At 68.4% G+C, this 55,801-nt stretch carries 59 protein-coding genes and 1 pseudogene (2 of these 60 cut by a window edge); 28 read left to right on the plus strand and 32 right to left on the minus strand.

All coding sequences use genetic code 11. The features are described from left to right. Nucleotides 1-808, plus strand: partial view of a hypothetical protein gene (locus GS4_RS01290; protein ID WP_007616693.1) — the 3' portion only. The gene continues 110 nt to the left of window position 1, outside the view; 808 of the gene's 918 nt are visible here — the last part of the coding sequence; its start codon lies off the left edge, out of view; it ends in the stop codon at nt 806-808. Next, nucleotides 805-1,146: a cupin domain-containing protein gene (locus GS4_RS01295; RefSeq protein WP_007616695.1), complete on the plus strand. Its 342-nt coding sequence runs from the start codon at nt 805-807 to the stop codon at nt 1,144-1,146. Before GS4_RS01290 ends, GS4_RS01295 begins: the two co-directional genes overlap by 4 nt. Here the strand turns inward: GS4_RS01295 and GS4_RS01300 are convergent. From GS4_RS01300 to GS4_RS01330, 7 genes are all read right to left on the minus strand, one after another. Further along, entirely contained in the window at nt 1,110-2,495 is a 1,386-nt protein-coding gene (locus GS4_RS01300) for a wax ester/triacylglycerol synthase domain-containing protein (RefSeq protein WP_007616697.1), read from the minus strand. The genes GS4_RS01295 and GS4_RS01300 overlap by 37 nt on opposite strands. A 183-nt stretch (nt 2,496-2,678) precedes the next feature. Further along, entirely contained in the window at nt 2,679-3,236 is a 558-nt protein-coding gene (locus GS4_RS01305) for a hypothetical protein (RefSeq protein ID WP_007616699.1), read from the minus strand. Further along, nucleotides 3,233-3,886, minus strand: a complete 654-nt coding sequence (locus GS4_RS01310; protein ID WP_007616701.1) for an Asp23/Gls24 family envelope stress response protein — start codon at nt 3,884-3,886, stop codon at nt 3,233-3,235. The genes GS4_RS01305 and GS4_RS01310 overlap by 4 nt, the downstream gene beginning before the upstream one ends. After that, nucleotides 3,883-4,386 carry an Asp23/Gls24 family envelope stress response protein gene (locus tag GS4_RS01315; protein ID WP_007616703.1) on the minus strand — a complete coding sequence of 168 codons (504 nt, stop codon included), beginning with the start codon at nt 4,384-4,386 and terminating at the stop codon, nt 3,883-3,885. Before GS4_RS01315 ends, GS4_RS01310 begins: the two co-directional genes overlap by 4 nt. After that, a complete protein-coding gene (locus tag GS4_RS01320; RefSeq protein WP_007616704.1) occupies nt 4,379-4,561 on the minus strand; it encodes a hypothetical protein in 183 nt (60 codons plus the stop codon). The genes GS4_RS01315 and GS4_RS01320 overlap by 8 nt, the downstream gene beginning before the upstream one ends. Further along, nucleotides 4,558-4,929 (minus strand): hypothetical protein, encoded by a 372-nt coding sequence (locus tag GS4_RS01325; RefSeq protein WP_007616705.1) that lies wholly within the window; start codon nt 4,927-4,929, stop codon nt 4,558-4,560. Before GS4_RS01325 ends, GS4_RS01320 begins: the two co-directional genes overlap by 4 nt. Then, a complete protein-coding gene (locus tag GS4_RS01330) occupies nt 4,929-5,432 on the minus strand; it encodes an Asp23/Gls24 family envelope stress response protein (protein WP_007616706.1) in 504 nt (167 codons plus the stop codon). Before GS4_RS01330 ends, GS4_RS01325 begins: the two co-directional genes overlap by 1 nt. Nucleotides 5,433-5,616: 184 nt before the next feature. Between GS4_RS01330 and GS4_RS01335 the strand changes: the two genes are divergently transcribed. After that, nucleotides 5,617-6,354 (plus strand): RNA polymerase sigma factor, encoded by a 738-nt coding sequence (locus GS4_RS01335; RefSeq protein ID WP_007616707.1) that lies wholly within the window; start codon nt 5,617-5,619, stop codon nt 6,352-6,354. Beyond that, complete coding sequence (locus GS4_RS01340; protein WP_007616708.1) at nt 6,351-6,833, plus strand: hypothetical protein; 483 nt, start codon at nt 6,351-6,353, stop codon at nt 6,831-6,833. The genes GS4_RS01335 and GS4_RS01340 overlap by 4 nt, the downstream gene beginning before the upstream one ends. Before the next feature lie 112 nt (nt 6,834-6,945). On the opposite strand, the gene GS4_RS01345 is transcribed toward GS4_RS01340, so the two are convergent. Further along, nucleotides 6,946-8,202 (minus strand): acyl-CoA dehydrogenase family protein, encoded by a 1,257-nt coding sequence (locus GS4_RS01345; protein ID WP_007616720.1) that lies wholly within the window; start codon nt 8,200-8,202, stop codon nt 6,946-6,948. Between the two features lie 126 nt (nt 8,203-8,328). After that, nucleotides 8,329-8,847: an ATP-binding transcription factor AbmR gene (abmR, locus tag GS4_RS01350; RefSeq protein WP_007616722.1), complete on the minus strand. Its 519-nt coding sequence runs from the start codon at nt 8,845-8,847 to the stop codon at nt 8,329-8,331. A 194-nt stretch (nt 8,848-9,041) separates the two neighbouring features. Here abmR and GS4_RS01355 point away from each other — a divergent pair, with 194 nt between their 5' ends. Further along, nucleotides 9,042-11,453: an acetyl-CoA acetyltransferase gene (locus GS4_RS01355; protein ID WP_007616723.1), complete on the plus strand. Its 2,412-nt coding sequence runs from the start codon at nt 9,042-9,044 to the stop codon at nt 11,451-11,453. Here GS4_RS01355 and GS4_RS01360 read toward each other — a convergent pair whose 3' ends face one another. Beyond that, nucleotides 11,454-12,377, minus strand: a complete 924-nt coding sequence (locus tag GS4_RS01360) for a dihydrodipicolinate synthase family protein (protein ID WP_040509088.1) — start codon at nt 12,375-12,377, stop codon at nt 11,454-11,456. It abuts the gene before it with no gap. A gap of 70 nt (nt 12,378-12,447) precedes the next feature. Between GS4_RS01360 and GS4_RS01365 the strand changes: the two genes are divergently transcribed. From GS4_RS01365 to GS4_RS01385, 5 genes and pseudogenes are all read left to right on the plus strand, one after another. Further along, nucleotides 12,448-13,506 (plus strand): LysR family transcriptional regulator, encoded by a 1,059-nt coding sequence (locus tag GS4_RS01365; protein WP_007616725.1) that lies wholly within the window; start codon nt 12,448-12,450, stop codon nt 13,504-13,506. Nucleotides 13,507-13,589: 83 nt separating this feature from the next. Beyond that, nucleotides 13,590-14,804 (plus strand): AI-2E family transporter, encoded by a 1,215-nt coding sequence (locus tag GS4_RS01370; RefSeq protein ID WP_007616726.1) that lies wholly within the window; start codon nt 13,590-13,592, stop codon nt 14,802-14,804. 47 nt (nt 14,805-14,851) lie between these two features. Continuing rightward, nucleotides 14,852-15,130: pseudogene (locus GS4_RS01375) on the plus strand (YiaA/YiaB family inner membrane protein); the annotation flags it as partial. A gap of 191 nt (nt 15,131-15,321) precedes the next feature. After that, entirely contained in the window at nt 15,322-16,554 is a 1,233-nt protein-coding gene (locus tag GS4_RS01380) for an acyl-CoA dehydrogenase family protein (protein WP_007616728.1), read from the plus strand. Nucleotides 16,555-16,597: 43 nt separating this feature from the next. Further along, nucleotides 16,598-17,746, plus strand: a complete 1,149-nt coding sequence (locus GS4_RS01385) for an acyl-CoA dehydrogenase family protein (RefSeq protein WP_007616730.1) — start codon at nt 16,598-16,600, stop codon at nt 17,744-17,746. Between the two features lie 75 nt (nt 17,747-17,821). Here GS4_RS01385 and GS4_RS01390 read toward each other — a convergent pair whose 3' ends face one another. Beyond that, nucleotides 17,822-18,559 (minus strand): hypothetical protein, encoded by a 738-nt coding sequence (locus GS4_RS01390; RefSeq protein ID WP_007616734.1) that lies wholly within the window; start codon nt 18,557-18,559, stop codon nt 17,822-17,824. A gap of 140 nt (nt 18,560-18,699) precedes the next feature. Here GS4_RS01390 and GS4_RS01395 point away from each other — a divergent pair, with 140 nt between their 5' ends. From GS4_RS01395 to GS4_RS01405, 3 genes are all read left to right on the plus strand, one after another. Continuing rightward, nucleotides 18,700-21,987, plus strand: coding sequence for an ATP-binding protein (locus GS4_RS01395; RefSeq protein WP_007616736.1), 3,288 nt, complete (start codon nt 18,700-18,702; stop codon nt 21,985-21,987). Nucleotides 21,988-22,170: 183 nt separating this feature from the next. Then, nucleotides 22,171-23,256, plus strand: a complete 1,086-nt coding sequence (locus GS4_RS01400; protein ID WP_007616738.1) for an NADH:flavin oxidoreductase/NADH oxidase — start codon at nt 22,171-22,173, stop codon at nt 23,254-23,256. A 94-nt stretch (nt 23,257-23,350) separates the two neighbouring features. Continuing rightward, nucleotides 23,351-24,835 (plus strand): cryptochrome/photolyase family protein, encoded by a 1,485-nt coding sequence (locus GS4_RS01405; protein WP_007616739.1) that lies wholly within the window; start codon nt 23,351-23,353, stop codon nt 24,833-24,835. 89 nt (nt 24,836-24,924) lie between these two features. On the opposite strand, the gene GS4_RS01410 is transcribed toward GS4_RS01405, so the two are convergent. Then, nucleotides 24,925-25,521: a TetR/AcrR family transcriptional regulator gene (locus tag GS4_RS01410; RefSeq protein WP_007616741.1), complete on the minus strand. Its 597-nt coding sequence runs from the start codon at nt 25,519-25,521 to the stop codon at nt 24,925-24,927. Nucleotides 25,522-25,697: 176 nt separating this feature from the next. On the opposite strand from GS4_RS01410, the gene GS4_RS01415 reads away from it, so the two are divergent. Next, a complete protein-coding gene (locus tag GS4_RS01415; RefSeq protein ID WP_439644580.1) occupies nt 25,698-27,032 on the plus strand; it encodes a cytochrome P450 in 1,335 nt (444 codons plus the stop codon). On the opposite strand, the gene GS4_RS01420 is transcribed toward GS4_RS01415, so the two are convergent. Together GS4_RS01420 and GS4_RS01425 are read right to left on the minus strand one after the other, a co-directional pair. Next, nucleotides 27,025-27,561 carry a vitamin K epoxide reductase family protein gene (locus GS4_RS01420; protein WP_040509097.1) on the minus strand — a complete coding sequence of 179 codons (537 nt, stop codon included), beginning with the start codon at nt 27,559-27,561 and terminating at the stop codon, nt 27,025-27,027. The genes GS4_RS01415 and GS4_RS01420 overlap by 8 nt on opposite strands. Before the next feature lie 80 nt (nt 27,562-27,641). Then, complete coding sequence (locus GS4_RS01425; RefSeq protein WP_007616750.1) at nt 27,642-28,373, minus strand: DsbA family protein; 732 nt, start codon at nt 28,371-28,373, stop codon at nt 27,642-27,644. A 262-nt stretch (nt 28,374-28,635) separates the two neighbouring features. Between GS4_RS01425 and GS4_RS01430 the strand changes: the two genes are divergently transcribed. From GS4_RS01430 to GS4_RS01445, 4 genes are all read left to right on the plus strand, one after another. Further along, nucleotides 28,636-29,367, plus strand: coding sequence for a hypothetical protein (locus GS4_RS01430; protein WP_007616751.1), 732 nt, complete (start codon nt 28,636-28,638; stop codon nt 29,365-29,367). Between the two features lie 214 nt (nt 29,368-29,581). Then, nucleotides 29,582-30,790: a hypothetical protein gene (locus GS4_RS01435; RefSeq protein ID WP_007616752.1), complete on the plus strand. Its 1,209-nt coding sequence runs from the start codon at nt 29,582-29,584 to the stop codon at nt 30,788-30,790. Between the two features lie 16 nt (nt 30,791-30,806). Continuing rightward, entirely contained in the window at nt 30,807-31,487 is a 681-nt protein-coding gene (locus GS4_RS01440; protein ID WP_007616753.1) for an HhH-GDP family DNA glycosylase, read from the plus strand. Between the two features lie 269 nt (nt 31,488-31,756). Further along, nucleotides 31,757-32,086, plus strand: a complete 330-nt coding sequence (locus GS4_RS01445; RefSeq protein WP_007616754.1) for a transglycosylase family protein — start codon at nt 31,757-31,759, stop codon at nt 32,084-32,086. A gap of 231 nt (nt 32,087-32,317) precedes the next feature. On the opposite strand, the gene GS4_RS01450 is transcribed toward GS4_RS01445, so the two are convergent. After that, nucleotides 32,318-32,704 carry an Rv0313 family protein gene (locus GS4_RS01450; RefSeq protein WP_007616755.1) on the minus strand — a complete coding sequence of 129 codons (387 nt, stop codon included), beginning with the start codon at nt 32,702-32,704 and terminating at the stop codon, nt 32,318-32,320. Nucleotides 32,705-32,845: 141 nt separating this feature from the next. After that, nucleotides 32,846-34,390 carry a DEAD/DEAH box helicase gene (locus GS4_RS01455; protein ID WP_007616756.1) on the minus strand — a complete coding sequence of 515 codons (1,545 nt, stop codon included), beginning with the start codon at nt 34,388-34,390 and terminating at the stop codon, nt 32,846-32,848. Nucleotides 34,391-34,877: 487 nt separating this feature from the next. Between GS4_RS01455 and GS4_RS01460 the strand changes: the two genes are divergently transcribed. Continuing rightward, nucleotides 34,878-35,924, plus strand: a complete 1,047-nt coding sequence (locus GS4_RS01460) for an iron-containing redox enzyme family protein (protein ID WP_007616757.1) — start codon at nt 34,878-34,880, stop codon at nt 35,922-35,924. Between the two features lie 17 nt (nt 35,925-35,941). Here the strand turns inward: GS4_RS01460 and GS4_RS01465 are convergent, their stop codons facing one another. Continuing rightward, complete coding sequence (locus tag GS4_RS01465) at nt 35,942-36,139, minus strand: CDGSH iron-sulfur domain-containing protein (protein ID WP_007616759.1); 198 nt, start codon at nt 36,137-36,139, stop codon at nt 35,942-35,944. Next, complete coding sequence (locus GS4_RS01470) at nt 36,136-36,858, minus strand: HemK2/MTQ2 family protein methyltransferase (RefSeq protein WP_007616761.1); 723 nt, start codon at nt 36,856-36,858, stop codon at nt 36,136-36,138. Before GS4_RS01470 ends, GS4_RS01465 begins: the two co-directional genes overlap by 4 nt. A gap of 223 nt (nt 36,859-37,081) precedes the next feature. On the opposite strand from GS4_RS01470, the gene GS4_RS01475 reads away from it, so the two are divergent. Together GS4_RS01475 and GS4_RS01480 are read left to right on the plus strand one after the other, a co-directional pair. Next, nucleotides 37,082-37,753 (plus strand): TetR family transcriptional regulator, encoded by a 672-nt coding sequence (locus GS4_RS01475; protein WP_007616763.1) that lies wholly within the window; start codon nt 37,082-37,084, stop codon nt 37,751-37,753. A gap of 4 nt (nt 37,754-37,757) precedes the next feature. Continuing rightward, nucleotides 37,758-38,540: an SDR family NAD(P)-dependent oxidoreductase gene (locus GS4_RS01480; protein ID WP_007616765.1), complete on the plus strand. Its 783-nt coding sequence runs from the start codon at nt 37,758-37,760 to the stop codon at nt 38,538-38,540. Between the two features lie 63 nt (nt 38,541-38,603). Here the strand turns inward: GS4_RS01480 and GS4_RS01485 are convergent, their stop codons facing one another. Both GS4_RS01485 and GS4_RS01490 read right to left on the minus strand, forming a co-directional pair. Then, nucleotides 38,604-39,653 (minus strand): PHP domain-containing protein, encoded by a 1,050-nt coding sequence (locus tag GS4_RS01485; RefSeq protein WP_040508971.1) that lies wholly within the window; start codon nt 39,651-39,653, stop codon nt 38,604-38,606. Next, complete coding sequence (locus GS4_RS01490) at nt 39,650-39,838, minus strand: hypothetical protein (protein ID WP_040508974.1); 189 nt, start codon at nt 39,836-39,838, stop codon at nt 39,650-39,652. The genes GS4_RS01485 and GS4_RS01490 overlap by 4 nt, the downstream gene beginning before the upstream one ends. A 35-nt stretch (nt 39,839-39,873) precedes the next feature. Here GS4_RS01490 and GS4_RS01495 point away from each other — a divergent pair, with 35 nt between their 5' ends. Then, a complete protein-coding gene (locus tag GS4_RS01495) occupies nt 39,874-40,590 on the plus strand; it encodes a guanylate cyclase (protein ID WP_174343985.1) in 717 nt (238 codons plus the stop codon). Between the two features lie 33 nt (nt 40,591-40,623). On the opposite strand, the gene GS4_RS01500 is transcribed toward GS4_RS01495, so the two are convergent. Next, nucleotides 40,624-41,211, minus strand: coding sequence for a TetR/AcrR family transcriptional regulator (locus tag GS4_RS01500; protein WP_007616772.1), 588 nt, complete (start codon nt 41,209-41,211; stop codon nt 40,624-40,626). A gap of 143 nt (nt 41,212-41,354) precedes the next feature. Between GS4_RS01500 and GS4_RS01505 the strand changes: the two genes are divergently transcribed. Next, nucleotides 41,355-42,812 carry an MFS transporter gene (locus GS4_RS01505; protein WP_007616774.1) on the plus strand — a complete coding sequence of 486 codons (1,458 nt, stop codon included), beginning with the start codon at nt 41,355-41,357 and terminating at the stop codon, nt 42,810-42,812. Between the two features lie 93 nt (nt 42,813-42,905). Here the strand turns inward: GS4_RS01505 and GS4_RS01510 are convergent, their stop codons facing one another. Together GS4_RS01510 and GS4_RS01515 are read right to left on the minus strand one after the other, a co-directional pair. After that, nucleotides 42,906-43,388 carry an HIT family protein gene (locus tag GS4_RS01510; protein WP_007616775.1) on the minus strand — a complete coding sequence of 161 codons (483 nt, stop codon included), beginning with the start codon at nt 43,386-43,388 and terminating at the stop codon, nt 42,906-42,908. A 175-nt stretch (nt 43,389-43,563) separates the two neighbouring features. Then, nucleotides 43,564-44,457: an SDR family oxidoreductase gene (locus GS4_RS01515; RefSeq protein WP_007616776.1), complete on the minus strand. Its 894-nt coding sequence runs from the start codon at nt 44,455-44,457 to the stop codon at nt 43,564-43,566. Nucleotides 44,458-44,576: 119 nt separating this feature from the next. Between GS4_RS01515 and GS4_RS01520 the strand changes: the two genes are divergently transcribed. Next, nucleotides 44,577-45,170, plus strand: a complete 594-nt coding sequence (locus GS4_RS01520; RefSeq protein WP_007616777.1) for a TetR/AcrR family transcriptional regulator — start codon at nt 44,577-44,579, stop codon at nt 45,168-45,170. Between the two features lie 57 nt (nt 45,171-45,227). On the opposite strand, the gene GS4_RS01525 is transcribed toward GS4_RS01520, so the two are convergent. The 6 genes from GS4_RS01525 to GS4_RS01550 all read right to left on the minus strand — a co-directional run bounded on the left by GS4_RS01525 (nt 45,228) and on the right by GS4_RS01550 (nt 49,294). After that, a complete protein-coding gene (locus GS4_RS01525) occupies nt 45,228-45,569 on the minus strand; it encodes a DUF1801 domain-containing protein (protein WP_007616779.1) in 342 nt (113 codons plus the stop codon). A gap of 56 nt (nt 45,570-45,625) precedes the next feature. Next, complete coding sequence (locus tag GS4_RS01530; protein ID WP_007616781.1) at nt 45,626-46,189, minus strand: dihydrofolate reductase family protein; 564 nt, start codon at nt 46,187-46,189, stop codon at nt 45,626-45,628. 167 nt (nt 46,190-46,356) lie between these two features. After that, nucleotides 46,357-47,361, minus strand: a complete 1,005-nt coding sequence (locus GS4_RS01535; RefSeq protein WP_007616783.1) for a glycoside hydrolase family protein — start codon at nt 47,359-47,361, stop codon at nt 46,357-46,359. A gap of 134 nt (nt 47,362-47,495) precedes the next feature. Further along, nucleotides 47,496-47,879: a DUF2255 family protein gene (locus tag GS4_RS01540; protein ID WP_007616788.1), complete on the minus strand. Its 384-nt coding sequence runs from the start codon at nt 47,877-47,879 to the stop codon at nt 47,496-47,498. A 23-nt stretch (nt 47,880-47,902) separates the two neighbouring features. Next, the gene (locus GS4_RS01545) at nt 47,903-48,394 is read right to left on the minus strand and encodes a peptide-methionine (S)-S-oxide reductase (RefSeq protein WP_040508981.1); all 492 of its coding nucleotides are present in this window, start codon (nt 48,392-48,394) and stop codon (nt 47,903-47,905) included. A gap of 174 nt (nt 48,395-48,568) precedes the next feature. After that, a complete protein-coding gene (locus GS4_RS01550) occupies nt 48,569-49,294 on the minus strand; it encodes a siderophore-interacting protein (protein ID WP_007616791.1) in 726 nt (241 codons plus the stop codon). A 53-nt stretch (nt 49,295-49,347) separates the two neighbouring features. On the opposite strand from GS4_RS01550, the gene GS4_RS01555 reads away from it, so the two are divergent. Further along, nucleotides 49,348-50,181 carry a helix-turn-helix domain-containing protein gene (locus GS4_RS01555; RefSeq protein ID WP_245555529.1) on the plus strand — a complete coding sequence of 278 codons (834 nt, stop codon included), beginning with the start codon at nt 49,348-49,350 and terminating at the stop codon, nt 50,179-50,181. Here GS4_RS01555 and ychF read toward each other — a convergent pair. The 3 genes from ychF to GS4_RS01570 all read right to left on the minus strand — a co-directional run bounded on the left by ychF (nt 50,133) and on the right by GS4_RS01570 (nt 53,008). After that, entirely contained in the window at nt 50,133-51,212 is a 1,080-nt protein-coding gene (gene ychF, locus GS4_RS01560; protein WP_007616800.1) for a redox-regulated ATPase YchF, read from the minus strand. The genes GS4_RS01555 and ychF overlap by 49 nt on opposite strands. Before the next feature lie 11 nt (nt 51,213-51,223). Beyond that, a complete protein-coding gene (locus GS4_RS01565; RefSeq protein ID WP_007616802.1) occupies nt 51,224-52,591 on the minus strand; it encodes an AI-2E family transporter in 1,368 nt (455 codons plus the stop codon). 81 nt (nt 52,592-52,672) lie between these two features. Beyond that, nucleotides 52,673-53,008: a hypothetical protein gene (locus GS4_RS01570; RefSeq protein ID WP_007616805.1), complete on the minus strand. Its 336-nt coding sequence runs from the start codon at nt 53,006-53,008 to the stop codon at nt 52,673-52,675. 116 nt (nt 53,009-53,124) lie between these two features. Between GS4_RS01570 and GS4_RS01575 the strand changes: the two genes are divergently transcribed. The 3 genes in view from GS4_RS01575 to GS4_RS01585 are tightly spaced (at most 59 nt apart) and all read left to right on the plus strand, a layout consistent with a single transcriptional unit that may run on beyond the window. Continuing rightward, nucleotides 53,125-54,735, plus strand: coding sequence for an AlkA N-terminal domain-containing protein (locus GS4_RS01575; RefSeq protein ID WP_007616807.1), 1,611 nt, complete (start codon nt 53,125-53,127; stop codon nt 54,733-54,735). A gap of 59 nt (nt 54,736-54,794) precedes the next feature. Beyond that, a complete protein-coding gene (locus tag GS4_RS01580) occupies nt 54,795-55,427 on the plus strand; it encodes a methylated-DNA--[protein]-cysteine S-methyltransferase (RefSeq protein ID WP_007616809.1) in 633 nt (210 codons plus the stop codon). A gap of 44 nt (nt 55,428-55,471) precedes the next feature. Then, nucleotides 55,472-55,801: the 5' portion of a DNA recombination protein RmuC gene (locus tag GS4_RS01585; protein WP_083862603.1), read on the plus strand. Its footprint extends 921 nt past the window's final position; the window shows 330 of its 1,251 coding nt (coding positions 1-330); it begins with the start codon at nt 55,472-55,474; its stop codon lies off the right edge, out of view.

Consider the following 55,801-nt stretch of genomic DNA (forward strand, 5'->3'; position numbering starts at 1 on the left):
GTCCGCGGTGACCATCGCCCGGCTGACGGCCACCAGCGTGCAACAGGAGGTCGGCTCGGTGCTCGGCGTCCCGGGCAGCGAGTTGGGCGCGCGGACCCCGATGGCACTGCTCAACCACCTCGGTGAACTGCTCGGACCCGAGCGGCCGATCGGACGCGCACTCGCGGTCGGCGGACCGCTCGAACGTCTGCTGAATCCCGACGGAGTGGTGGATCGGCTCACCGCACCGGATGGCTTGCTCGAGAAGCTCACGGCGTCGGGCGGTCTACTCGACCAGATGACCCAGGAAGACGGGATCCTGGTGCGGTTGACCGCCAAGGACGGACCGCTCGACCGTCTCACGCGTCCGGGCGGAGTGGTCGATCAGTTCACCGAGAACGAGGGCATCCTGGAGAGGCTGACCTCCGAGGGAGGCATCGTCGACAAGCTCACCTCGCCGGACGGGGTGCTGGAGAAGGTGACCTCGCCCGGTGGCATCCTCGACCGTCTCGCCGACGACGGCGGCCTCCTCGACCAGTTGGTCGGTGAGGACGGTGCAGTCGAACGCGCCATCGCGCCCGGCGGACCGCTGGACCGGATCACCGAGCTGACCGAGGTCATCAGCAAGCTCGCACCGAACCTGCTGACCATGCAGGACACGGTGCACGAGTTGGCCGAGACCGTGGATCTGCTGAACCAGAGCGTCGCGCCGCTGGGTGGACTCGCCGACAAGTTGCCCAAGCGGCTCACCCGCACGCCGCGCGGGTCCGGCGGCTCCACCTCCGACGACCACCGCGAGACGTCGCGCAACGGGCACTCGTTCGAGTGAGTCGACTCGTCGAGATCTGGACCGACGACGCCGGCGAGAGTCGGTTCACCGAACGTGAACTCGAGATCGACCGCCACGCGGTGCGCACCATCCACAGCGCGGTCACCCCCGCCGGTGGCTCACTCGGCTGGCACGATGCGCCGTGCGATCAGTACGTGGTGACCCTCACCGGGACACTGCGTTTCACCACCCGCCGCGGCGAGCAGTTCGTGCTGTCTCCCGGTGATGTGTTGCTCGCCCGCGACACCACCGGCGGCGGGCACGAGTGGGAGCTGATCGACGACCAGCCGTGGACACGTCTCTACGTCGAGATCGGCGAGGCCGGATCCGGGTCCTGAGCCGAACCGCCATCCGTCCCGAGGTCTGTACATCGACGGAGTGCGCGGTCGAGGATCTGCACGTACTCATCCGGATTCGGTAGCACCGCACGCGAGGTGACCACCGAGATGGTGACGGTGTCGCCAATTCCGTGCACGCCGTGGGTCAGCCCCTGCGCAGGCGACAGGGCCGGGAATCCGGCGGTCGATGTCACCTGCCCGCCGCCCAGCGTCAGGTCGGCCGGACCGCGGTTCACCGACGACACCACCGTCACCCCGGTGACGCGATCGGGGCGGCGAACCAGGTCGAACCCGCGCAGGTCGCGATGCACCAGTGCGGCCGGTGTCCACGCTCCTGCGCGCCGCTGTGCCCGACGCAACGGCGAGTCGTCGCGGGCGCGTGCTGCCGCGATCCCGGACGCGATGAGATCCGCACGGCGCCGGAGATCTGTTGTGTCGATGTGCAGGTCGACCCCCGCGGTGCGGAAGTGATTGCGCGCCCGCGCCGATCCGGGACGGCCGATGGTCAACTCCACCGCCGATCGGGTCTGTTCGCCGAGGCCCTCCGTCAACGCGATCGAGATCGCGGTCAGGGCGGCGACGGTCACGGTCGGGAACGCCGACAGCTCTCGCCGGTCCACGACCAGGGTCCGGAGCACCCGATCTCGTCCCGGCGGGGTGTTCAACGGACTCGGCGGCACTCCGGCGAACTGCGCCGGCGAGTCACTTCGGGACACCCGATACGCACGGAGACCAGATGCCACCATGCCGGCGAGCCGCACCGGCAGCGTCAGGACACCGACGCCTGCCGCGACTGCTCGCGTAGCCGTCGCCGAGGCCCACAGGAGACGCTGTCGCGCCGACGGTCTCGACTCCATCTCGCCGGCGCCCTCGGCAGCTTCGGCGAAGAGCTCGCGCGCGATGCGTGCCGTCCGCCGACCGTCACCCAGCGCGTGCACCACCTGCAGGACGACGACCACGACCTGCTCCGTCCGATCGCGACGGGAGTCGTTCACGGGTCCGATCACGTGCAGTCGCCACGCCTCGCGACGCGGATCGAGCTGGTCGGCCTCGAGCCCGGCGACGAGATCGAGACAGTCCTGCCACCGCATCGGTTCGGCGGGGTCGACGACCCGGACCTGATCGGCGGCAGGGTGTGCACGCACCCAGTACGGACGGTCGAGATCTGCGGGTGTCTCGACGATCCGGAGACAGAGGTCGGGAACCGAGGACGCACACCGACGCAAATGCGCGGCGGTCGCCGACACGGGGACATCGGTCGCGACGAACGTGTACAGCAGGAACTGATCGGTCCGCATCCGCTCGGAGATCCAGAACGACCGCGCATCGGCGTCGGCCAGACGGTTCATCCGAACCACGCTAGTGCGCCGGGTGGTCCAGCAGGCCGGCGGCCGCAGAGATGTTCCAGCAGGCCGGAGGCCGCAGAGATTGCCCAGCAGGTCGCCGAGTACGCCCCCGACGTGCGGACGGGCCCGGGCAATCCTCCCCCGGCTCACCGGGGCCCGTCCGACGCCGACCGATCCGAAGACCGGTCAGCCTCGTCTCTTCTCCAGGTGCACCAGCGCCTGGACATGTACATCGGAACCGTCGACGGCGGTGCGGATGTCCTCGACCGCGTCGCCGACCATCGCGGCGATCTCCGGGTAGGAGTGGGTGGGTGGCGCGGTCACCGTGAGTCGGATGATCTTGCGTCCCCGGTCGTCGGTGGCGGTGGCTGCCACCCGGTCGAAGATCGTGTTCTTCCGCAGGTCGTCGGCGACCGCGGCGGCGATCAGCTTCGGCGCGATGGTCATCGCGCCGTCACCGTCGCTGCCGTCCAGCACGAGGTCGGCGACCCGGCCTGGACGGATCCGGGAGACGATCAGTCGCCATCCCCAGAGGGTGGCGATCAGCACGACACCCACCAGGACCGCAGCCCACCAATCGGTTTCGACGATCCGCCGGGGCGCGTCCGCGTCGAATCGGTCGATCCACCCGACGACCGGTTCGACGCCGGCACGCCACAGGATCGCACCGATCCCGACGACGAGCAGCAGGAGTCCGATCAGTCCGACCGAGATTCGGTGCAGTGCAGCAGGCAGACGGTTCATCGACGATCACCCCGATCCCGGGCGACAACCCGGATCTTCACGCGTGGACGACGATCGAGGTCGGCGAGCACTCCGTCGACGATCGATCTCAGGACGTCTGTGTCGACCGCGTCCGGACGTGCGGCGGTCACCGTCAGTGCCACGCGGCGTCGCCCGACGACGGTGGTCGCGTGTTCGACTCCCGGTTCGGCGAGCACAGCGGTACTGCACCGGCGCGCGACATCGCCACGTCGGGTCCACAGGACCTCGTAACCGGCCAGGCTCACATGTGTCCGCCGGCGTGGCCGGAGCGCGCTGAGCACCAAGAGCCCACCGACGAGGACCGATCCGATTGCGGCGGCCCACATCCAGTCCCACCACTGCAGTCCGGCGATCTGGACCGCCGTGGTGTGCAGCCATTCCTCTCCATCGACCCATCCGACTCGGACGAGGAGGTCGCGGACAGCCACCACGGCCAGCCCCAGGAGTGCCAGGCCCACGAACACCCCGGCCACTGCGGCCGACGGGTTCGCCGACGGCGCGTAGACCTTCTCGTCGTTGGTGTCGGCGGTCTTGCTGATGACCCCGGTCTTGTCGGCGGTCGTCTCTGCGGGTCCGGTGACCGTCTGGGCCTCGTCTCCCTGCGATTCGTGTGCCTGAGCCGTGGTCATCGGTCACCTCCGTCGGTGGTCGGCGAGGCCGGGATCTCCACATAGCCCGACGGTGAGCGGTTCCCCCGCCGGGTGGTTTCCGAGATGAGCTGCGCCACCACCACATCGACACGTCCCGGACGGATCCCGGTGAGACGGGTCAGTTCGTCGGCAACCCGCCGGCGCACCTCGCGACATACATCGGTGACCGCGCACGGCCAGTCGAGTGCAACGGTGAGGCCGACCGTCGGCGCAGTCTGCGACATGTCGACCCGCGCCTGGGGATAGTCGGTGCCGACGACGGCCCGACCGGGGACCGCGCCACCGAGTACTGACCCCAGTCCGGCCTGGTGGGCCACCACGCCGTCGACGTCCAGTGCCACGCGCGCGGCGATCTTCTCGCCCACCCGGTTCGCGATGACCACCGCTCCCCGATCGCTGGCGGCGGCCGGCGCTGCCGTGCCGACGCTGCGGGGGTCGATGTCGTCGACACCGCGTTCGACGGTGGCCGACTCAGCCACGGTTCCGGCTCCGCAACAGAGCCCCGAGATCGACTGCGCCATCGCGCTGGAGCCCCAGGGCGAGGCCGATCCCGCCGAGGAGGATCGCCAGCACGAATCCACCGAAGCCTCCGGTGGTCACCGCGATGGCGAGCAGCAGGCCCGCCAGCAGTCCGATGGTTGCGTTGTTGGTCATGATCGTTCACCTCGTGAGGTAGGGCTGGTTGCAGGGTTCTGATCGTCGGGGGCCGGCGGCAGCGGCTGCCCGGGGGCGGCGATGTCCTCGACGGTCACCGAGATCGGGAGGCCCGCGACCGCCGCCGCGGCATCCCGTGCGCGGTCGGCGATGGCCAGCAGGTCCGTCGTCGAGTCGACGACGATGTGGATCTCGCCGTCGGAATCGGTGAGCGCGACCCCACTGACCCGACCACCGGGTAGGTAGGTCGCGATCTCACCGAAGACTCCCCCGTGGAGCCCGGCGACGCCGGGCACCGCGAGGACGGCATCGGCGATCCGCTGTGCGGCCGAGTCGGCCGAACCCCCGGACGTCGCGGCGTCGTTCATCACTGCACTCGCGGTGAGTCCGTGCCGGTGGTGTCGTCCTCGCCGAAGGAGATGTCGTGGACGGTGACGTTGACCTCGGTCACCTCGAGACCGGTCATCTGCTCGATGGCGGCGATGACATTCCGTCGGATCGCCGCGGCGAGCTGGTGGATGGCGACGCCGTACTCGGCGACTATGCCGATGTCGACGGCGGCCTGCCGTTCGCCGACCTCCACCGAGATGCCCTGGGTGGTGCTGGTCGAGGTGCCGGGAACGTAGTCGCGGACCCTTCCGACGAGGCGCTCGGCGCTGCCGCCCACATCGTGTACGCCGTCGACCTCACGGGTCGCGATTCCGGCGATCTTGGCTACGACGGTGTCGGCGATGGAGGTGCGGCCCCGATCGCCGACCAGAGCGTTCTCGTTCTTCGCGAGTGCCAGGCCCTTGTTGGAACCGCTGGTCGCGGCCGCACCGGTGGTGGTGGTCTCGTCGCCCGCGGTGGTGGAAGCGGCAGTATCGGACATCTGAACTCCTTCGTTCGTCATATGCACTGCGTCGACGCCGAGGCTGTCGGCGTACCTGGTCGGCGGTCGGTGTCGTCACCGGCATCGCGATCGATGATGGTGATCGTCCATCTCCCTCGGGGCCGTCGAGCTACTTCGCGAACAGCGATGGTGTCTTGACGACCCTGTATATGGTTGGTTCGTAGTGAAGCCCGAAAGTGCACGCGAGAAGCCGAGTGAACTCGGTCACAGCCTCGATTCGGTCGCCCGCCGACGGTCGCGGCGCACCGCGGTCGGGTCCGAACCCCATCTCGCCCTGGATGAGCTGTCCGACGACGAGCTCGCCGGGGCCGCGGCCGTCGGCGACCAAGAGGCATTCGGCATCCTCGTGGCACGCATGTCGCCGATCCTGCTGCGCTACCTGCGGCGGATGGTCGACGATCCAGCGATCGCCGAGGATCTTGCGCAGGAGACCCTGCTGGACGCGTGGAAGAGCCTGCCCGATTTCGCGTTCCGGAGCACCTTCCGCACCTGGATGTTCGCCATCGCGCACCGTAGGCTGGCCGATCACCTGCGGCGCAGGAGGGACATCCCGACCGCCGACGAACGCTTTGTCGACCTGGCGGCACCCGAACCCATGCCCGCCGAGCAGGTGATCACCACGTCCCTGGTCGATGCGCTCAGGTCGGAGTTGACCGCCCTGCCCTCCACGTCGCGGTCGGTCTGGTGGCTGCGGGAGGTCGAAGGCCTGGCGCTCGTCGAGATCTCCCGGGTCCTGCAGATCTCGGTCGGCTCGGTGCGCGGACACCTCCAGCGCAGTCGCAAATACCTGTCCACACGTCTCGAACCCTGGCGGCCCGGAGCGGCACCACGTGATTACACATCTCAGGGTGAGGCGTCGGACGATCATCAGGACACACACCGGAGAGGAGCCCGAGCATGAGCGACATCTGGGTCGGCGGCGCGCACCTCGACGATGACGAACCCGACGCCACGGACGCCTGGTTGGTGTCGGCGAGCCGGGGACTCGCCGAACCCGACGACGATGTGCGCAAGTTGATCTCGCGGATCTCAGGAGGGCTCGACCGAGCTCGGCGACCGGCCCGCGACCTCGATTCGGACATCGACGGCATCACGATCAGCGACCGCGTTCTCAAACAGGTACTCGCCACGCGAATCCGCAGCGATCTCGGCAGACTGGTGGTCTTCGTCGCGGTCGACGGTGCCGGCACCGAGATGACCGCGATCCGGATCGGACTCGTCGCCCGCTATCACGACGACCTGGCGACCATGTCCGGCCGCATCCGCGATGTCACCGACGACGTCCTCGAGGAGACGCTGGGCACGCACGTGACCGCCGCCGCACGGCGGGCTATCCACATCCGCTGGCAGGACGTCTACTCGCGGGAGTGGTTGAACTGAGCCGGCATTCGCGGACGCATACCGGTCGCTGACGCGACGCGGCGGGCCCGCCCGGAGTGACCCGGGCGTGCCCGCCGCGTCGTCGTCAGTTCACGAGAGCCGGTCCACGGTCTCAGCTGCGCGCGCCGGCGCTCCACGCATAGGGAAGGTCGGCGCCGTTGAGGATGTGGTCTCCGATCGCGCGGAGCTTGAAGATCAACGGATTGTGCACAGAGATGGTGCGCGCATTGCGCCAGTGGCGATCCAGGCGCAGTCGCTCCGAGGTGATCGACGCACCACCGACCTCGAACAGTTGCGTGGTCGCATCGAGAACCGTGGTGATGACGGCGTTCTGCGCGCGTGCGACGTCGAACTCCACCTTGTCGACGGCGGCGTCGTCCTGGGCTCCGGCGGTCAGGTCGTCGAGCTGCGAGGCGATGTCGAGCACGAGGGTGCGAGCGGTGTAGGCGGCCGACGACAGTCGACCGATCACCTGCTGCACCAGCGGATCCTCGCGTGGGAGATCGGCCGAGCCGTGCGTGTAGGTGCGGGTGCGGTCCCGGACCCAGACGACGGCGTCGTCGGTGGCACGCTGCGCGATCCCGGCGAGCACGGCCAACTGCACCAGCTGGAGGTACGCGGTCGAGAACGTACGTCCCGGCTCACCGTAGCCGGGCCCGAGGAAGCGGTCCGCCGGGATGCGGACCTTGCTGAACTCGGTGGTGCCGCTCGCCGTCAGGCGCTGCCCGAAACCGTCCCAGTCGTCGTGCTGGGTGACCCCGTCGGCGTCCCCGTCCACCAGCACCGCCACGCGCTCGCAGTCCTTGTCACCGGCCACCAGGATGTGATCGGCATAGAGGCTGCCCGTCGAGTAGTACTTCGTGCCGTCGACGCGGTAGCCGTCACCGTCGGCCACGATGGTCGTCCGGTAACGATCGACCGCTCCGACTCCCGGCTCGGTGATGGCGTTGCCGACCAGGCTTCCCTCCGAGACCGCACGCAACCAGCGTTCGCGTGACGCGACGTCGGTAGACAACAGCAGGTCCTCGACGAAGAACCAGTGCACCCGCAGGGCCTGCGGGAGGTTCGATTCCGCGGCGGCGAGGTCGACGAGGAGACGGAAGAGCTGACGGATGGAGGCCCCGTAGCCGCCGAACTCGACCGGGACGCGCAACGACCCGAACTTCGCCTCCTGCAGCCAGCCGATCTCGTCGTGGGTGAGGGTGCGATCGACCTCGCGCTGCACCGCTCCCGCGGCGATCCGGGCGAAGATCGGCGCGAAGATCGCGTCCAGCTGCGCGTCGGTGTACGGCTCCGCGCCGTCTGATGCGGTGGGGGTGCCCGCGGATGCGGTGCTCGTGGGTCCGGCGGTCGCGGCGGTCGGTGTCACCGAGGGGTCCTCTCAACAGACGGTAGGTCGTCGCACAGTCTGTCCAGCCACCCCGGCACCGACCACCGTTCTACGCGCGCTGACCGAAACCGCCGATCCGCCGACGGCCGTCGTGACGGTTCCCGATCAGTCGACGCCGGGGCCCGCGTCGCGGACCTCGTTGACCCGTGACATCGCGTCGCGCAGATCGGTCAGCCACGAATCCGTGTGTTGCCCGACGAGTTTCACGCACCACGACAGTGCGTCGGCCCGGCTCCGCGCGACACCGGCGGACACCAGGATGTCGAGTACCTGGCGTTGCGGTTGACGAAGTCGGGTCATCACCGGCACCGCCAGATGGGTGAAGAGTTGTGAGCTCTCACCACATCGGACTCCCCAGGCGACCTTGCGATCGAATCGGTGCTCCGCTTCACGGGCGACCTCCATGCGGGCCGCGCGGGTCTCCTCGCGGAACCGCGCGATACGGCCGGACTCGGCCTCGCGGCGGCTCGGGTCGTCGACGTCCCCATCGGCCGACGGAGGCTCGATGGTGCCGATCACGGTGATCTCTTCGCGGTCCACCCGGATCTCGGGTGCACCGATGAACAGGTCGTCCGGCAGTCGCCCGCTGAACCACCCGGTCACGCTCTGCTCGGTGTCGGACATGGCCGCCTTCTCGATTGATTACTTGTAATAATTGATAGCACGTAATCGCGGTGTGCGCGACGGTTCCGCAGTCCCGGGCCCCGACGTCCGGCGAGCGCGGGCGAAGTGTCTTAATGGTCATGACGTTGCCGACTGTGCCGGTCGCCGATGATCACATCGGATCGCGATCGACCACTCCCCGCGGAGGCCCTGCCATGCCTGATCAGAGCGTGTCCGAGACCACCAGTCCATCGCTCGCGGACCTCGATCCGAACACCCCCGTGGTGGTCGGCGTGGGCCAGGCGTCCGAGCGGATCGGCGAGCCCGATTACGAGGGCCTTGGCGAAGCAGATCTGGCCGCGCGCGCCGTGCGTGCCGCACTCGCCGACACCGGTGTCGATCCCGACTCGGTGGCCCGACTCGTCGACACCGTCGTCGCGGTCCGATCCTTCGAGGTCTCCAGTCCCCTGTCGTCGTCGCCACTGGGACGACCCGACAACACCCCGCGAGCGGTCGCCGAGCGCGTGGGATTGCGACCAAATCGTGCGGTCACCGAGGTCGTCGGCGGCCAGAGCCCGCAGAAGCTGGTCACCGAGTTCGCCGAAGAGATCCACCGCGGCTCGTCCGACGGCGCCGTCATCGTCGGCGCCGAGGTCATCTCGACCATTCGGCATCTGATGAAAACGGTTGCGGCCGATGATCGTCCCGACTTCACCGAGACGGTCGATGGATCGCACGAAGACCGCGGCTTCGGACTGTCGGGGCTGACCAGCCTGCAGGAAGCACGTCACGGGCTCCTCGACCCGATGACCCAGTACGCCGTGCTCGAGAACGCACGCCGTCGCAAACTCGGCCGGTCCCGACACGAGCACGCTCGGTCGATGGCTGAACTGTTCGCACCGCTGTCCGCGGTGGCGGCCGACAACCCACATTCGGCGTCGCCGGTCGCGCGCACGGTCGACGAACTGACCACGGTCGACGACACCAACCGGAGGTTGGCCGACCCGTACACGCGGCTTCTCGTCGCACGCGACCAGGTCAACCAGGCGGCCGCGACCCTGGTGCTGTCGGTGCGATCCGCACGCGCACTGGGCATCTCCCCCGACCGCTGGGTGTTTCTGCACGGGCACGCCGATCTCCGCGAGAACACGCTGATGGAACGCCCCGACCTCGCCGAGGGGCCCGCCTCCGTCGCGGCGATGCGCAATGCACTGGAGATGGCCGGTGCGTCCCTCGACGAGGTCGCCGCCCTCGACATCTACAGTTGCTTCCCGATCGCCGTCGCACACGTCGCCGACGCCCTCGGACTCGCCGCCGACGACCCGCGTGGCCTGACCGTCACCGGAGGACTGCCGTTCTTCGGCGGCGCCGGCAACAACTACTCGATGCACGCCATCGCCGAGATCGTCGACCGGGCGCGGCGCTCACCGGGCAGCCTCGGCCTCGTGGCGGCCAACGGCGGGCTGTTGAGCAAGTACTCCGTGGGCATCTACTCGACGACGCCGACGGCGTGGCAATCGCCCGACAACGCATCCGCGCAGGCCGCCCTCGATGCCGTTCCCGTGGTGGAGCACCGCCGCGACGCCGACGGGTGGGCGACCGTGGAGAGCTACACGGTGATCCCGGATCGGGCCGGCGACAAAGGGATCGTGATCGCACGCCTCGATGACGGCGCGCGCTTCATCGCCACCGTGGCCGAAGGCGACGACGATCTGCTCGAGCTCCTCACCGTGGGTGACGAGCCGATCGGGACACGCGTGTACGCGCGGTCGTTTGCCCGCGGCAACCGGGTCGCGGTCTCCGAGGAGCGGATGGCCGAGTTGTTCCCGGTCGAGGCCCCACGATTCCAGGATCGGTACGAGCACCTGCAGGTCCGCCGGGACGGCCGTGTCCTGGAGGTCGTCATCGACCGGCAAGATGCGCGAAACGCTCTCAACCCGAAGGCGAATGAAGAACTCGACGCCGTCTTCGACGCCTACTTCGCCGATCCCGAGCTGTGGGTGGCGATCCTCACCGGGGCCGGCGACAAGGCGTTCTCGGCCGGCAACGACCTCACCCATCTGGCCGGGGACGCGATGATGTCGGTACCCAAGAACGGGTTCGGCGGCCTCACCTCGCGCCGTCACCTGCCGAAGCCCGTCATCGCCGCGGTCAACGGGCTCGCGCTGGGCGGTGGTCTGGAGATCGCACTCGCGTGCCACGTCATCGTCGCCGACGAGCGGGCCTCCTTCGGGCTGCCCGAGGTCCGGGTCGGACTCGCCGCCGCTGCCGGAGGTCTCGTCCGCCTGCCCGCCGCGATCTCACCCGCGCTGGCGCGGGATCTGATCCTGACCGGTCGCCGGATCGACGCCGACGAGGCGCTGCGGGTGGGGCTGGTCAGTCGCATCGCCCCACCGGGCACCTCGCTCGACCTGGCACGTGCTGTCGCACAGGAGATCCTCGCCTGCTCGCCGACCTCGGTCCGGGCATCGATCGCGGTGATGGCCGAAGCAGCCGAGATCGCCGACCCGGTGGACGCGATCGACCACACGACCTCGGTCCTCGACACCCTCTTGATCAGTCAGGACACCAACGAGGGCGTCACGGCGTTCGTCACCAAACGCGAACCGCGCTGGACCGGACGCTGATCACCGAGCAGTCGGAGTACGGTCGCCGCCGGCCGAGATCGACGACAGCGTGTCCAGCGCGGCGTCGACGGCAGCGGCGCCTGCCGGGAGCAGCGGCAGCCTGACGTCGGCGCACCGAATCCGTCGCTGTGCCGTCAGCACCGCCTTGATGACCGCGGGATTGGGTTCGGCGAAGAGCGCCGCGGCCAGCGGGGTCAGCGCGGCGGCTTGTCGGCGGGCGGGGGCGATCGGTCCGTCACGCCACGCTTCGATCAGGCCTGCGTACGCCCGCGTGGCGACCTGCCCGCCCGCCAGGATCGCCCCGTCGGCACCCAGCGCCAACATCGGACCCACGTGCAGGTCGTCGCCCGCGAGCACCGCCGTGTCGACGGGTTTCCGGCTCATGAAGGCGGTGGTGACGTCATCGACGGCACCGACCGCGTGTTTGAAGCCCGCCACATTCGGCAGTTCCGCGAGCTGTCGAAGGGTGTCGACGCTCAGCGGTCGCGCGGTCCGGTACGGCACGTGATAGACGAGGACCGGAACCGGACTGGCCGCGGCCACCTCCCGGAAGTGTTCCACGACACCGTCTTCCGACGCCCGGACGTAGTACGGGACGACGACCAGAACCGCACTCGCCCGTGGATCGACGGTCCGCACCTCATCCCGGGTCACGGCTGTGGCGTTCGTGCCCACACCGACCATGAGCGGTGCACCTCGCTCATCGCAGGCGGTGGCGCAGACGTCGACGACCAGCCGCCGCTCCTCGGTCGTCAACGAGGCGACCTCTCCGGTGGTGCCGAGGGCGACGATGCCGGACGCACCGTCGTCGAGGACCTGACCGGCCAGGTCGGCCAGAGCTGTGACATCGACCGACCCGTCCACCGCGAACGGGGTGATCAGCGGAACGTGCAGACCGGTGAGTGGCTGTCGGGTGATCGTCATGGCGTCAGCCTGGGCGTCGGCGACCATCAAGTCCAGTTCACAATCATGACGCCACACGTAAGCTGAACTGATGCTCGATGTCCGGCGCCTCCGCCTGCTGCGTGAACTGTCGCACCGCGGCACCATCGCCGCGGTGGCCGAGGCACTCGCCTACACACCGTCCGCGGTATCCCAGCAACTGACGGCACTCGAACGGGAAGCCGGTGTGGCCCTTCTGGAACGGACCGGCCGGCGCGTCCGACTCACCCCTGCGGCCGTCGGCTTGGTCCGGCATGCCGAGACGGTTCTGGCTGCACTCGCCGAGGCCGAGGCCGGATTGGCCAGAGCGCGTGCCGATGTCGTCGGTCCGTTGCGGATCGGCGTCTTCCCGAGTGCTGTCGTGGCGTTGTTGACACCGGCACTGGTGTCACTCAGCACCGACCACCCGGCAGTCGATCTCATGGTCACCGAACTCGATCCGAGTGGAGTACCCGACGCGCTGCGCGACGGCCGCCTCGACGTGGCGCTCGTCCAGGAATACGACCACGTTCCCGCGGTCGCCGACGCAGGCCTGTACACCGAGCACCTCCTCGACGAGGTCGTACACCTTGCCGACGGTGATTTGAGGTCGCCGGGCGACAGCGATCTGAGGTCGCCGGGCGACAGCGATCTGAGGTCGCCGGGCGACAGCGATCTGAGGGCGCCGGGCGACGAGACCACACCCGGCGACCTGCTCGGCAAGTACCGCGACTCCGACTGGATCGCCGGGACACCGGGCACGCTGTGCCACTCGCTCACCGTGCGCGTGTGCGAGGCAGCGGGTTTCACGCCACGAATCCGCCACCACGCCGACGACTTCGGTACCGTACTCGCGCTCGTCGGCGCCGGGCAGGGCACCGCGCTCGTCCCCGATCTCGGCATACCACGACCCGATGGTGCACGAGGTGCGCCCCCGGTCATGCTGACCCCCTTGCCGATCCGACGTCGGACTCACCTGGCGTGTCGGCGCGGAACCGAGAGCGACCCCGTGATCGCCGCGGCCCGGTCCGCACTCGGTGTCGCCGCCGCCCGGGTCGGCACCGATCCGGCCACCACCGGTCCGGCCAGCGCTGCCGCTCCCGGGCATCGCCGACGACCCGACCTGCGCTAAGCGCCGCGAGATCGGCCACGGTGGAGGACACTGATTCTCGCCGGGCGGTGTAGACGACGCCGCTCAGACGGGAGGCCGGGGAGATGACCACAGCCGACGACATCGAGGGCGGATGGTCACTGCCCCGCGGCACGATAATCCTGGTCACCGTGGCGGGGCTGGTGGTCGCGGTCGCAGGCATCAAGGCATTCTCGGGCATCGTCGGCCCGACCTTCCTCGCGTTGATGCTGACCGTCGCGGTTCACCCGATCCCGGTATGGCTGCGACGCAAGGGTGTTCCGACCTGGCTCGCCTTTGTGCTCACCCTGCTCGCGGTGTACGGAATCCTGATCGCGCTGTTCGCGTCACTGGCGTTCTCGGTCGCCCGGTTGGCGACCATCCTGCCGACGTACTCCGACAAGTTCGACACGATGGTCGACGACTTCCAGTCGTTCCTCACCTCCCACGGCGTCAGCCACGACAAGGTGCAGGACGCGCTGTCGCACATCGACACCAGCAAGATAGTCGGCGCGCTGACCGACGTGTTGCAGAGCACGGTCGGGATCGCCTCGGCTCTCGTGCTCGTCCTGACGCTGTTGCTGTTCATGGTCGCCGACGCCATCGGGTACAGCGACCGCATGGATGCGCTGCGCCGGGATCGCCCCGACATCGCCAGGGCCTTCACCTCTTTCGCGTCGGGTACCCGCAGTTACCTCTGGGTGTCGACGGTGTTCGGCTTCATCGTCGCGGTGATCGATACGGGCGCACTGTGGTTGATCGGCATCCCCCTCCCGATCCTGTGGGGACTGCTGTCGTTCATCACCAACTACATCCCCAACATCGGCTTCGTCATCGGACTCGTCCCACCGGCCCTCCTCGGGCTCCTGGACGGCGGGGTGTCGACGATGCTCCTGGTGATCGTCGTCTACAGCGTCATCAACGTCGCGATCCAGTCGATCATCCAGCCCAAGTTCGTCGGCGACGCCGTCGGCTTGTCGACGACCCTGACCTTCCTGTCACTGGTGTTCTGGGCGTGGGCGATCGGGCCGCTCGGCGCGTTGCTCGCGGTGCCGCTCACGCTGATGGCCAAGGCGCTGCTCATCGACATCGACCCGAGTACGCGGTGGGCGGATGTACTGTTGTCGGCGTCCGCGCCGAAACACCAGGGCGACAGCGCGGGCACCAGTGGTGGCGAAGAGAGCAGCGGCGGCAACAGGAGCGGCGAGGCGGCGCCCCGCGACGATTCCGGGCCCGGAACCGATCCCGACACCGGCCCGCCGGACCCGACCACCGGTGCAGGAACTACTCAGCCCACCTGAGTAGTCGCACTCATCCCCGGGACTCGCGCGGCGGCGATGCTCATCGCATGACGAATCCCGAGATCCCCCAGACCCCGACCACCGCGGCGTTCTACGCCCAAGCCGCCATCGCCTTCGGCGTCAGCCTGGCCACGTCGGTCATCGGCATCCTCTACCTCCCGCTCGATCCGTGGCAGCGCGGATTCCTCGGGATCACCCTGCTGTTCCTCACCTCGAGCACCTTCACGCTCGCCAAGGTGGTCCGCGATCGCCAGGAACAGTCCAGCGTTCGGGCCCGCCTCGACGAGGCCCGCGTCGACAAGTTGATCGCCGAACACGATCCGTACGGGAAGCTGCGCGGACGTCCCGTTCCGGCAACCCCTCCGGCCCAGGGCGGCACCCCGGTTCCCGGCGCGCAGGCCCAAGGCGCACCCTGAACCGTCGAATCGCGGAACGGCGGTGAGTCGGTCGACACGACCGGGTAGATTCGCAGACGATCATCTGATCACGCACGTTGACAGATAGGTGAGCCACTGCGATGGACATGACCTGGGCACCCGCCGACATCGCGTTCCGCGACGAGGTACGCGCCTTCCTCGACGAGAAACTGACGCCCGAACTCCGATCCGCCGGCCGCTCGGCCACCAGCGTCTACGCCGACCACGAAGCGTCGATGGCCTGGCAGGCGATCCTGCACGAACGCGGCTGGGCCGCGCCCGCGTGGCCGGTCGAGCACGGCGGCTGCGACTGGACCCAGACCCAGCACTACATCTTCAGTCGGGAGTCGGTGCTGGCCGGTGCGCCGGCGTTGTCGCCCATGGGTATCCGGATGGTGTCGCACGCCATCATCGCCTACGGCACACAGGAGCAGAAGGACTTCTTCCTCCCCGGCATCCTCTCCGGCGACGTCTTCTTCTGCCAGGGGTACTCCGAGCCGGAGTCGGGTTCCGACCTCGCGTCCCTCTCGATGTCCGCGGTCGCCGACGGTGACGACCTGGTCTGCACCGGCAGCAAGATCTGGACAACCCATGCCGCCGAGGCGAACTGGATCTTCTGTCTCGTCCGCACCTCGCGCAGCGGGAGGAAGCAGCAGGGCATCACCTTCCTGCTCATCGACATGAACTCCCCGGGTATCTCGGTGTCACCGTTGGTGATGTCGTCCGGCGAGCAGATCCAGGCGCAGGTCTTCTTCGACGACGTGCGGGTCCCGAAGGCCAACGTGCTGGGGGCGATCGACGACGGATGGACCGTCGCGAAATACCTCCTCGTGTTCGAACGCGGCGGCGGCGCCTTCGCACCCGCACTGCAGGTGATGACCGAGAACCTGGCCGCCGAGGCAGCCGACGTCACCGGGCCCGGCGGTGGGGCGCTGATCGATGATCCGCTCTTCGCCGCCCGCCTGGCGGAGGCTCGCATCCGCGCAAAGGTCCTCGAGGTCCTCGAGTACCGCGCCCTCGCGGCGATCGCCGTCGGCGACAATCCCGGCCCCCTCTCGTCGATGCTGAAGATCCTGGGCACCGAACTGAGCCAACGCATCACCGAGTTGACGTTGGAGGCGGCCGGACCGCGCGGCCGCGTGTACCAGCCTCATGCGACAGCGCCAGGTGGGCCGATCGCGCAGTACACCCCGCCGACCGACGGCTACCTCAGCGGCGAGCGATGGCAGGCGGTCGCGCCGTTGCACTACCTCAACGACCGCGCGGGATCGATCTATGCCGGCAGCAATGAGATCCAGCGCAACATCCTCGCGAAGGGAGCGCTGGGACTGTGATGAGCGACCTCTCCCCCGCCCGCGCCGATCGGAGGCTCTCCTGATGGATTTCGGTCTCACCCCCGAACAACAACTGCTGCGCGACGGCCTCGCGAAGTTCCTGGGCGCCCGCTACGACCTGACGATCAGTCGGGCGGCCGCAAAAGAGGGCGCCGGATGGCAGCCCGAGATCTGGCAGGCCTTCGCGGTGGATCTCGGCGTCCTCGGCGCGTGCCTCCCCGACGAGATCGGTGGCGCCGGTGGAGGTCCGGAAGAACTGATGGTGGTGTCGGAGGCCGTCGGACACGCGCTGGTCGTCGAGCCGTTCGTCGACGCCATCGTGCTCGGTGCGCGACTGCTGCACCGAACCGGCACCCCGTCCGCGCTCGCACTCGCGGAACGGATCGGCGAAGGCGAAGCACTGACCGCCCTGGCCGCCCTGGAGGAGGCAGGCGGCGACCGACTGAGCCATGTCGCGACGCGAGCCGACCGCGACGGCGACGAGTGGGTTGTCACCGGCGCCAAACCTGTTGTGCTGTCCGCCCCACTCGCCGACCACTTGATCGTCAGCGCTCGGACGTCGGGGGCCGAGGGCGACCGTGACGGCATCACGCTCTTCCTGGTCGACGTCGGCGAGACACCCGCAGGCTTGACCAGTCACGAGTTCCGAACCGTCGATGACCGGCGGGCCGCCGATCTCGTCTTCGACGGCGTCCGACTGCCCGCAGATGCGGCGATCGGGCCCATCGGCGGGGGGTTGCCGCTGCTCGAACGAGCCTGGGACGAAGCGACCGCCGCGGTGGTCTCCGAAGCCGTCGGGCTGATGCGCAAGGTGTTCGCCGACACGGTCGAGTACACCAAGCAGCGCAGTCAATTCGGGCAGCCGATCGGTAGCTTCCAGGCCCTGCAGCACCGGATGGTCGACATGTACCTGGAGCTCGAGCAGTCGGTGGCCGCGCAGTATCTCGCGATCCTGGCGCTCGACTCCGAACCCGCCGAACGTGCTGCGGCGGTCTCCGCGGCCAAGGCCACCATCAGTCGGGCGGCCCGGTTCATAGGCCAGAACGCCGTGCAACTCCACGGCGGCATGGGGATGACCGAGGAGTTGGCGATCGGACACTACTTCCGGCGACTGACCGTCATCGAGTACGAGTTCGGTTCGCAGGACGCCCATCTCGCGCGCTACGCCGAGTTGAGCCGGACACGCGACTGAGATCGTCCCCGAGAGCGCCTGCCGAGGGGAATGTTGCCTCGACGGGTGCTCACGGGGACGATCTCCCGGGTGACCTCACCTGGTGGCTGCGCGCCAGTCCCGGAGCATCAAGACGCCGATCGCCGCGACCGCGATCCCCCGCGGTGCCTCGTAGATGAACCCGCTCATCCCGGCGATCGCCGGGATCGGCAGGAAGAAGCCGATCATGCCGACCAGGGTGAGCACGCCGATCCACAGCGGTACAGCGCGGTTGCGGATGAGACTCGCCCCCAGCATCGCCATCCCGGCGAGCATCACCAGTCCGCCCACGGTGTTGAGCGCGGCGAATCCGGTGGTGCCGAGCATGGAGTCGTCGTCGGCGATCAGGTGGGCCGTGGCCGGATCGTGGGCAAACGGGTACGCAACGAACAACTCGACGATGAGATGGCCGGTCGCGGTGACGAGATTGCCCACGGCGTAGGCGATCACACCCACGAATCCGACGACTCCGATGCGGGGTGCGAGCCAGGCGTACATGCCGGGCAACCCGAGCAGCAGCAGCGTGGTGCCGACGGCGAGCAGAGCTTGCGCCCACGGGGCGCCCGCACCGTGGAGCGCGGCCACGGAATGACTCTCACCCGCGATGATCGGGTGAAGACTCCCACCCGCGATGCAGGCGATTCCGCCAAGTGTGAGAGCTGTGCCGGAGAGACGGCGGATGGTCGCCCAGGTGGGCGCGCCGGTGCGTCGGGCGGATCCGGTGGCGGATCGACCACCGGTTGCGTCGGATTCGGGTGCGGTGGTGCCGGTCTGAGATGCGATGTGCTGTGTCATGACGACAACGGTCGGCGCTACCGCTGGTGTTAGGCTGGTGCGATGCTGGTGCCGCTCACCGGAGACACATCACCGCAGGTGGGCGCCCTGTTCTGGTCCGTATCGTCCACCTCGGGACGGCCGTTCGGTGTCGGACGCCCATGACCGGCGAGCCGATCGTTCCCATCCGGGTCCTCGGACCCCTGACCGTCACCGGCGACGACGGCACCTCGATCGCGGTGCCCGCGCGTAAACATGCCGAACTGCTCGCCATCCTCACCGTGGAACGCACGGTGCGGTCGGCCGAACACATCGCCGATCTTCTCTGGCGCGGCCATCCGCCGGCGAGTGCGGCGGTCACCCTCCAGGGCTATGTGTCTCGCCTCCGCAAGACACTCGCCACGATCCGCGGTGTCCGGATCGACACGGAGGCCGGTGGATACGTCCTGCGATGCGGCGACGCGGGGACCGATCTCGACGTCCTCGATCGCCTGGGCCAGCAGGGGCTGACCGCGATCCGGGCCGGCGACACCGCCGGCGGCGCACGACTTCTCGACGAGGCATTGGCGCTCTGGCGGTCCGATCCGCTGCCCGAGATCGCCGACATCACCGCACTGGCACCCGACCTCGCGCGGCTGGCCGACCTGCGCGCAGACCTCACCGAATCGGCGGCCGAGGCATGGCTGTCGGCGGGCGACCCCCGACGTTCGGCCGTCCTACTGTCGGCACTGTGTCAGGTGCATCCGTATCGCGAGGCCGCAGCCCGCGGGTGGGCGCTGGCGGCACGCGCATCGGGCCGGCCCGCGGAAGCCCTCGAGATCCTGCGCGACCTCCGTCGGCGCCTGGCCGACGATCTGGGGTTGGACCCGGAACCGCGCACCGTCGAACTCGAGGCCACTCTGCTCGATCCGGGGCCACCGGTGTCTCCCACTCCGATACGGATCCCGGAGTCCCGCCTGGTCGGTCGAAGGAGAGAACTCGCGTTGCTCGCCGCAGCCCGGCATCGGGGCGCGTCGACGATGTCCGGTGTCGTGGTCACCGGCCCCTCCGGGATCGGCAAGACCGCACTGATCGACGAGGCGGTCGCGAATGGTGTGCCGCCGGCGCGAGCCGTCGGGCGCTCCTCCGGGGGCACCCGACCCTTCGACCTCATCGTCGAATTGTTCGGCGCGGGCGTACTCGGCGCCGACGCACTCACCGGCCCCGACGAGGCGGACGCCCCGCCCACACCGGTGTTGGTCGAACGGGTGATCGCCGAGGTCTCCGCGCGACGCGCCATACACGGGCGTGTCGAGCTGATCATCGATGATGCGCAGTGGGTCGACGCCGATTCCGTACGCGTCCTGGTCGCCGCCCTCACCGCCCTGCGGTCGCAGCCCGTCACGATCGTGGTGATCAGTCGCGACATCACATCACCCACCACCCGGGACCTCCGCGACGGTCTGCGTCGCTCGACTGACCTCACCGAACTCGTGGTGGGGCCCCTGGATGTCGAGGCATCGACGGCGGTGGTGCGGGGTCGGTTGGCGGGATCGGACCGCGAAGCATTCCACGTCGGGAGACCGGACGACGTCGACGCGGTCGCGATCGCCGAGGCCTCCGGCGGTAACCCGATGCTCGCCATCCACCTCGGGGATGCGGCGATCCTCGGTGACGGCAGCGTGATCGACGGGCAGCAGGGAGTCGGTGCCGACGGTCCCATCCGTGCACTCGTCGCAGATCGACTCGCCGACCTGGGGCCGAACGCACGCGAGACCGCGCTGATGATCGCCGTCTGCGGCGGCCGGGTCGACAGCGACGTCGTCGCCGAGCTCGGAGCGGCAACAGAGATCGAGACACTCCGCGTAGCCGGGTTGGTCACCGGGCCGTCGAGAACGACACAGAACGGAAGCGGTGTGGACGCAACCGGTTTCGTCCACGATTCGACGGTCGATGCGATCCTCGCCCTCCACGGCACCGCCGACCGTCGCCGGGCCCACGTCCGTGTCGCCGATGCACTGGCACAGGCGCGACCGAACGAACTGGCCGCGATCGCCATCCACCTCTCCGAAGCCGCCGACACGGCCGAGCTCGCGACCAGGGCGTCGGCCGCCTGCTGGTCCGCGGCCCGGAGTGCGCTCGGCGTCAACGCGTTCCAGAGCGCCGCCGATCTGGCCCGTCGCGGCATCGCACACGCCTCCGACGACGCCGACAACCTTCTCGCCCTGTACCGGATCGCGGGTGTCGCCGCCGCACGATTGGGTGACTTCGAGACGGCCGAGACGTCGTTCGGACGAGCAGCACAGCTGAGCCGAGACCTCGAGGACTGGAATGGGCTCGCGGAAACGGCTTTGTCGTCGACTCCGCACGGAGTCGCCGGATATTGGTCGGGTCTCGGGGTGATCCAGTCCGGCAGCACGACCACCGCGGTGGATGCACTCACCCACATCGCAAGCCTCGACGAGTCCACCGCGGCACGTCTGCAGGCCGGCGAGGCCGCACGGCGGACCGTTCTCGGGCTGCCGGGTGCCAACGAGATGCTCTATGCGGCACAGAGTCGTTCGGGGCCCGGAGCCGCCTCGTGGTGGGATGTCCGCGCGGCGGAGTTCCTCTGTCGGTGGACGCCGGGGCAGGTGCCTGATCGGCGCAAGATCGCCGGTGAACTCCACGAGTTGGCCGGCGGCGACGTCGCCCGGCAGGCGACCGCTCTCCACCTGGCGCGGGTGTGCGCACTCGAAGCCGGTGACATCCGGATGGCGCGGCGCACCTCGATCGAGTTCGCACGACTGATCACCGCGCATCGCGACACCGACCTCGAGACCATGCAGCTGTGGTGGCAGGTGATGTGGGCGCTCCTGCGCGGCGAGTACGACCTCAGCCGCTCCCTCACCGATCGTTTCGCGGCGTCGATGGGCGACCTCACCCCACGCGCCCGACTCCTCGGTGACGCATCGGTGGCGACCGGGCGGTCCATCGAACTCTGGCACCGCGGACGGCTCGCCGGGATGGTCGATCAGTTCGACACCCTCGCCGCCGATCTCGATGAGGACTTCGGCCTGGTGATCGCGATGGCGACGGCAGAGGCGGGCGATCACGACCGAGCACTGAGATCGGTCGTCGAGATGTTGGCCGACGTCGACACCTGGGAGGGCTCCCGCATCGTCGCGCGCGTGCCGCTGCTGGTGGAGACCCTGTATCTCGTCCACGACGCGGGCGGCACAAATGCCGCCGCGGCGCGCGAACAGTGCGCGCGCCTCGAGCGGTTCCAGCAGGACTGGACCACCGGGATGATCGTCCAGTGGCCCGGCCTGGTCTGTCTCGGACCAGCGTCGCTCTACCGGGGCACGGCAGGAATCATCCTGGGGCGCGACGGCGCCGACGACGACCTCGCCCGCGCCGTCCAATTGGCTCGGGACACCGGTGCCCGGCCGTACGAGGACCGCGCCGCGCGACGCCTGGCTCGTCGGTAGGCCCGCACCCGAAAACGTCGACCGTGCGCTCTGAGGCGTTCAGCGTGCATGAGGCCCGCACCAGCGGGCCCGATCAGCGCACGATCAACGACATGCAGCGCACGATCGACGCGCCCGAGCGCACAGTCGAGGTGTGACGAATCCCCCGGAATCACCGATGCCGCGGCGCGGTTGCACCCGATCGTGAACACTCCGACCTTGTTCCAGCCGACCACCCTCCGCGGACTGCAGATCCCCAACCGGATCTGGCTCGCGCCGATGTGCCAGTACAGCAGTGCGGCTGGCGACGGCGTCCCCACCGACTGGCACCTCGTCCATCTCGGTGCCCGTGCGACCGGCGGTTTCGGGCTGCTGCTCACCGAGGCCGTCGCGGTCGTACCCGAAGGGCGCATCAGTCCGGAGGACGCCGGGATCTGGAACGACCAGCAGGCCGCCGCCTGGCGTCGCGTCACCGACTTCGTGCACTCGCAGGGCGCCGTCATCGGAACCCAGCTCGCGCACGCCGGACGAAAGGCGTCCGCGTATTCGCCGTTCGCCGACGGAGAGGGAACCGTCGCCGCCGAGGACGGCGGGTGGACCACGGTGGGTCCGTCGCCGCGCGCCGCGGCCGGTCTCGCCGAGCCACGGGAACTCGGTGTCGACGAGATCGCCGACATCGTGGCCGCGTTCGCGTCGGCTGCGCGTCGGTCGATCGAGGCAGGGTTCGACCTGGTCGAGATCCACGCCGCACACGGCTATCTGCTGCACGAGTTCCTCTCGCCTCTCTCGAACGAGCGCACCGACACCTACGGCGGGCCCTTCGAGAACCGCATCCGGCTGCTCGTCGAGGTGGTCGACGCGGTCCGCGCCGCCCTCCCCGACTCCGCACCGCTGCTGGTCCGCATCTCGGCCACCGACTGGGCCGACGGTGGGTGGACTCCCGACGACAGCGCGCGCCTGGCGACAACACTCGGCGCGCACGGAGTCGACCTCGTCGACGTGTCCAGCGGCGGCAACGTGCCGGCCGACATCCCGCTCGAGCCCGGCTACCAGGTGGACTTCGCACGCTCGATCCACCGGGGGTCCGGCGTACCCACCGCGGCCGTCGGACTCATCACCGATCCCGACCAGGCCGAGAAGATCGCCGCCGACGACGACATCGCCGCGGTGTTCTTCGGTCGCGTCGCCCTGCGCGAACCGGCCTGGCCGCAACGGGCCGCGCACGAGCTCGGTCTCACCGTCGACGAGTCGCCGTACCCGCCCCAGTACACGCGGGGCGCCTGGCGCTGAGCCGCCGCGGCACCGACACCGCGCGCCCGTCAGATCGCGCACCCCGCAACCGTCGAGACACCCCTCACCCGCGCGGTCTCGGTAGCGTGGGGTCATGGCCGCGACGCGACATACCGTCCGGCTGGTGATGCCTCACCAGCTCTTCGAGTCCCACCTGGACGCCGACCGGGACACCCGATTCGTCCTCGTGGAACACGATCTCCTGTTCCGGCAGTACCGCTTTCACACGCAGAAGCTGATCCTCCACCGCGCGAGCATGCGTCGCTTCGCCGATCGACTGCGGGATCGCGGATTCGAGGTCGAGGTCATCGAAACCGACGCATCGACCACCAGCCACGAGGCGATGGTCGACACACTGCAGCGCCTGCGACCCGACAGTGTCCAGGTGTACGACGTCGTCGACGACTGGCTCGCAGGTGATCTCCTCGCGGTACTCGAGGAGGCCGGCCACCCGATGTCGGTCGAGGACTTCGCTGAGTCCCCCAATTTCTTGACCACCCGCGCGCAGGTCGACGAGCAGATGGGCAGTCGACGGCCTCGGATGCAGCACTTCTACGCCTGGCAGCGGCAACGTCTCGGCGTCCTCCTCGACGACCACGACAAGCCGGTGGGCGGTCGATGGAGCTTCGACACCGAGAACCGCAAGAAGCTGCCGAAGGGGCATCCGGTCCCCCAGCCGACGCCGCCCGAGCGGCATCCGGCCGTCGACGACGCGATCGCCTGGGTGCGTGCAGAATTCCCCGACAACCCCGGCGACCCCGACGGATTCGCCTGGCCCACCAGCCACGCCGAGGCGGCAACCGCCTACGAGCAGTTCCTGACCGACCGCTTCGCCGAGTTCGGGCCGTACGAGGACGCGGTGAGTGTCGAGCACCCCTTCGTCTTCCACTCGTTGCTCACCCCCGGCCTCAACATCGGGCTGCTCAGTCCGCGAACGATTCTGCGTCGAGCGATCGAGGTCGGCGAGCGCAACGACGTGCCGATGGCCAGTGTCGAGGGGTTCGTCCGCCAGGTGATCGGTTGGCGCGAATACATGCGTGCGTCGTACGTGACCCGCGGCCGACGTCTGCGGAGTCGCAACCACCTCGATCACCACCGGCGGCTCGACGCCGGCTGGTGGTCGGCCGAGACCGGGCTCGCGCCGGTCGATCTCGTGATCCGTCGGGTCCTGGACAACGGGTACGCCCATCACATCGAGCGACTGATGGTCCTCGGCAACGCGATGTGCCTGCTGCGCATCGATCCCGAGGAGATCTACGAGTGGTTCATGGAGATGTTCGTCGACGCCTACGACTGGGTGATGGTGCCCAATGTGTACGCGATGAGTCAGTTCGCGGCCGGCGAGGCGATCACCACGAAACCCTATGTGTCGGGCAGCAATTACCTGAAGAAGATGACCGACATCCCGACCGGCGACTGGACCGACGACTGGGACGGTCTGTACTGGACCTTCGTGCGCGACCATCGGGAGACATTCGAGGCGAACGCCCGCTCGAACTTCATGGTCCGCACCTACGATCGGATGGACACCGGCACGAAGTCGGCGCACACCCGGCGAGCCGGGCGCTGGCTCGACTGATCCTCGCCGGGCACCGGTGTCGGGCGGTGGTCAGCGAGCGGCGATGACGAGTGGTCGAGTGGTCGAGTGGTCGAGTGGTCGAGTGCACCTCACTCGACGATGTTCGCTCCCACCAACGCGATACACGCGGCGGTCGCGGCGGGAGCGATCGAACGCACCGAACGCCCCTGCTCCACCGCGGTCGCGGTGAGCTCGTTGATCCCGCCCCAGATGAGGATCGCAGTCGACCGCGACATCGGCGAGATCCCGGCCTTGCGCATCGCCGCGGTGTCGCTCAGCGCGACGAGCAGGGTGATGAGGGCCTCCATGCCGCGCAACTGGACCGGCCGCGCCGACTGCCCCAGCGCCGGGAGCTCACGGATCCAGGCCAGGGTGACCGCGGGCTGCGCATCGATGGAACCGACATACGCATCGACGGCCTGACCGATCTGCGACCTCCAGTCCGCGTCCTCATCGACTCCTGCGGCGATCGCGGCGAGCATCGCGTCGTGCACCCGTTCGAGGACCGCGACGAAGCAGGCCTGCTTGTCCTCGAAGTGTTGGTAGAACGCACGCCGCGAGGTGCGGGCCACTCGCACGATGTCGGCGACGGTGGTCTCGCGGAAGCCGCGCTCACCGAGGCAGACCACCAGTGCATCGATCAACCGCGCACGGGTCGAGGTCTCGGTGGAGGTGGATACGGACATCCCAACAGGATAGGCCCTTGCCCCCGGCGGTACGCCCGCGTACCGTCAGCAATGGTACGGCCGCGTACCACCATCTCGGAGAGGACGTCCCAGTGAGTGCCATCTCGAGCCAGACCACCAGTGCAGAGGCTGAGGAAGCCGACCCGACGGTCACCACGACCACGACCACGAGCACCGTGTCGGACCGAGGACCGTCCGATGTTCCGGCCGTCGGCTCGCTGCCACCACGGGTGGCCCTTCCGCCGCTCGTGCAGGGCGTGGGCGCAGTGGTGGACCGCCGGCGCACTCTCCAGGCGATGGCCCGCAGACACGGATCCGTCTTCACCGTCGAGTTCCCGCTGTTCGGTCGGTGCGTGGTGGTGGCCGATCCGCACCTGGCCAAGCAACTGTTCACCTCGTCCGCCGATTCGGTGCGCAACGTGAAGCCCAACCTGGGCCGAATCCTCGGCAGCGGTTCGATGTTCGCGCTCGAGGGCACCGACCATCGGCGCCGGCGCAAGCTGCTGACGCCGCCACTGCACGGCAAGCGAATGGCCCGGTACGAGCAGATCATCGTCGAAGAGGTGGAGCGCGAGACCGCATCGTGGCCCGTCGGCAAGCGCTTCGCGACGGTCGAACCGATGATGCGGATCACGCTCAACGCGATCCTGCGCGCCGTCTTCGGCGCCGAGGGTGAGGAATTCGAGGAGCTGCGCCGGATCATCCCACCGCTGGTGACCACCGGCTCCCGGATGGCGACACTGCCCGACCTGCCGTGGGTGGCACGCGCGCTCGACCCCGCACATCAGTTCGCGCGGCGACGGGAGACCTATCAACAGACGGTCGGCTCGCTCATCTCTGCCGCTCGTTCCGATCCCCGTCTCGCCGATCGCGAGGACATCCTCGCCCTGATGCTGCAGAGCACATACGACGACGGTTCCACGATGTCCGACACCGAGATCAGCGACGAACTGCTGACCCTTCTGGTAGCGGGCCACGAGACCACCGCCAACACTCTCGCCTGGGCTTTCGAACGGCTGCAACGTCATCCACAGGTGCTCGCCGACCTCGTGGCCGAGGTCGACGACGGCGGGACCGATCTGCGTCACGCGGTAATCCTCGAGACACAACGCAGCCGACCGGTCATCGATCTCGCCGGCCGTCATGTCGTCGCCGACCATCTCGATCTCGGTCCCTGGCGGATCCCGAAGGGCTACAACATCCTGGTCGGCATCTCGCTGCTCCACGACGACTCGCTCGAGTTCGCCGATCCCGAGAAATTCGATCCGGCACGCTTTCTGGGTGTCCGGCCCGGCCAGGCGTGGATTCCGTTCGGTGGCGGCACCCGGCGGTGCATCGGGGCCGCGTTCGCGACCATGGAGATGGACGTGGTGCTACGAACGGTCCTGCGTGACTTCACCGTCGAGCCGACCACCGTGCGAGCGGAGGGCTGGTACTCGCGGGGTGTCGCCTACGCGCCCCGCCGCGGTGGCCGGGTCACGCTGTGGCCGCGTGCCGCTCGCGTCAGCTGACCAACGAGATCCAATAGTCCTGGAACTCCAGGAAGATCAGGACGACGACGACCGCGTAGTACAGGATCGCGACGATCCAGCGCCATGACAGAACCGCCTGGACCGCGCGGCCGCCGATGCCGTGGAGTGCCCGCTCGGCGGCGATGACGACGATCGGCATGATGATCGTCCACACCACCATGCAGTACGGGCACAATGCATGGATCTCGTAGAGACTCTGGCTGATCAGCCAGCCCACGAATCCCAGGCCGAGCAGGGCGCCGACGAAGAGCCCGACCCAATACCACCGCGGGAGCGACACACGGGCCACCGAGAGGATGCCGGTGGTCACGACGACGCTGAACGCCGCGATGCCGATGATCGGGTTGGGGAACCCGAACACCGACGCCTGGTCGGTGACCATCACGCTGCCGCAGGACAAGATCGGATTGATGCTGCACGAGGGCACGTAGGACGGGTTGACGAGCAGTTCGAAGCGCTCGATCGTCAGCGCGGCCGCGGCCGCGAGTCCGGCGATCCCCGCGACCAGGAGTGCCCATGACCCCCCGCGGGTCGGTGTCGCTGATCCCGCGTGGGTCGATGTCGCTTCTGCGTCTGCGTCGGTCGGTGTCACTTCTGCGCCTGCGCGACAGCCGCACGCAGGCCGGCCGGTGTGACGTCCTGGACCTGGGAGTCGTTGACGAACACGGTCGGTGTGCCCTGCACGCCTTTGCCGAGTGCGGTCTGGGTGGTCGCGCGCACGCGATCGCGGTACTTACCATCGGTGATGCAGTTGGCCACGTCACCGCCGACGCCGGCGTCCTTTGCGATCTCGACGAGCCGGTCGTCGGTCAGTCCCGCACTTCCCTCGGCGGGCTGTTCGTCGAACATCGTCGTGTGCCAGGCCGGCCACTTCGCGACATCGGCCTCGGCGACGCAGTACGAGGCGTTGGCTGCGCGGCTGGAGTAGTCGGTACTGGAGGCCTTGTCCAGGATCGCGATCGTCGTGTAGTCGACAGCGACCCCCTTCTGCTGGGACAACTCGGACAGGGTGGAGCCGCTGATGGACTCGAACTGCCGACACGCCGGGCACTGCAGGTCCTCGACGACAGTGATCACGACCGGCGCGTTGGTGTCACCGAGTCGGATGGCGCCGGTGGCGGTGACGCCCGCAGGTGTGGCGGCATCGCTGGTGTCGTCGCCGGATCGACTGACCACCACGCCGACGACCACGGCCGCGACGATCACGACGATGGCCGCGACCACTCCACCCTGGATCAGGAGCCGACGCCGACGCTCGGACTTCCGGCGCTGGTCCAGCAGCTCCGCCGACTTGTTCCGCAGCGCATCCCTGTCCGTCATGTCTCTCCTGTCGATGCCCGACACTCACTCGGCGCCGTCGCGATCGACACGACGACGGGGGCTCGGTGCGGCCACCGGCCCTCGTCCACGATGCACCGTCCGCCTGAGAGCAGCCCAATAGACCCTCCGACCTGTGCATGTGCCGCTCGCCACCTCCGGTGGCCGTTCCACTCGCAACAGTTTTCACCTCTCACCCATCCGCGGCGGGGGTTCGACCGAACGACTACCGATCAGTAGCCGAACCGAGCTGGAGGACCCACCGATGAGTCACAACCCGCAGGAACGCCGCGAGGGTCGCGGCAAGCACCGCAGATCGAGCGATTGGCACCGGACATCCGCGCTGGTAGCTGCGGGTTCGGTACCTGTGATGATGGCCTTCGCGGGAGCCGGCCTGGCATCGGCGGCAACCGGCCCGGAAACCCCCGCGGCCCAGCAGCAGCCCACCGGCGACCGACACGGCGCAGGCACCCGCACGGCCCCGAAGGCCGGCCCCCTCGCCGCCGTCGACCCGGGCAAGCTCCACGCCCCCCGCCCGGTCGCACCGGTCAAGCCGATCCAGGCCCCGACCGGCCAGGTTCGCATCGGCGAGGTCCAGGCTCCGACTCCCCAGTGGCTCCCGCCGCAGCAGACCAAGCAGGTCAACGACGCTGCCGCGCAGGCCGAGGCGCAGGTCGCGACCTTCGGCGAATCGGTGGGCCTCGACCCGTCCCGCGCGGATCGGGTCGCCGAGACCACCGTCGGCGACGCGGCCGTCGGTGCCGCGATCGCCACCGGCACCGTGGGTGCACCGTTGGCTGCCGCAGGTGCCCTGGTCGGCGGTGTCGCCGGACTCGTCGCGGGCGTTCCGTTCCTGCCCGCCGGCTTGGTCGTCGGACCGCCCGTCGGCGCGGCCATCGGTGCCGCCGTGACCGCTGCACCGTTCACCGCGCTCGGTGCGGGTGTCGGCGCAGGCGTGGGCGCAGCTCGCGGACTCGCCGAGCCGCCGCACCGCTGAGTCACTCGCGCGCCCGGTGCCCCGTGCCGGGCGCGCGAGTCTCGAACAGTTGCTGACCGCGTCTGTTCCGACGCCCTACCGGGCGTCCCCTGACTGGCCGGTCCCGCGCTGAATCCCGACAGCAACGGATCGGTTCAGATGATCCCGGCACGGCGCCCTCCCCGGGGTGCCGTGCCGGGGTTGACCTCTTTCCACGCCGGGTACGCGCGGGTCGATGCCGATCCATGAGACCGACCAGCCCGATCCGACCGACAGCAGCGCGCCCGCGGTGGCCGATGCCGCCGAGCAGTCCGCGCCGGGTCCCACGGCCGCCGACACGTACACCGACACCTTCGCCGTCCGGATCATCGCCGATCCCGGTCCCCCGACCACGTCGGTCGAGCGCATTCGTGATCGGTTGACCGATCGGCTGTCCGCGGAGGCGGGCGTCTCCTCGCTCGGTGTGGTCAGCGAACCGCTCACGCTCGGCCCCGACGGTGCACTGCTGGTTCCCGAGTTGGTCGAGCGGACCCGCGACGACTCGTCGGCCGTCGTCGTCGTGACCGAGTTCCCCCGCATGCAGAACGGCCGTGGACTGGTCCTCGAGGTCGACCACCGGACCTCGACGGTCCTGGTGTCGTTGCCCGCCCTGGGCCTCGACCTGGCCCGACAGCTGGCCTCCGTCATCGTCGCCGGAGTACGACGTCTCCGGGATCCGACCGCACCCTCGTCGGTCCGTGGAAGCAGTTGGCGCAGTGGCGATGACGGACCGGACGGACACCCGGTGGGCGGATCGTCGACGAGCGCGAACGAGCGTCACACCGAATTCCTGACCTCCGACCGGATACTCGGCCGGGTCCGGATGGTCGCCGGGATGGTGCGCGGCAATCGGCCCTGGCGCCTGATCCCCACCTTGACCGGACTCATGGCCGCGGCGGCCGCAACGGCCAGCTTCGGCGTCTTCTACTCATCCATCTGGTCGATGGCCAACGCTCTCAGTCCTTTTCGTCTTGCAGTCCTCTCCGCGCTGTCGATGACGGTGATGACCGTGTGGCTGATCGCCAACAACCGACTCTGGGAGCGCCGTGGCGCACTGCCCCGTCTCCGCGCGCGTCTCTACAACGCCGCGACCGCGAGCACCGTTCTGCTCAACGCCGTGTTCCTCTACGCCGGATTGTTCATCGGCACGCTCGCCGCGTCCTTCGCAGTCATCGACGACGGCTATCTTGCACAACAACTCTCGATCGATTCGGCAGGCGTAAAGAACTACGTCATGCTCGCCTGGCTCGCGACCACGATGGGGATGGTGGCCGGCGCGGTCGGCTCGAGCGCAGACAGCTACGAGGACATCCTGCACGCCACCTATGGCTATCGGGAACGCGCACGTCGACGCCGCGAAGAGGAGCGCCAGCGCGACATCGAAGCAGCACGCGAACCACGCTGAAGGAGGAGATCCCATCATGGCACGGGCGCAGGCACGGGCACGCGACACCGAGATCGTCCGCACACTCATCAACCGGGCCGGGCGCACGTACGCCGACGAGGCCGGTATCACGCTGAAGAACACCCCGGCGCCGCTCTTCCGACTGCTGGTGCTCACGTCACTGTTGAGTGCGCGGATCTCCGCGGACATCGCGGTCGCAGCCGCCCGAGAACTGTTCGCCGCGGGCTACCGAACCCCGGAGAAGATGGCCGAATCCACCTGGCAGGATCGCGTCGACGCGCTCGGGCGCGGCCACTACGTCCGGTACGACGAGAGCACTGCCACACAGCTCGGTGAGACCGCGCAGGCGGTTCTCGACGACTATCGGGGCGATCTGCGACTGCTCGGTGAGAGCGCAGAGCACCGACCTTCCGCGGCGGCCGACCTGATCAGGCGATTCCCTGGGATCGGCCCGGTCGGAGCAGACATCTTCCTGCGTGAGGTCCAGGACGTGTGGGACTGGGTGGCACCGTACTTCGACGAGCGGGCGCTGAGCACCGCAGACGAACTCGGGCTACCGAAGGATCCCTTTGCGTTGGCCGACCTCGCCGACGGCGCTCCCGCGGCACTGGCGGCGGCACTCGTGCGGGCATCGCTGGACGACGAACTCCGCGCCGACTTCATGGGCCGAACAGCAGGCACGGTCGAGTCCACCTGACCGAGCCACGTTCGACAGCGGTGAACGACATCACATTCCGGGAGTGTCCTTCGTCACCGTGAATCGGATTCGCGATGCCGTGGATGGCGTCGCGACACGCCGCGATGCGCTGGGCAGACGCGGTCGGCGAGCACCGTTATCCACCCGTGACCAGAAGTCGCGAGGTCAACAGGGCGATGTGACCATCTCGTGATGAATTCGTAGAGTCGCTGGCGGTCCGATATCAGCCACCCGAACCACACACTCGACGGGGTGGCGGAGGAGGAACGATGACCACGAACCTGAAGAAACTCACCGTCCGCGCCGGCATCGTCGGAGCACTGGCGATCGCACCGTTCGCAGCCGCGACCGCCACGGCATCGGCCGACACCGGCCACAACTGGGACGCTGTCGCACAGTGCGAGAGCGGCGGCAACTGGGCGATCAACACGGGCAACGGCTACTACGGCGGCCTGCAGTTCACCCAGAGCACCTGGTCGGCGAACGGCGGCTCGGGCAGCCCGGCCAACGCTTCGCGCGAGGAGCAGATCCGCGTCGCGGAGAACGTGCTCGCATCGCAGGGCCCGGGCGCATGGCCCGTCTGCGGCTCGAACCTCTGAGCCTGACGAGAACCTGCCCCGTCAGCGTCGGCCCACAGCGGTCGACGATCAGAGGGGTCCGGGATGTCGGGGGCGGGATGTCGGCGCGATCAGCGCAGAGAGAACGACATCCCGGGCCTCGACCCCGCCATACGACGATCGGCGCGGGAGCGATATGTATCGCTCCCGCGCCGATCTCGTCCCGGGGTCACCGGCGAACACGCGGCCTGGCCAGTCGCCCAGGTGTCGCGCTCAGGCTTCGGGTGAGTCCTCTTCGTCCAACGCACTGACCGCTATCCCATAGGGCAGGAACCTGACCTTGCGGCGCGGATCGGTGTTGTGCTGGTTGGCGCGCAATGCCTCCACCTCGCCGGAGTAGACCTGCTCCACGCGAGCTCCGCCGTCGTCGTCGACCACGAAGATCGCCCAGACCCCGCTCCCCGCCTCGCCGGTCGTCTCCGGCTGCGGTTGCGGGCGCGTCCGGCGTGTCGCATCGTCGAAGATCACCGACCACGGACTGCCGGTACCGGGAGAGTCGAAGAACTTCCCCACGACATCGCGGAGTCCCTCGCCGGCTTCCCGTGCGAATCGATCGAAGTCCTCGGGATCGAGACCGAAGGGTCCGTTGCTGCCGGCCATGGCGTCCTCCTCTGGATCCGACCGCACGTCGCGGTCGCAACCCAGTGTCCTCACGATTCACCGATCGCGCCACCGGCGGTGCTCGCTGCGCAGTGTGGCGCCGACCAGACCGTCCCGGTCAGCAACACCAGACCGTCCCGGTCAGCGTCCCGAGCGGGCGCCCTGGGCCTCGGACCGACGCCCACCCGACCGGTTCTGACCACCACCGCGACGGGCACCCGTGTGCTCGCTGCGCGATGCACCACCGCGGGATGCGCCGGAACGGCCGCCACCGGTGCGGGCGGAGCCATCGCGTCCCGACCCGCCCTGTGCGCTGCGACCGGCCCCCTGCGCGGCACCGCCACGGCCGAACCGCTCTGTCCGCGTTCGCGACGCGCGGCACCGCACGGCGAACGCGCGTCCGGAGCCACCCTGTCCGGTTCCTCGCGCCGGTCCGCGACCACCTGCACGCCCGCCACCCGGCCGACGGCTGCCGCCCGAGCCGGACGACGCAGGAGCAGGCGCGCTGGGCGCGACGTGCGGGGCGCGCTCGCCGACGAGTGCGCCGACAGATGCCGAGCCGGCGGTCACCTGCTCGGGTCGCACCGAGATGCCTGCCTTGCGCAGCAACCCGTTGAGGTCCTTGCGCTGGTCCGGCTGGCAGATGGTGACGACGTCACCGGCGCTGCCCGCGCGGGCCGTGCGGCCCGAGCGGTGCAGGTACGCCTTGTGTTCCGCGGGCGGGTCGACGTGCACGACGAGCGCCACGTCGTCGACGTGCACGCCACGGGCCGCGATGTCGGTGGCCACCAGCACGCGCACCGAGCCGTCACCGAAGGCGGCGAGATTGCGGTCGCGCTGCGGCTGGCTGAGGTTGCCGTGGAGATCGACGGCCGGGATGCCGTCCGCGGTGAGCTTCCGGGCCCACTTGCGAGCCTGGTGCTTGGTGCGGGTGAACAGGATCCGGCGGCCGACGCCGGAGGCGAGCGTCTGCACCAACTCCGTCTTCTGGCCGGTGTCGGCGACCTCGAACACGTGGTGCGTCATCTGCGCGACCGGCGAGTTCTCCTCGTCCACGGAATGGACCGTCGGATCGTCGAGAAAGCGGCGGACGAGCTTGTCGACGCCGTTGTCCAGGGTGGCCGAGAAGAGCAGGCGCTGACCGTCGGCGGGGGTGGCGGCCATGATCTTGGTGACCACGGGCAAGAAACCCAGGTCGGCCATGTGGTCGGCCTCGTCGAGAACCGTGATCTCCACGGAGTCGAGGCGGACGATGCCCTGGCGCATCAGGTCGTCGAGGCGGCCGGGGCACGCGACCACGATGTCGGCGCCACGGCGCAGCGCCGCTTCCTGTCGCGCCTGCTTGACGCCGCCGAAGATGGTGGTGACGACCAGTCCGGCGGCCTCGGCCAGCGGGGTCACGGTTGCGGCGATCTGGGTCGCCAGCTCGCGCGTCGGGGCGAGCACCAGACCGGTGGGTGCACCGGCCTTGCGGTCGACGGCCAGTTCGGCCAGACCGGCGACCAGCGGGATGCTGAAAGCCAGCGTCTTGCCGGAGCCGGTCTTGCCGCGTCCCAGGACGTCTGCGCCGTCGAGGGTGTCCGGCAGCGTTGCGGCCTGGATCGGGAACGGCTCTGTCTTTCCTTCGGCGGTAAGGGCTCTCACGATGGGAGCGGGCACGCCGAGGGATTCGAATGTGGTTGTCATGGGGACCTTTCGAGCAGGTGATCACCACGGCACTTCGCAAGTGCGGTCGATGATCGGGTGGCGAAGGCGCGGGTGCGCGCATTCGTTCGCCGTACGAAGACATCTCGTCGATCTCCGGGTTCGCCCGGGATGCGAGGGAAGAAGCGTTCTACGACGCGTGACACCGCCACGAGGCGGGTCCATCGAGGTTCACGGTACACGCCGGATCCGGCGCCTGTCATTTCGCCGGGCGGGCGGGTCACACCTGCGCCACAATGGATGCGACGCAGGTCACAGGCTTCTATCGTGTGCTGACCGGGTCCGGTGCCGGCGACGGGCGAGACGGCTTCGCTTCCGCCTCGGGGTGCAGTGACCGGTGTGGTGCGGGGTTTCACGAGAGCAGGTCCGGGCTATTCGATGCCCTGAGCAACGACGAGCGGCTCCGAGCGACGACGGCGACGCCGAGCACGGTGACGAACAGCTCCGAGCGACGACGAGGGGAGAACGGTTGAGCACCGACGTGAGCGAGACGACGGCCGCCCTCGGACGCAGTCGCGCTCGCAGGCTGCCGACGGCACGGGGTCCCCTGTCCCGCATCGTCCTCGAGCTCCTGAACTCCGCCGAGGTCGCCGCAGACGACCACCGAGTGGACATACCGGCCCTGGACGACGTCGACCCCTACGGTGACGATCTACAACTGGCTCTGGCCGTCTGCTACGAACTGCACTACGTGGGCTTCGTCGATGTCGACGGGCGATGGGAGTGGCACCCGGGCCTCTTGGCCGTGCGAGCCGCTCTCGAACGCCACTTCCTGGCCGCGCTTCGTCGCGATGTGCCGCAATCGGGACCGTCGGACACCGCCGCTGCGGAGATGGACGAGCTGAGCTACTTCTCGCCCGACGGCGACGGGGGGTCGTACCACCTTCGCGACGTCGGCACCTGGGACCAGTTCCGGCAGATGTTCGCGCTGCGATCGATCTATCACCTCAAGGAAGCCGATCCCCATGCATGGGCGATCCCGCGGTTGCGCGGTCAGTCGAAGGCGGCCTTCGTCGCCGTCGAGTTCGACGAGTTCGGCGGTGGCAGAGGAGCCGCCGTACACCAGGAACTCTTCGCCGACCTGCTGCTCGCCGCCGACCTGAGTGCCGACTACCTCGGATACCTCGACGAGGTGCCGGCGGTGGCCCTCACGCCCGTCAATCTGATGTCGTTCTTCGGCCTGCATCGCCGCCATCGCGGTGCGGCCGTCGGCCATCTCGCCGCCACCGAGATCACGTCGTCGCCGGGGTCGCAGCGGCTGCTGGCCGGGTTGGAGCGGCTCGACGCCCCCGCCGCATGCCGGCATTTCTACGCTGAACACGTGGAAGCCGACGCCGTCCACGAGCAGATCTTGCGCACCGACGTGGTCGGCGATCTCGTGCGCACCGAGCCCGACCTCGAACTCGACGTCATCTTCGGAATCCGCGCATTCCTGTTCGTGGAGGACGCTCTCGAACGTCATGTGCTGTCTGCGTGGCGTCGCGGTGACAGCGCGATCCCGGCGGCTCGCCTCTGACGATCGCGGTCGGAGGATCAGTCCGACCGACGCCGACGCTTGCGATGGCTGGTGTCGCACAGTGGGTAGTTTCTGCTACGGCCGCACGCACAGATCGCCACCATGAATCGGTCGGACTGCACGCGTGTGCCATCCGGTAGCTCGATGTCGACCGGGCCCTCGACGAGCACCGGCCCGCCCTTGACCACCCGAACCGCTCTGGCGCGGTCGGTCATCGGCCCGCAGGGACGCGAATGTCCGCGTCAGCCGCGGATTCCGGTGCGCGGGCGGCGATCGCGACCAGCGTCTCGATCCGACGTCCTCTCTCCAGCATGCCGCGCCCCTCGAACCAACCGGCCCGCGCACTCATGACCGGTCCGAACGGGATGGTCCGTTCGGCGACGACTTCAGCGCAGAGCCCACCGGCCGTCAACGAGCCGAGTGTGGCTGTGGCATCGGAGAACTCGGAGTGCACGAGAAGCAGCGAACCACCGGGGGCGAGTAGTGCCGGTGCGTGGGCACAGACCACGTCGAGTACGGCACGACCGTCGGCCCCTGCATCCCAGGCGTGTGTCGGTCCGCCGGGATGCAGCGCCGAGTTGCGCGACGCCGGGGTCGGTACATACGGCGGGTTGCAGGTCACCAGATCGAAGGTACCGGTCAGTGCGGACAGATCACCGCAGGTCAGCGAGACATGCTGTCCGGCAGCGACTGCGGCCGCTCGTGCGTACTCGACGGCCGCGGCGGAGAGATCCACCGCGTGCACCGTATCGGCACCCAGTCGGGCCGCGGCGATGGCGACTGCACCGCTACCGGTACAGAGGTCGACGACGCGCGATCCGCGCGCACGGCCGCTGGCTCGCATCGTCTCGATGAGCAGCGCGGTGTCTTCCTGCGGCAGATAGACGTCCGGCGACGACGTTCGTGTCGGCAGTCGCGTCGACGTGACCGTCACAGACGCGCCCGCCTCGTCATACCCTCGCCGGTCCTGATGGTCACGAGATCGTCCACGAGCACCCTTTCGCCACGGTCCGGCCGGAAGGTCGGTTCCACTCCTCGCATCGTTCCCTGGCCTCCGCCATCTGAAACTCTGCTGCGCAGGGGACCGTCCACCGTCCCGCGACCAAAAACATACCGACCGGTTGAAAAAAACAAACCACTCGGTATATTCTCGGTCCATGCCTGCCGACCCCACCACTCCCAAGGGGGCCGCGACCCGCGCCCGGCTGCTGGCGGTCGCCGCCGATGTGTTCGCCGAGAAGGGCTATGCCGCCACCAGCTTCAGCGAGTTGATCGCGTCGTCCGGGCTCACCAAGGGCGCGTTCTACTTCTATTTCCCGTCGAAGGCAGCTCTCGCGGCCGCTGTCATCGAGGACCAGGAACGCCGTTGGACCGACTCCGTGCGCGAACGGGTCACCGGCCACGACTCCCCCACCGAACAGCTCGCCGACGTGATGCCCGCGATGCTCGACCTCCTCGCGGAGCGTCCGGGTGCCTGGAGCGCGATCCGACTCACGCGCGAACTGGCCGGCACCGACGTGCTCCCCGACCCGCGCGAGACCAGGGTCGAACCGTGGATCTCGTTGCTGGTCGGCATCATCCGCGCGGGTCAGCATGCCGGCCGGATGCGCGCCGACCTCGACGCCGAGGAGATCGCGCGGGTTCTCGTCGCCGCTTTCGACGGCATCAAGGCCTCGGTCGACGCCACCGCACCCGACCGTCGGCACGCCGAACTGGAGCGGTACACCCGCGTTCTCGAACTCCTCGCCCTCGGCGGACTGATCTCCGCCGACCCATCCGTTCCACCCCAGCACCCCACCGAAACCGGCTCGACCGACCACCAGGAGTGACGTCATGGAGTACCGCAATCGCACAGCCCTCATCACCGGCGCCAGCTCGGGCATCGGTGCCGAATTCGCCCGTGTGCTCGGACAGCGCGGCGCCGACCTGGTGCTCGTCGCTCGCAGCCGCGACCGACTCGACTCCCTCGCACAGGAGGTCCGGTCCGCCCATGGCGTACGTGCCGACGTCGTCGTCGCCGACCTCTCCCTCCCGCGAGCATCCGACGACCTGGTCGCCTCGGTGGCAGCGCTCGGCGTGGAGGTCGACATCCTGATCAACAACGCCGGCTTCGGCACGCACGGCGCACTCGCCGACGCCGATCCCGCGCGGATCAGGGACGAGGTGTCGCTCAACGTCGGGGCCCTCACCGATCTGACCACCGCCTACCTCCCCCAGATGACCCGCAGGGGTGCCGGGGTGATCGTCAACGTCGCGAGTACCGCAGGCTTCCAACCGGTTCCGCAGATGGCGGTCTACGCGGCGACCAAGGCCTACGTGCTGTCACTGTCGGAGGCGCTGTGGTGGGAGGGCAAGAAGAACGGTGTCTCGGTGCTCGCGTTGTGCCCCGGCCCGACCGACACCGAGTTCTTCGAGATCGTCGGCACCGACGATGCCGCCGTCGGCGCACGACGGACCGCGGCGCAGGTCGTCGAGACCGCGCTCCGAGGTCTCGACCGTGGCGCGCCGAGTGTCGTCGACGGACTCGCGAACAGGATCAGCGCGGTGTCGTCGCGATTCGCTCCACGTCGGGTCGTGCTGGCGATCGCGGCCCGCGCGGTGGGCGCGTCGAAGTGACCTGCTCCTCGCCGACGATCCGCCGGTCGGCGATCTGACCCGCCGCCTCCAGTCCCCCGCTCGTCAGTCTCCCCGCACCCAGTCCAGCAGCGCGTCCACCGGCCAGGTCGTGACGATGCGGTCGTCCGGGATGCCCAACCGTTCCGCACGTTCGGCTCCCAGCGCGGTGAAACCCAGTTGACCGGGCGCGTGCGCATCGGAATCGATGGCGAACAGGCAGCCGACCTCGAGTGCGATCGCGATCAGGTCGTCGGGCGGATCGACACGTTCGGGGCGTGAGTTGATCTCGACGGCCGTAGCGGAGTCGGCGCACGCCGAGAACACCTCGCGCGCATCGAAGGTCGACTGCTCACGGGCCCCACTTCCACTCGACACCCGGCGGCCCGTGCAGTGGCCGAGCACATTCACGCGCGGGTCGCGCGCGGCCGCGACCATCCGCCGGGTCATCGGGGCGGCGTCCATCGCGAGTTTCGAATGCACCGACGCAGTGACGATGTCGAGCCGTGCCAGCATCTCGTCCGACTGGTCCAGCGAGCCGTCGTCGAGGATGTCGACCTCGATCCCGGCGAGCACCCGGATGCCGCCCTCGTGCTGTGCGTCGACATCGGCGATCTCCCGGATCTGCCGATCGAGTCGTTCCGCGCTGAGACCGTTGGCCACTGTCAGACGCGGCGAGTGATCGGTGATGGCAAGCCACGAATGGCCGAACGCGACTGCTGCGTCGACCATCTCGTCGATCGGTGCGCCGCCGTCGCTCCAGTCCGTGTGCGAGTGCAGATCACCCCGGAGAGCCGCGTAGAGACGGTCGCCGCCGTCGGCGATACTCGCCGGTGCCGAATCCTGCAGGTCGGACAGGTAGGCGGGGATCCGGCCGGCCACCGCCTCGGTGATCACCGTCGCCGTCGTCGCGCCGATCCCCCGTAACGAACCGAGGGTCTTCGCCGCCGCACGCTCGGCGAGCTCATCCGGTCCGACCGCTGCTGCCGCGGCCGCGGCCCGGCGGAACGCCTCGACCCGGTAGGTGCTCTGCCGACCACGCTCGAGCAACCATGCGATCCGGGTCAGCGCGGTGACCGGATCGATCGGTGCGTCCAGCGGGCGCAACGTCCTCATCGGCGCCGCGTGTGCCCATCGTCGGCGTCCGCGGGTTCCGCGGCGGCGAGGCGTTCGTGGAGACGGGTACGGACGTCGTCGGCATCGTAGGAGTTGCGCTGTCGCTGATCCCGGGCGACGACCGCCCCGCCTGCCGCCACGCCGACCGCTCCGGCCAGACCGAGCCATTTCCACGCGTTGTGCATGCGCCCGAGGATAGTTCCTGCATTACCCTTCATCCGTGCGCTCAGGCAGAGATGTGTCCGCCGCCGGTCCGCGCGGCGGCATCGGACTGGACGAAGCCCTCGATGTCACACGGACCGGTGACGTGTGGCTGTTCCGCGGCCGGTCCGGACCGGACCGGGCCATCCGGACGCTGACCAACGCCCCCGTCAACCACGTCGCGATGACCGTGGCCATCGACGATCTGCCTCCTCTGCTGTGGCATGCCGAGCTCGGGGATCGGCTCACCGACGTGTGGACCGGCACCCGTCATCGCGGCGTCCAGCTGCACGATGCGCGCGAGGCCGTGCTGCAGTGGGCGGAGCGGTACGGGCAGGATTGCTGGCTGCGCCAGCTGACCCCGGAGGTGTCGACCGAGCAGGAGGACGCTCTCCTGAAGGTCATCGCCCGCCTCGACGGCACACCTTTCCCGTCGACCGCGCGTCTGGCCGGCCGCTGGTTCCGTGGTCGTGTGCCGACCGGTCTCGATGTCGTCCGTGGGGTGCCCTTTCTCGATCGCCTCGCCCGCGAGCGACGGGCGGAGAAACGTGCCGACGTCGCGAGCCTGCAGGCCGCGTACTGCGCCGAGGTGGTGGCGATCACCTACGCGGAGATCGGCCTGATCCATGACGACAAGAACTCGAACTGGTTCGACCCGGGACGATTCTGGAGCGGTGACGAACTTCCGTTGACACATGACTTCCGTCTCAACGAGGAGATCACGGTCAACCCGTGACCGCTGTGTTCAACCGGTCGAGGCGGTATCGGATCAGGAATCGGCGCGCGGTCGGATGCCCTCGACCGCGAGGGCGAGGAGTCGACGGGACTCGACACACGACTCCCCGAGTGCCACCATGTTGGCGAGGGTGAACACCTCGTCGACCGTCAGGTCCGCTCTGATCTCGCCGGCCTCTTGCGCCGACGCCAACAGTCCCGCCCCCACGTTCCGCAGATCGGAACAGCTGGTGAAGAGCGGACTCTCCCGATCGCGGGCCGCAGCCGTGATGACCTCCGGCAGCCCCTGATAGCTCGCCACGTGCCGCGACAGCGCGGCCAGCCAGTCGATCAGCTTCTCTCCGGGGCCGCTCGCCCCTCCTTCGCCGACGCCAGAGTCGCGATCGCCGAATTCGAGCAACCGTCCGGTCTCCTGCCGCATCGCAGCCGCGATGAGCGTCTCGCGGGTCGGGAAATGCCGGTACAGCGTCCCGGGGCCGACTCCGGCCCGCTTCGCGATCTCGTCCAGTGAGGCATCGATCCCACTCTCACGGAACGCCTCGGCCGCGGTCGACACGATCTTGTCGTAGTTCCGCCGGGCATCGGCTCGCATCGGTTTGACCGGGGCGGACGCGCTGGTCATGACACCTCCTGGCTCAGAAGAGCACACAAGTCTTGAAAACGGAGCCAATCTCCGCTTTCATGTAAACGGAGTCGCTCTCCATTTGGAGGGCTTCTCCACTTATCCACCACTTTAACCGCATCGAAGACTCCCAGGGGGTAGTCGTGACCGAGTTGTCCCACCGAGCCGGTCGGCCGGAAGCCGATCCCGGACCGAATGCATCCCATCCCGCACACAACGACATCGACTCCATGGACAGACGGACGTGGATCGGACTCGCCGTGGTGGTGGCGAGTCAGCTGATGATCATCCTCGACGGCACGATCGTCACCGTGGCATTGCCACGCATCCGCGACGACCTGGGATTCAGCGAGGTCTCGCAGTCCTGGGTGATGAACGCGTACGTTCTTGCCGTCGGCGGACTGCTACTGCTCGGCGGCCGCCTCGGCGATCTCATCGGTCGTCGACGTGCGCTTCTCTACGGGATCGCCGTGTTCACCGCTGCCTCTCTCCTGGGCGGACTGGCCGTCAACGCGCAGATGCTGTTGGCGGCGCGCATCCTGCAGGGTGTCGGTGCCGCCCTCGCCGCACCGACCGCACTCGGTCTGATCGTCGCCAACTTCCCGGCCGGCCCGGCGAGATCCCGCGCGATCAGTTGGTTCTCGTTGGGGGCCGCTTCCGGCGGCGCCATCGGCCTGCTCCTCGGTGGGGTGCTCACCGAGCAACTGTCGTGGCACTGGGTCATGCTGGTCAACGTCCCGATCGGTCTCGCGATCCTGGCGCTGGCCCCGCTGACCGTGGACGAGACCGACCGGCAGCGTGGACATCTCGGGATCGCCGACACAGTGTTGTCGGCCACCGGTGTCAGCGCGGTGGTCTACGGCTTCATCCGAGCATCCGAGCAATCGTGGTCCGATCCGGCGACGTTGGTCTCACTGACAGTCGGGGTCATCGCTCTCGCGGGCTTCACCATCCGGCAGCGTAGGTCCACTCATCCGCTGCTCCCGCCGCGTCTGGTGAACACCCTGCCCAAGGTCGCGCCGTACCTGGTCATGCTGCTGCTGCCCGGCGCGATGATGGGGATGTTCACCTTCACCACGCTGCATCTGCAGGACGTGTTGCGCTACAGCGTGATCGCGTCAGGATTCGCCTTCCTCCCGTTCATGGCACTCAACATCGGGCTGACCGTTTCCGGTGTCACTGCGCGGCTCGTCGCACGATTCGGTGCGGCGCGCATCTTGCTGGTCGGCCTGTTCCTGGCGATCGTCGGACTGCTGTGGCTGTCGCGGATCGGCCCCGACTCGTCGTTCCTGGTCGACATCCTGGCGCCATCGATGGTGATGGGCGCAGGCATCGGACTGTCGATCGTGCCGGCCAACGTCCTGGTGGTCGACAATTCACCGGAGGCTGACACCGGTGCGGCATCCGGGTTGATGCAGGCGCTGCTGCAGGTCGGCGGCGCTCTCGGCCTGGCAACGCTGATGACAGTGTTCGGCCCACTGCAGCGCGAGGACCCGTCGGGGACGGCGACCGGGACGACAATCCTGGTGGCGTCGGCGTTCGCCGGCGTCGCCTTCGTCGCGTTGGCGATCGCGACCTTTCGAGTTGCTCGCCGTCCCTGACCGACCGGCCTGGTCCCGGTGGTCGGCGTGCGGCCGATCGCCGGGACCCGAGACGCCCCTCCCCGCGCCGACTCCGTCGGCGATCGACGTGGCTCAGTCCAGGGTTGCGCGGAGTCGGGCGATCTCGGCGGCGAGTTCGGCGCGCACGGCGTCGTGCCGGGGGCCGAGTTGCGTTTCCGGGTCGCGCCATTGAGCTGGGTCCCGGAGCCACACCGGCATCCCGACCAGATGCGCTGGCTCCCAGTCGTATCGCGGCCAGATGTGGGCGTGGAGGAACGCGTGCGTGTTCCCCAGGATCTCCACGTTGGTCCGTCGGAATGCGGGATCCCGATCGCCGCACACGGTCGTCACCGCGGCCGCCACGAGGTCCACGTCGGCCAGGAACGCCAGTCGGTCGGGTCGCGGGAGATCGGTGAGCCGATCGATGCCCGGCGTCTTCGTCAGTGCCAGAGAGTATCCCGGCAGGAACTGGGCGTCACCGATCACCGCGAACGCGGCCTCGAGTTCGGCGATCACGGTCGGGTTGGTGCCACGGATCGCCGAACCTATCCGATCTGCTCGCCAGTCCTCGACCATGTCTCCCCCTGTCCTGACCGCGTGAATCGAGCCTATCGGAGCCATCCGAGATCGGAGGCCACGCACTGCAAGGATCGAAGCATTCTCGCGTATCCCGACTGCGGCATCGCACCTCCCACGCCTTCGGTCTGGGTCAGGCTACTCCGGGACCGACGACACCCGGGTCGGTGACCGCTCAGGAGTGTGCGTACGCGCCGTCGGCGATGTCCTGCAACAGGGTTGGACCAGTTGGGTTCCAGCCGAGCAGTTCGCGGGTCTGATCGCTCGTGCCGGTCATCTCCAGGCCGAAGAAGGCTCCGATGAAACCGAAGTGGTCGACCGCATCCTCCGGCGCCACCGCGGTGACCGGGACGTCGAGTGAGCGCCCGATCGCCTCTGCGATCTCCCGCGACCCGACCGACTCGGCGGCCGCGTGCACCCGGGTCCCACCGGGTGCGTTCTCCATCGCCGTCCGCACCAGGTGCGCGGCATCCGATCGGTGCACCGCCGACCAGGCGGTGGAGCCGTCCCCGACGTACGCCGAGACCCCGTGTCGTTTGGCCGCCGCGACGATGTACGAGATGAAACCGTGGTCACCCATTCCGTGCACCGTGGGCGCGAACCGCGCGGCGATCACGCGCACGCCACGGTCGGCGTATTCGAGCGCCAGATTCTCTGCGCCGCCGCGCAGCGAGTCGACGCCGACGAACGGTGACGGATCGGACTCGCTTCCCGGACCGTCCGGCCGGAGGCGGGCGAGGCCGCTCGCGACGACCAGTGGCCTGTCCGTGCCGACGAGTGCATCCGACAGCGTCTGCACGGCATAACGTTCGGCACGGTTGGACGCGGACATGTCGGCCCAGTCGTGCTTGTTCGCCAGGTGGACGACCGCCTCGGACTCCTTCGCCCCGCGGGCCAACGCATCGAGATCGTCCAGGTCTCCGCGCAGCACCTCGACTCCCTTGGCATCGAGTGCGACGGCCGACGCATCGGAGCGCGCGAGCCCGGTCACCTGATGTCCGGCGCTCAGCAAGTCGTCGACGGTCGCGGACCCGATCCACCCACTCGCTCCGGTCACGAATACGCGCATAGTCATTACCTCCTGTTTCGGCGTCCACCCACGGCGGTCGATGTCAGCAACTGACGTCAGTTACTGACATAAGCGACGCTACGCCCGACGTCAGAAACTGTCACGTAAAATCTGGCGGCATGGCCAGATGGACACCGGGCGCGCGGGAACGCCTACAGCAGGCAGCTCTCGATCTGTTCGCCACGCACGGCTACGACAAGGTGACCGTGGCCGAGATCGCCGAGGCCGCGGGCGTCACCGAACGGACCTTCTTCCGTCACTTCGACGTCAAACGTGAAGTCCTCTTCATCGGCCAAGACGAGTTCGCCGGCGCATTCCTCACACCCATCGGCGACCTCCCCGACGAACAGACCGACCCGGGCACGATCGTGCTGGCCGCCCTCGCCGGTGCGTGCGACTTCTTCCCCGACGACCGCCGACCGTTCTCCCGCGCACGCGACGCGATCATCGACGCCGAACCCGCCCTGCAGGAGCGCGAACTGCTCAAACTCGCCGGCCTGACCGACTCTCTCACGAGAGCGATGTCGGTCCGGGGGATCGATCCCCAGCGCGCGCGGCTGGCCGCCGAGACCGCCACCGTCGCCTTCCGCACCACATTCGCAACCTGGATCGCCGACGGCGAGAATCGTTCTTTCCGTGCGGTCCTCGACTCGGTGCTGGCCGACCTGACCGTGCTCGCCGACGGAATGGCGGCCCACCCCCCGATTTCGTAGAAGAAATTCCCGGATTCCGGAAACTTCTTCTACGGATCCGCGCCGCGTGAGGGCCGCCTACTCCCGATTGACGGCCACCGCCGCCTGGACCAGCGCGACGAATGCCTCGGGGTCGAGGACGTCCGACTCCTTCAGGTCGATCGCACGGCGGGTGCCCGCGTCGAGACTCGCGTTGAACACCTTCGCCGGGTCGGGCAACGACGCCCCCTTGGCGAACGTCACCTTGATCTTGTCCTTGTACGTCTCAAGCGTGAGGACGAGGCCGTCCAGTGAGAACGTCGGCACCCCATCGGGATTGGACGGCTTCCGCCACTTGACCTCTTCGGTGATATCCGGTTCGGCACGGACGATCAGTGACCGCACCTCGTCCACCCTGGTGGCCCGCCAGTCGTTGCTCATGGGATCACGGTAGTCCTCGCACCGTTCGATCTCACGAGTTCTGACGCGTATCGGAATCAACGCCGCACGTATCGCAGCTGGGCCACACCGTCGTCGAAGACCCGATGCTCGACGAGGCGGAGATCGAGGCGGACATCCGCGGGGATTGCACGGAGCCCGGTGCCGATCACCGTCGGCACCACGAAGAACTGGAACTCCTGGACGAGACCGGCGCGGATGGCATCGGCGGCCACCGTCGGGCCGAATATCTCCACGATGCCGCGCGCCCCGTCCACGATTCGACGCAACTCGTCCAGCTCGAGAGTCGACACCAAGCGGTCCCCTTCCGCTCCGAGATCGTTCGGCCCCAACGTCGATGACACGACGATCTTGTCGAGCCCCTGCCAGCGGCGCGCGAACTCCTGCTCCGCGGGTGTCCACTGCTCGTCGGCCGGCTGAGCGTTCCAATATTGCATCAGCGCATAGGTTCTGCGACCGAGGACCTCGGTCGAGGTCGCAGCCATCCGTTCGACATGGACATCGAACAGCTCAGCACTCGGCGCCGCCCACTGGAAATCTCCTGCGGCGTCGGCGACGAAGCCGTCGAGAGACATCGTCGCGCCATAACTCAGGGTTCCCATTGCCGCAGACCTCCGTATCCGGCTCGGACTCCGTCGGACGCGACGGCCGGTGCGACACATCCGCTGGTGTCGAACCCTACGGACACCGGCGCACGACCACCGCCGATGAGCCGAACAGCCGACCCGACAGCCGCTTTCGCGGCGTGCAGTCCTACCCGTCCGACGTGTCAGGCGGGTTCGCGCATCACACCGACATGTCGGACGATGCCGGAGATCTTCGGGAGTTCCTTGACCGCCGACCACGTGCGCAGACCGTCGCGGCTGTCGGAGTAGAGGTACTTGCCGCGGGTGTAGGCGTCGAAATACAGGCGCCAGACACCGTTGGGCAACTGGATCGCGGTGGGCCCCTCCACGAATGAGCCCCATCGGCCGGGAGCGACGAAGCGATACGGTCCGATCAGAGCCGGCGCGACGGCATGCTGGATGTACTTGTGCGTCTCGTTCTTGGTGAACGCGTGATACATCCCGCCCACCTTCACGATGCTCGTGTCGATGTGGTCGGCGCCGATGCCGATCAGCGGCACGGGCGGGCTCCAGGTCCGCAACCACGGATCGAGCGCGGTCATCACATACGGGACGAAGCCACCGCCGGTGGACATCGACAGGATGACGCTGACACGTCCGCCGTCGACAAACCACTCGGGCGCCCACGCCTTGGTGGTGAACGGCGACAGGGACGGACCGTCACTCGAGCCTGCCGATCCGGACGAACCGGGACCGCTCGACGAGCCGCCGAGCAGACCCTTGCCGTCACCGGTGCCCGGTAAGAGGGCGCAGCACAACGGAACCGGCCAGTTGCCCTGCGGTGTCCAGGTGATGCGGTCGCGACTACGGGCGAAGCCGATGTTCGCACCGTTTCCGGTGGTGTAGGTGATGTAGTAGTACCCGTCGGTGTGGTGGAAGATGCTCGCATCGCGCACCCGTCCCGCCGGCGGTCGGTATCCCGACTTGCGAACCAGGCGGAAGTTCGTCCCGTCGCCCGACGTGTAGATGTCCATGTCGCGGTCGCTGGCGCTGCTGAAGGCCACCATCGTGTACCGCCAGCCCGACGAGGGCGCTGCGGCGACAGATCCCGCCGTCGACACCAGAAGGGCGACGACGGCGAGAATGGCAACGGCGATGACGGAGAAGAATCCCCGCTTCCTGAGGTTCACCGATGCAGTATCCACCACCGCGCGTCCGGTGTATAGAAGGTGTGCGGTTCGGGACTGCGTCGGACTCTGTCCGCGGGGCCGGCGTGTCGACGCGGGTGAACCGACACCCGCGTGAGCGGGATCAGCCCGCGGACGCATGGGTCACCGACCGATCACTGACCCGAGACCCGGACCAACCGCAGCGTCGCCGCCGCAGCGTCGTCACCGACCATCCGCGACGTCGAGCCACCGTCGCCGTACTTCGCGCGGTAGGCATCGTCGACCGCGTCCCGCAGCTCGGTCGTCCCGGCTCCGATGTCCTCGATCCGCACACCGACCTCGACACCGGGAACGCGGACCCGAGCACGCTCACCACGTACCGCGTCGCCGAACCAGCCGGTTTCGCGGCGGTACCAGGTACGGACGTAGACCTCGCTGTCGGCACATACGGCCCAGATCGGCGTCCACGGCCGCACGCTGTCGTCGGCGCGAGGAACGGCGATCTCGAGCTCGCGCGCGGCATCGATGGCCGCCAACTCCTCCGGTGTCCAGGACATCGACGATCACCCTCCTCGCGGCTTCAGCTGCAGTACTTGGTCAACAGTTCCCGCGGGAGGTGGCATGCGCTGTCGGGCACGCGCGCGAGCCGATCCTGGTGCTCGTCGGCGCTGCGCACGTAGTTGCCCAATGGCAGCACCTCGACCGCGATGCGATCGGCGTCGTCTCGCGCGCCGATGAACGCCCGCGCCTGGTCGAGATGAGACGGATCGTCGGAGTACACACCGGTGCGGTACTTCTCGCCCACATCCGGCCCTTGCCGGTTCACGCTGTACGGGTCGATGATCTCGAAGAGATAGGCCATCAACTGCTCGACGCCGACGACTGTCGGATCGAACCGGGTGCGAACGCATTCCGCATACCCGTCGTAGTCTCCGTCGAGCGACCGGCTGTTGCCGTTGACCCGCCCGGCCTCGGTGAACGTGACCCCCGGCAATGTCGTGACGAATGCCTGGACGCCCCAGAGGCAGCCGCCTGCGAGATAGATCTCGTCGGTCTCGCACTGTTCATCCATATGTCCACGGTACGGCCCGGCAGTCATCGCCGATCAGACGTCGAACCGGACTCCGCACCACTGCGCGGTCGAACGACTCGTTTTGCCGTGCTACGCGCTCACGGTTGGCAATCGGATCAGGGTCCGCCACTGCCTGATCCTCCCGGACGAAGTCGCCTGATCCCCGAACAAGAGTCAATCCATCCCGCGTTTGCCCGGCGTCCAGAACGGTTTGGTGACGATGCTGCGACGGTTCCAACCTCGGTCGCGCACGAGGAAAGCACGCACCATCTGGATCGTTCGGGCTTCGCCCGCGAGATAGGCGGCACCACCGTCGGGATCAGGGAGGTCGAGGGCTGCGATCGCGTCGACCATGTCGGTGCTCGATGCCGCCGAGCGACCGTCGCGGTTCACACGCGTCAATTCCCTCGGCAGTTCGATGTGGTCGCCAACGGTGTTCGCCTGATGGACGCCGACGACCGGCACCTCCGGGTCGATCTCGCGCAGCAACGATCCGAATCCAGGTGCCGCCGTCTCCTCGCCGGCGAACAGGTACCAGGTGGCGTCGGGCCGGCGCTTCAATCCGCGAGTGTCGCGGAAGAATGCGGCGTAATCGCCTGTCTTCACCGTGTTCAGCCACTGCAGGCCCGGCCCGTCCGGCGACTTCCGGTCGTAGACGATGACGTCGAGCCAACCTTGCACCGGGTCGCTGTCCCAGATGCTGAAACACCGCAATGTCACGATCGATGACATCCGCATACGGATGTGGTCCCCGGGGTTCCATTCGTAGCCGACGAGTTTCGGTCCCTCCATCCGGATGCGCGTGGATGTCGGCGCGAGGTGGTCGATGTGGGTGACCCGGCCGCCGCTGAGCAGCATTCGCCCGAGATCGAATCGCGCGCCGGTGTCAGTGGTGGCCATGAGCGTCTCCTCCGAAGTTAGGGTCACCTAATGTTACGGTGTACCAAATGCGCATGGCGGACCATCAGTACCCCGAAACTGCCACCCGTCTCGGTGCCTCACCGATCCTGAGCATCGCGCACGGGGCGGTTGCGCCGGCGATGAAATTGCCGGCCGCACACTCCCATCCTGAGCCGTTGCTCATGGGCACGGCGACGGCGACGGTCACCGTCACAGCCGGCGACCGGGACTGGCTGGTGCCTCCTGGCTACGGCCTGTGGATCCCGGGCAACGTCGAGCATTCGGGCGAGATCCTGCGGCGGGGTGAGGGTTTCACGCTCGTTTTCGCAGCCGACCGCTCCCCGATCGACTGGCCAGAGCCGACCGGTGTGATCGTCGGCCCGCTCCTGCGTGAGCTCATCGATCATCTACAGCGAATCGAACACAACGATCCGACGAGGCCGGCCGCGGAGAGCCTGCTGTTCGCGCTACTCCGACCGGCATCGTCACATGACCTGCGTCTCATCATGCCGACCGATCCACGAATACGGCCCATCGCCGAACAACTCGTCGCCGACCCGGCCGACGACCGCGGCGTCGACGCGTGGGCCGCCGAAGTCCACGTCGGCGCACGCACCCTGTCCCGGTTGTTCGCCGCCGAGACGGGCCTGCCCTTTGCTCGATGGCGCACCTACGCGCGCGTCCATGCAGCCATCGGCCTACTCGTCGGCGGCGACCCTGTCGGCGCCGTCGCCCGCGCGGTCGGCTACCGCAAGACCAGTGCGTTCATCGCCGCATTCAGCCGGGTGACCGGCCACACGCCTGGCACCTACCGGGACGCGAATCGACCGGAATCGAATCAGACGTTGAACCGGAACTCCACCACGTCCCCGTCAGCCATGACGTAGTCCTTGCCCTCCATGCGCACCTTGCCCGCGGCCTTGGCCGCAGCCATCGTGCCCGCGGAGTCGAGGTCACCGAACGAGACGATCTCGGCCTTGATGAAGCCTTTCTCGAAGTCGGTGTGGATCACGCCGGCCGCCTTGGGGGCGGTGTCGCCCTGGTGGATGGTCCAGGCGCGGGACTCCTTGGGCCCTGCAGTCAGGTAGGTCTGCAGACCCAGAGTGTGGAACCCGGCCCGCGCGAGAGACCGCAGCCCCGGCTCGGTCTGGCCGATCGAGTCGAGCAATTCTTGCGCGTCCTCTTCCTCGAGTTCGAGGAGTTCGCTCTCCACCTTGGCGTCGAGGAAGACGGCATCGGCGGGGGCGATCGCGGCACGCAGCTCGTCCTTGCGAGCCTCGTCGGTCAACACCGACTCATCGGCGTTGAACACGTAGAGAAACGGCTTGGCGGTCATCAGGTGCAGCTCGCGCACGGCACCGAGGTCGAACGAATCCTTCTGCGAGAACAGGGTCTTGCCCTCGTTGAGGATCTCCTGCGCCTTCTGCGTTGCGGCGACCGTTTCGGCGAGATCTTTGTTCTTGCGCGCGTCCTTCTCCAGCCGCGGCAGCGCCTTCTCGATGGTCTGGAGGTCGGCCAGGATCAGCTCGGTCTCGATGACCCCGATGTCGGAGAAGGGATCGACCCGACCATCGACGTGCACCACGTCGTCGTCGGCGAACACGCGCACGACCTGACAGATGGCGTCGGCCTCGCGGATGTTGGCGAGGAACTGGTTGCCCATCCCCTCGCCTTCGGACGCACCCTTCACGATGCCGGCGATGTCCACGAAGGAGACCGTCGCGGGCAGGATGCGCTCACTGGAGAAGATCTCCGCGAGTCGATCGAGGCGCGGATCGGGCAGCTCGACCACGCCGACGTTGGGCTCGATGGTGGCGAACGGGTAGTTCGCGGCCAGCACGTCGTTCCGGGTCAGGGCATTGAACAGGGTGGACTTGCCGACATTCGGCAGTCCGACGATTCCGAGGGTGAGACTCACGACCGCCCAGTCTATCGGTCGGTGTCGCCGCCCTCGTCGGCCTTCCCCGGTACGTCGCCTGAGGCGCCCGCAGGCGCATCAGTCGCGTCACCGGCAGGCTCGTCAGGGTCGTCGACGACGACCGTGGCCACCACCTCGTTCGACGAGGCACCAGCGGGGCGGGTACCCGCGTCCGACGCGCCCCCGGACGGCGACTTGTCGGGAACCCCGACCTGCTCGGAGACCTCGGTACCCGCCGGCGGCAATCGTTCGCCTGCGCGCTCGGCGATCTGCTCGTTCAGGTACCGCAACATCACGGTGAGAGCGGACGCCGCGGGTACCGCCAGGAAAGCGCCGGTGATCCCGAACAAAGTGCCGCCCAACGTCACCGCGAGCAGCACGATCACCGCGTGCAGTTCCATCGCCTTCGACTGCAACCACGGCTGCAGCACGTTGCCCTCCAACTGCTGCACCGCGAGAATTATGCCGAGCACGATGAGCGCCGTGGTCAGACCGTTGGACACCAGGGCGATCAACACGGCGAGCGCACCGGCGACGAACGCGCCGACGATGGGGATGAAACCGCCGAGGAAGGTGATCACCATCAGGACGCCGGCAAGCGGCACCTGCAGGATGAACAGCCCGGCGCCGATCAGCGCCGCATCGACGAAGCTCACGATCGCCTGAGTGCGGATGAACCCGCCGAGCGCATTCCACATGCGCTGCAGGACCTCGCTGACGTGTGCGCCCGACGGATGCCCGACGGTCCGGTTCAGCCACGGGACGAACTTCGGCCCGTCCTTGAGGAAGAAGAACACCAGCACCACGGTCATGAACAGGGTGATCAGCATGGACGTCGCGGTCCCGACTCCGCTGAACACACCGGCCGCGATGGTCGATGCACTCGACTGCAAGCGCCCGGTGATGGTCTCCACGATGTTGTCGAGCTGGTCGTCCTTGACGTTCAGCGGCGGACCCTGAATCCAGTCCTGCAACCTCCGGACACCGTCCGTCGCCCGTGCCGCGAGTTCTGGCGCCTGGTCGACGATCGAGGGGACGATCAGCGCGATGACACCGGCGAGCACGCCGATGCCGACGAGCATCATCACCAGAGATGCTGCCGCGGCAGGAACCCCACGGTTACGCATCCACCGCACCGGCGGCCAGAGCACCGTGCACACGATGACGGCGAAGAGCACCGGCAGCAGGACGACCCAGAGCTTGCCGAGCACCCAGAACAGCACCCACAGGGCGGCCGCGACCAGGACGACCTGTAGACCGACCACCGAACTCGACCGCAACCCGGCCAGGAACACCTGGGCGCGACTGGGATAGGTACGTGCCGACACGGACGATTCGACGGTGCCCTCCGCGGGCTTGCCGCCCAACGCTTCTGTCACATCACGATCTTCACACATCCGACATCGTGAAGCTCGAATCCGATGCGAAGTGCCGCCGCGCCTCCGTGCGGACGGGCGAGTTCAGCGTCGGCGAAGCTTCCGCTCGAGGTAGCGCGCTAGTTCGTTGATCGCCTCGAGCTCGATCATCATGGGCGACACCGGGTCGGCGGCACGCGGGCCGCATCCCGCGGGCTGGTGCGCTGGGGCTGCTCCGCCCGTCGGTGTCAGAGGTCCGGCTCCGGGAAGTGCATCCGTAGGTGCCGACTCGGCGGCGTTCCGGGCGCCGTCGGCGCAGGCGTCTCGGATGGTCTCCGGACCGTAGAGACCCATCATGATCTCCAGACCCCAGGCCGGGAACTCGTGCAGGGCGGCTTCGCGGTTCCGACCTCGTCGTCGGTCACCCACCGGTGTGCTCATGGCCTCATGGTGCCACCGAGTGTTATCTACGTCACTCGAATCGCCCGATCAGCGGGACAGACGGTGATGTCCGATACCCGCCAGAATTTGTCGGCGAGGCCTGTCATCGTGGAGCCATGAGTATCGCAGCAGACGCCGACCGGGCGCTCGACTTCGACTGGTGCTACCGCGCGGTCAAGGCCCGCGACACCCGTTTCGACGGCCAGTTCATCGTTGCGGTGCACACCACCGGGATCTATTGCCGACCGTCCTGCCCGGCCCAGACACCCCGAGCGGAGAACGTGCACTTCGTCTTGACGGCCGCGACCGCGCAGGCCGAGGGCTTCCGTGCCTGTCGACGCTGCCTGCCCGATGCCGTGCCCGGCTCTCCGCGGTGGAATGCGGGCGCCGACCTCTCGTCCCGCGCGATGCGACTGATCGGGGACGGAGTCGTCGAGCGTGACGGCGTCGACGGACTCGCCGAACATCTCGGGTACTCGGCGCGGCACCTGACCCGCGTCCTCACCGCCGAGCTGGGGGCCGGTCCGCTGGCCCTGGCGCGCGCTCATCGGGCAACCAACGCGCGGACTCTCATCCAGTGCACCTCGATGCCGATGACCGACATCGCGTTCGCCGCCGGGTTCTCGAGCGTGCGACAGTTCAACGACACCATCCGCGACGTGTTCGCCTTGACACCCACCCGACTGCGGGCGTTGCGGCCCAAGGGCTCGACGGCGACGCCGCCGGGTGCCCCGGGCACTCCGCTCACCCTGCGTCTCGCACACCGCAAGCCGTTGCATTCGCGGTGGTTGCACTGGTTCCTGTCGGCGCATCAGGTCGACGGACTCGAAGAGGTGACGATCGACGACGAGACCGGCTGGCGCTCCCGTCGCGTGCTCGACCTCCCCCACGGTCCGGCGCTGGTCACGGCGACACCGGCCGACGGGCACCTGCAGGTGGAGTTCGCCCATCTCGACATGCGGGACCTCGGCGTGGCGGTGAACCGTATCCGCCGGCTGTTCGACCTGGACGCCGACACCGCGGCCGCCGACGAGGCACTCGCGACCGATCCCGCACTCGGACCGCTCGTCGCCGCTGCACCCGGTCTGCGAGTTCCGGGCAGCGTCGACCCCGCCGAGACCTTGATCCGGACGATGATCGGTCAGCAGATCAGCGTCAAGGCCGCTCGACACCACGTGAACCGGTTGATCACCGAACTCGGTGCACCGATCGACTGGGCCGACGATCCGGGCTGGCGCAGGTTCCCCACCCCGGCTGTCATCGCCGAACACGGGGCCTCGGTACTCACCGGCCCTCGACGCCGGATCGAGTCGATCGTCGGCGCCGCCGGCAGACTCGCCGACGGTCGGTTGGAACTGCATCCGGGTCTGGCTGCGTCAGATATGCGTGCCACCTTGATGGAACAGCCCGGGATCGGCGCGTGGACGGCGGATTACGTCGCCATGCGGGTCACGGGGGACCCCGACATCCTGCTCGACCGAGACCTGGTCATCCGGCAGTCCGCGGATGCCCTCGGAATCGACCTCGACCACGACACACGCCGGTGGGCGCCATGGCGCTCCTACGCATCGATGTACCTGTGGCACCACCGCCTGTCCGCCGCGGACCCGATCCTGCAGCCGTCGGGGACCGTGCGGGCAGCAGACCAGACCACGAGCGATGCACCGATGACGCCCGAGGACGCGACCGTCGTGGCCGCCCTCGATCCGGATGCCCGGATCGTATGAGCCACACTGCCGCTCGCTTCACGACCCCAAACCGTCCACCTGAACCGAGGAGCACCCCGATGTCCGTGACCGACCTGGTCCCGCCCACCGAACAACCGCGCGGCACCACCCCGCAGCCGCCCACCGAGCGCCGCGGATCACGTTCCGCCGCATCACCCACCACCGTCGCGCGATGGTCGACCGTCAGCACCCCCAGCGGACCGTTCACCGCGGTGGTCGACGAGGACTCGGTGGTCCTCGCCTCGGGTTGGACCGACGATCCCGACTACCTCGTCGCCCTGGTCCACCCGACCCTTCGTCCCGGATCGCTCGAGCAGATCGCCTCGCTGGGCGAGATCACCGACGCCGTGATCGCCTACTACGACGGTGATCTCACCGCGATCGACGATGTGGCCGTACGTCAGCAGTCGGGCGATTTCCTGGTCCACGCCTGGGATGTCCTCCGCACGGTGCCCGCCGGCGAGCCGGTCAGTTACACACAGTTCGCCGAGCGGGCCGGCCGTCCCGCTGCGGTTCGCGGGGCCGCGTCGGCGTGCGCACGCAACGCCGCCGCCCTGTTCGTGCCCTGCCACCGGGTGTTGCGCGGCGACGGCGGCCTCGGCGGGTTCCGGTACGGACTCGAGGTGAAGCGGCACCTCCTGGCCCACGAATCACCCCAGGTCGACTCCCCCGACCGAGGATTCGCCGACTGAGGGGTTTCGCCGGACTGTCGGACCCGCCGGGCACCATCGCATGTATGAACGCAGCAATGGTCGGCGGGCTGGCACTCGCGCTGATCGCGGGGATCGCAATCGGCTGGCTGGCGCACACCGCTCGCAATGCCGGCGAGCTGGCGGCCGCTCGCGGTGAAGCCGACGCGATGAGGGCGTCCCACGACCTCGCCGCCCGCTCACTCGCGGCAGTCGGTGAAGATGTCGCCCGGCGGCAGTCGTCGGTGATCGGTGCACATGTGTCGACCATCGTCGATCCGCTTCGAAACGGGTTGTCACAGCTGGGCGAAGAACTGCGCCGAGTCGAGCATCACCGGGTCAGCGCCTACGCGGGCCTGGCCGAGCAGGTCCGCGGG

It is taken from the genome of Gordonia soli NBRC 108243 (genome assembly GCF_000334455.1).
In the GTDB taxonomy this organism is placed as follows: domain Bacteria; phylum Actinomycetota; class Actinomycetes; order Mycobacteriales; family Mycobacteriaceae; genus Gordonia; species Gordonia soli.

What these genes read in the sequence shown, in the direction of transcription:
- GS4_RS01300 (WP_007616697.1), bottom strand. Translation starts at nt 2,495, where the DNA reads ATGAACCGTCTGGCCGACGCCGATGCGCGGTCGTTCTGGATCTCCGAG.
- GS4_RS01305 (WP_007616699.1), bottom strand. Translation starts at nt 3,236, where the DNA reads ATGAACCGTCTGCCTGCTGCACTGCACCGAATCTCGGTCGGACTGATC.
- GS4_RS01310 (WP_007616701.1), bottom strand. Translation starts at nt 3,886, where the DNA reads ATGACCACGGCTCAGGCACACGAATCGCAGGGAGACGAGGCCCAGACG.
- GS4_RS01320 (WP_007616704.1), bottom strand. Translation starts at nt 4,561, where the DNA reads ATGACCAACAACGCAACCATCGGACTGCTGGCGGGCCTGCTGCTCGCC.
- GS4_RS01325 (WP_007616705.1), bottom strand. Translation starts at nt 4,929, where the DNA reads ATGAACGACGCCGCGACGTCCGGGGGTTCGGCCGACTCGGCCGCACAG.
- GS4_RS01330 (WP_007616706.1), bottom strand. Translation starts at nt 5,432, where the DNA reads ATGTCCGATACTGCCGCTTCCACCACCGCGGGCGACGAGACCACCACC.
- GS4_RS01340 (WP_007616708.1), top strand. Translation starts at nt 6,351, where the DNA reads ATGAGCGACATCTGGGTCGGCGGCGCGCACCTCGACGATGACGAACCC.
- abmR (WP_007616722.1), bottom strand. Translation starts at nt 8,847, where the DNA reads ATGTCCGACACCGAGCAGAGCGTGACCGGGTGGTTCAGCGGGCGACTG.
- GS4_RS01355 (WP_007616723.1), top strand. Translation starts at nt 9,042, where the DNA reads ATGCCTGATCAGAGCGTGTCCGAGACCACCAGTCCATCGCTCGCGGAC.
- GS4_RS01360 (WP_040509088.1), bottom strand. Translation starts at nt 12,377, where the DNA reads ATGACGATCACCCGACAGCCACTCACCGGTCTGCACGTTCCGCTGATC.
- GS4_RS01365 (WP_007616725.1), top strand. Translation starts at nt 12,448, where the DNA reads ATGCTCGATGTCCGGCGCCTCCGCCTGCTGCGTGAACTGTCGCACCGC.
- GS4_RS01370 (WP_007616726.1), top strand. Translation starts at nt 13,590, where the DNA reads ATGACCACAGCCGACGACATCGAGGGCGGATGGTCACTGCCCCGCGGC.
- GS4_RS01380 (WP_007616728.1), top strand. Translation starts at nt 15,322, where the DNA reads ATGGACATGACCTGGGCACCCGCCGACATCGCGTTCCGCGACGAGGTA.
- GS4_RS01385 (WP_007616730.1), top strand. Translation starts at nt 16,598, where the DNA reads ATGGATTTCGGTCTCACCCCCGAACAACAACTGCTGCGCGACGGCCTC.
- GS4_RS01390 (WP_007616734.1), bottom strand. Translation starts at nt 18,559, where the DNA reads ATGACACAGCACATCGCATCTCAGACCGGCACCACCGCACCCGAATCC.
- GS4_RS01395 (WP_007616736.1), top strand. Translation starts at nt 18,700, where the DNA reads ATGACCGGCGAGCCGATCGTTCCCATCCGGGTCCTCGGACCCCTGACC.
- GS4_RS01405 (WP_007616739.1), top strand. Translation starts at nt 23,351, where the DNA reads ATGGCCGCGACGCGACATACCGTCCGGCTGGTGATGCCTCACCAGCTC.
- GS4_RS01410 (WP_007616741.1), bottom strand. Translation starts at nt 25,521, where the DNA reads ATGTCCGTATCCACCTCCACCGAGACCTCGACCCGTGCGCGGTTGATC.
- GS4_RS01425 (WP_007616750.1), bottom strand. Translation starts at nt 28,373, where the DNA reads ATGACGGACAGGGATGCGCTGCGGAACAAGTCGGCGGAGCTGCTGGAC.
- GS4_RS01430 (WP_007616751.1), top strand. Translation starts at nt 28,636, where the DNA reads ATGAGTCACAACCCGCAGGAACGCCGCGAGGGTCGCGGCAAGCACCGC.
- GS4_RS01435 (WP_007616752.1), top strand. Translation starts at nt 29,582, where the DNA reads ATGCCGATCCATGAGACCGACCAGCCCGATCCGACCGACAGCAGCGCG.
- GS4_RS01440 (WP_007616753.1), top strand. Translation starts at nt 30,807, where the DNA reads ATGGCACGGGCGCAGGCACGGGCACGCGACACCGAGATCGTCCGCACA.
- GS4_RS01445 (WP_007616754.1), top strand. Translation starts at nt 31,757, where the DNA reads ATGACCACGAACCTGAAGAAACTCACCGTCCGCGCCGGCATCGTCGGA.
- GS4_RS01450 (WP_007616755.1), bottom strand. Translation starts at nt 32,704, where the DNA reads ATGGCCGGCAGCAACGGACCCTTCGGTCTCGATCCCGAGGACTTCGAT.
- GS4_RS01455 (WP_007616756.1), bottom strand. Translation starts at nt 34,390, where the DNA reads ATGACAACCACATTCGAATCCCTCGGCGTGCCCGCTCCCATCGTGAGA.
- GS4_RS01465 (WP_007616759.1), bottom strand. Translation starts at nt 36,139, where the DNA reads ATGACCGACCGCGCCAGAGCGGTTCGGGTGGTCAAGGGCGGGCCGGTG.
- GS4_RS01475 (WP_007616763.1), top strand. Translation starts at nt 37,082, where the DNA reads ATGCCTGCCGACCCCACCACTCCCAAGGGGGCCGCGACCCGCGCCCGG.
- GS4_RS01480 (WP_007616765.1), top strand. Translation starts at nt 37,758, where the DNA reads ATGGAGTACCGCAATCGCACAGCCCTCATCACCGGCGCCAGCTCGGGC.
- GS4_RS01485 (WP_040508971.1), bottom strand. Translation starts at nt 39,653, where the DNA reads ATGAGGACGTTGCGCCCGCTGGACGCACCGATCGATCCGGTCACCGCG.
- GS4_RS01490 (WP_040508974.1), bottom strand. Translation starts at nt 39,838, where the DNA reads ATGCACAACGCGTGGAAATGGCTCGGTCTGGCCGGAGCGGTCGGCGTG.
- GS4_RS01500 (WP_007616772.1), bottom strand. Translation starts at nt 41,211, where the DNA reads ATGACCAGCGCGTCCGCCCCGGTCAAACCGATGCGAGCCGATGCCCGG.
- GS4_RS01510 (WP_007616775.1), bottom strand. Translation starts at nt 43,388, where the DNA reads ATGGTCGAGGACTGGCGAGCAGATCGGATAGGTTCGGCGATCCGTGGC.
- GS4_RS01515 (WP_007616776.1), bottom strand. Translation starts at nt 44,457, where the DNA reads ATGCGCGTATTCGTGACCGGAGCGAGTGGGTGGATCGGGTCCGCGACC.
- GS4_RS01520 (WP_007616777.1), top strand. Translation starts at nt 44,577, where the DNA reads ATGGCCAGATGGACACCGGGCGCGCGGGAACGCCTACAGCAGGCAGCT.
- GS4_RS01525 (WP_007616779.1), bottom strand. Translation starts at nt 45,569, where the DNA reads ATGAGCAACGACTGGCGGGCCACCAGGGTGGACGAGGTGCGGTCACTG.
- GS4_RS01530 (WP_007616781.1), bottom strand. Translation starts at nt 46,189, where the DNA reads ATGGGAACCCTGAGTTATGGCGCGACGATGTCTCTCGACGGCTTCGTC.
- GS4_RS01540 (WP_007616788.1), bottom strand. Translation starts at nt 47,879, where the DNA reads ATGTCCTGGACACCGGAGGAGTTGGCGGCCATCGATGCCGCGCGCGAG.
- GS4_RS01545 (WP_040508981.1), bottom strand. Translation starts at nt 48,394, where the DNA reads ATGGATGAACAGTGCGAGACCGACGAGATCTATCTCGCAGGCGGCTGC.
- GS4_RS01550 (WP_007616791.1), bottom strand. Translation starts at nt 49,294, where the DNA reads ATGGCCACCACTGACACCGGCGCGCGATTCGATCTCGGGCGAATGCTG.
- GS4_RS01555 (WP_245555529.1), top strand. Translation starts at nt 49,348, where the DNA reads ATGGCGGACCATCAGTACCCCGAAACTGCCACCCGTCTCGGTGCCTCA.
- GS4_RS01570 (WP_007616805.1), bottom strand. Translation starts at nt 53,008, where the DNA reads ATGAGCACACCGGTGGGTGACCGACGACGAGGTCGGAACCGCGAAGCC.
- GS4_RS01575 (WP_007616807.1), top strand. Translation starts at nt 53,125, where the DNA reads ATGAGTATCGCAGCAGACGCCGACCGGGCGCTCGACTTCGACTGGTGC.
- GS4_RS01580 (WP_007616809.1), top strand. Translation starts at nt 54,795, where the DNA reads ATGTCCGTGACCGACCTGGTCCCGCCCACCGAACAACCGCGCGGCACC.